This window comes from Desertivirga xinjiangensis (assembly GCF_024436435.1).
GTDB lineage: Bacteria > Bacteroidota > Bacteroidia > Sphingobacteriales > Sphingobacteriaceae > Desertivirga > Desertivirga xinjiangensis.
The window spans coordinates 115,344-173,014 of the sequence record NZ_JAFMZP010000001.1 but is presented as its reverse complement, the minus strand read 5'-3'; the positions used below and the strand labels follow the sequence as shown (position 1 = coordinate 173,014).

The window sequence follows — 57,671 nt, the reverse complement described above, 5'->3', positions numbered from 1 at the left end:
CTGTTCCTGACTACCGCCCAGTAAGTTTTCTTCATTTCCCTTCCCTTAAACATGGCGTTTATGCGGTCGAGCGCTTTGCTGGTTTTTGCAAAAAGGATAACCCCGCTAACCGGCCTGTCCAGGCGGTGAACCACGCCTAAGAAGGCTCCATTTGGCTTATTATATTTTTTGGCAAGATATTTCTTAACCTTCTCATCAAGAGGCTCATCTCCGGTTTCGTCAACCTGCACAATATCACCTGCGCGTTTATTAACCGCAATTAAATGATTATCTTCAAATAAAACATCCCTGTCGGTTATGTCAAAATGAACGCTTTTGAGTTTATCCATAATATGAAATTGAATCAGAGCCAGCGCTCAGGTCCAATCTTAATTCTTTTCTAATATTGTTCTTTCTCGTTCGGAAAGTCGTTAGCTTTCACATCAGCCACATAGCCTTTAACAGCCCCGTTAATTTCCTCAAATAAGTTGAGGTACTGTCTTAAAAATCTCGGTTTAAATCCTTTGTTTAACCCAAGCATATCATGTATCACCAGCACCTGACCATCGCATCCTGAGCCGGCACCAATGCCGATAGTTGGGATTTTGACGCTTGCAGTAACTTCCTGCGCCAGTTTGGCCGGAATCTTTTCCAGGACCACAGCAAAACACCCTGCCTGTTGAAGAACCTGGATGTCGCTTTTCAGCTTTTCAGCTTCAGCTTCCTCCTTTGCCCTTACCGTATATGTCCCGAACTTGTAGATCGACTGGGGGGTAAGTCCCAGGTGCCCCATCACCGGAATTCCGGCTGTGATAATACGCTCAATTGATTCCCGGATCTCTTCTCCGCCTTCCAGCTTCACGGCATGAGCTCCGGATTCTTTCATGATGCGGATAGCTGAGTTTAAAGCTTCCTTTGAATTTCCCTGGTATGATCCGAATGGGAGATCTACCACCACTAAACTCCGACTGGCTGCCCTGACCACTGACGATGCATGGTAGATCATTTGATCCAGCGTAATGGGAAGCGTAGTTTCGTGTCCTGCCATCACATTCGAAGCTGAGTCTCCAACCAGTATCACATCAATTCCCGCTTCATCCACAATCCTGGCCATTGAATAGTCATACGAAGTCAGCATGGCGATCTTTTCTCCGCCCAACTTCATTTCCTGAAGCGTTTTAGTAGTTATACGCTTGATCTCTTTGTTAACTGACATGGTATTAATTAAGGAAGGACAAAGGTAGAAAGTTAATCGCATCAATGAAACCTGTTATTTTTCGGATCTCCTGAATTAAATTGCATTAAGTGTAAAAATCGCTTTAAAAAATCAGTCTAAACTCATACCTTTGTCTCTTGTGAATTTTGAAGTCAACTGCTTCAGTTTATTGTACCCTGCTGCCGGAATTCCTTCCGGGAATCTTAAGTATTTTCATTCGTTTTTTACACCGCTAAGGCTGAAATACGGCAAGAGTGCAGACTGCCCTACACTGAAAACAGAGCGTGACCTTATACTTAACAAAACAAAAAACTTTAATTTAAAAAATGACTAATTACACCAAATTACCTGCTGTACTGCTGTTGGAGGATGGAACTGTGTATCACGGCAAAGCCGCCGGAAAAATTGGCACAACTACAGGTGAGATTTGTTTTAATACCGGCATGACTGGTTACCAGGAAGTGTTTACCGACCCTTCATATTTCGGACAAATAATGGTGACCACCAATGCGCATATTGGTAATTACGGTGTTAATGACGACGAAATAGAATCAGGCGACATTAAAATTGCCGGTTTGGTTTGTAAGAACTTCAATATCACTTACAGCCGTAAGATGTCAGATAAATCAATCCAGGATTACTTCCAGGAAGAAAACATTGTAGGTATTTCTGATGTAGACACCCGCTCACTGGTTCGTCACATCCGTGATAAGGGAGCGATGAACGCTATTATCTCTTCGGAAGTCCTCGATATTGAGGAACTGAAAAAGACACTGGCTGAGGTTCCCTCAATGGCTGGCCTGGAGCTATCTTCTTTAGTGTCTACCAAGGAGCCTTACTTTTATGGCAAGGAAGATGCGGAACATAAAATTGCTGTATTAGACCTGGGCGTTAAGAAGAACATTCTCCGCAACTTCGATCACCGTGATGTGTATGCAAAGGTATTCCCTGCTACTACCACTTTCGAGGAAATGGAAAAATGGGCTCCTGATGGCTACTTTATTTCAAACGGCCCGGGCGATCCGGCTGCCATGCCTTACGCGATAGAAACAGTGAAAAAAGTTCTTGAGGCAGATAAACCTTTGTTTGGAATATGTTTGGGACACCAGCTTTTGGCGCAGGCTAACGGCATCCGTACGATGAAGATGTTCAACGGTCACCGTGGATTGAACCATCCCGTGAAAAACATCATCATTGATCATTGCGAAGTTACCTCTCAGAACCATGGCTTTGGTGTGGTGCCTGACGATGTAAAGAACTCTGATAAAGTTGAAATTACACACATCAATTTGAACGACAACTCGATCGAAGGGATCCGCGTTAAGGGTAAAAAAGCGTTCTCGGTGCAATATCACCCTGAATCGTCTCCTGGCCCGCACGATTCACGCTATCTTTTTGACCAGTTTGTTGATTCCATGCAAAAAAACTAGGAAATAACTTAAAACCCGCTTGTGTTCGCAGACAACCGGGTTTTTTTATATAATTTAAAGAAAGAAAAATAACATTAATCATTTTTCATTCTTCTAAAAAGAGTATTTTTGGAGCGCTTCGCTGCTTAGTGTCGCAATTACACTAACAGGTTTATTAAAAACAGACCTAAAAACAGGCGATCCAAAAAGGTAAATAATAAAAACAAAAAGAAATGAGCTTAATTTTAGACGTACATGCCCGCCAGATACTTGATTCACGTGGCAACCCTACTATCGAAGTAGATGTAATTACCGAAAATGGCACTATCGGCCGTGCTGCAGTACCATCTGGTGCTTCAACTGGTATGCATGAAGCTGTAGAGCTTCGCGATGGCGACAAATCAAAATATTTGGGTAAAGGCGTTTTAAAAGCTGTAGAGAATGTTAACACTCAGATCGCGAAAGCGTTACAGGGTATGGATGTTTTCGAACAAAACCTGATCGACAGAACTATGATCGAGCTTGACGGAACTGAAAACAAAGGAAACCTTGGTGCTAACGCCATCCTTGGTGTTTCTTTAGCTGTTGCCAAAGCTGCAGCACAGGAAAGTCATCAGCCATTATACCGTTACATAGGCGGTGTGAATGCTAATACATTACCGATCCCAATGATGAACATCATCAATGGCGGTTCTCACTCTGATGCTCCTATCGCATTCCAGGAGTTTATGATCATGCCGGTAGGCGCTCCTTCTTTCTCTGAAGCCCTTCGTTGGGGAGCTGAAGTTTTTCATAACCTAAAAGCTCTTTTACACGACAGAGGTTTATCTACGGCTGTAGGTGACGAAGGTGGTTTTGCTCCAACTTTCGACGGCACTGAAGATGCTATCGAAACTGTATTAAAGGCTATTGAAAAAGCAGGTTACAAGCCTGGCTCTGATATCTGCCTTGCTTTAGATTGTGCTTCTTCTGAGTTCTACAAAGACGGAAAATACAACTATGCTAAATTCGAAGGTGATAAAGGTGCAGTTCGCTCAAGCGAAGAGCAAGCTTCTTACCTTGCTGAATTAACCGAAAAATATCCGATCATTTCTATTGAGGATGGTATGGATGAGAACGACTGGAACGGTTGGAAACTGTTAACAGACAAAATTGGCGACAGAGTTCAATTAGTTGGTGATGACTTATTTGTTACTAATGTTACCCGTTTACAACAAGGTATCGATACTGCAACTGGTAACTCTATCCTTGTTAAAGTAAACCAGATCGGTTCATTAACTGAAACTATCAATGCAGTTTCTTTAGCTCAAACTAATGGTTACACTTCTGTAATGTCGCACCGTTCAGGAGAAACCGAAGATACTACAATTGCTGATCTGGCGGTTGCTTTAAACTGCGGTCAGATTAAAACTGGTTCAGCTTCCCGTTCAGACAGGATCGCAAAATACAACCAGTTACTGCGTATTGAAGAAGAATTAGGTGTTAATGCTAAGTTCATCGGCAAAAACTTCAAATACGCTAAAAAGTAATTTAGCGTTAATAGTATTTAAAAGCCCGCTAGCCGGGCTTTTTTACTTTTACAACAGCTTGTTTTCAATAAATTTATAGTTTTGAATGATGATGATCCGTTTTACAATCTTTTTTCTGTTCGCTGCTTTTTTAGTTAGCTCATGTGCTCCCAAGGCAACACAAACCGGAAAAGCGTCCTTTTACGCTAAGAAATTTAATGGCAGACGCACTGCCAGCGGAGAAAAGTTCAGAAGTTCTAAACGCACCGCCGCACACAGAACGCTTCCCTTTGGAACTAAGGTAAAAGTGACGAACATGAAGAATGGGAAGTCAGTGAAAGTAAGGATCAATGACCGCGGTCCTTTTGTCGCCGGCAGGATCATTGACCTTTCCCGGAAAGCCGCCCGTAAGATTGATATGATCAATCAGGGGGTTGGAACGGTAAAAATTCAATACAGGAAGAAATAGTCAATATCGCACTACATGCCAACGTGGTCAGGATTCTAAAATTACAAATACGTTCATCCCTACCTTTTATCAGTTTTCACTAAACCGCGATACCTGCTCAGTGCTTCGAGGTAATAGTAATCAGCATAGGTCAAAGGAACGTCTACTTCTGATTTATGTGGAATGCTGCCGACACTATGCTTTAGTAGAAATCCTCCGTTGGTTCTCTCAGTGGCTGTGTAAGCAGGAGACGAAAGAGTAAGCAAGATGTTTTCGGCCGCATTCAGGTATTGTTTACCAGTATTTTTGCTTGTATAACCCGCTAGTTCGATTAAGACAGAAGCGATGACCGAAGCAGCCGAAGCGTCCCGAAAAGTATTGGGGATTCCAGGCGCATCAAAATCCCAATAAGGAACACCATCTTTTGGATAACGGGAATGACTGAGAATAAATGAAGCAATTTTATTCGCCTGGTCGAGGTATGTCTCATTTCCCGTTTCGCGATAGGCCATGGTATATCCGTAAAGGCCCCACGCCTGCCCCCTAGCCCAGGCGGATGCGTCTGCAGCTCCCTGATCAGTCCGCTTTAGCCTAACGGCACCGGTTTCAGAGTCATAATTTACCACATGCCATGAACTGTTGTCTGATCGAAAGTGATTGGTCAGAGTCGTATTTGCATGGCGCAACGCAATCTTGTGGAAAGTAGAATCCCCACTGAGTCGTGAAGCGGCGAAAAGAAGCTCAAGGTTCATCATATTATCAATGATAACAAGGAATTCGCCGGGTGTTTTTGAATTCCATGACCGTATACATCCAACCGTTGTGTCAAAACGCGACGCTAAAGACCTGGCACTATTAACGATAATGTCTTTATAACGCTGAGATGGAGCAAGTTTGTCTGCCAGGCCAAAACTGCAATACATCATAAAACCAAGGTCGTGAGTCTCTTTGTTGTACTGTTCTTTTTCGAGTAGCGATAGTCTCCTCAGCGACTCCTGGTATAATTCCTGATCTCCGGTCGCTTTTACCAATAAAAGCAAACTCCCAGGATAAAATCCGCTGCACCACCATCCGGTATCAGTCAGCAATAATTTGCCGTCTTTGTCCAGCGTACGTGGCATCTTATCCTGAGGTACCTGCGTCATAAAGTAACGATACTGCGATTTTGCTCCTTCAAGGCGCGCCCTTGCAAGTTTCAGTATTTTTTTTCTGGGCCGCAGGTTATTAACACTTTGCGCATCTGCAGAAAACACAGTTAAGCTAACTGCCAGAGTCAGCGTAACAAAAAATTTAAAGTTCATCTCCTTTTATGATTACAGCGTTTACGAGCGAATGCCCGAGAAATTTAAAAATACCCACCTTTTTCGGTAATGTCGCGAACTGTCTGACCTTCCTTCACCCAGCCGAAAATCACTTTTTCATTCTCCAAGATTTCTTCGGCACGACGCAACACCTCGTAAGCAATCTCCCGGGGAACCACCAACACTCCGTCAATATCTCCCAGGATTATGTCTCCGGGCCTAACCGTTACAGACCCAATCTGTAAAGCAATCTGGTAATGTGTGATCAAACACCGTCCGAGGCTTCCATTCGATATTCGATATTTATAAAATACCGGAAAATCAGACTCAAGGATCTGATGAGTATCACGAATACCTCCATCAATACATGCTGCCCGCACCTTTTTGCCCTTTGCAGTCGCTGTCATCACTCCTCCCCACAGCGTAGCCTTCTCGTCGCTGCTCGTATCCCAAACAACAAAAGAATCTTCGTGCATGGCATCGAGCATTTGTGTCCGAAACTCCATTTCGCCTGTCACAAGGGTATTTGGAGCACTTTTAACAGTGAAAGCGAATCCAGCGACAGTACGATACTCACGGAGAGGCACAATATGGTTCGGCAGAGCCTGATCAAGCAGGCAAAATTCTCTTAACACATCATTTACGGCACCTGTATACAGGCGCTCAAACCGCAACAGCAACTCCTTTTCCGGAATCGGAAAAAGAGTATCGGGCTTACTTTCTCTTAATTCAATAAGACGCTCGAGATTCATCATCCCGACTTCCTTTTTGTACTGATCGATACTCATCGTTTCTATTTTGTTTTATTATATAAAATTGTATTTTATAATATCAGTAAAAATAGCTGAAATTTTAATAATTCCAAACGTTTTTTAGCAAATTGAGGCGAATAAAATAAATAATCTGATCTCCCAATTTCCGGATATGAGGAACAACATATATTGATATAAAATAAAGGATTGCTGATCCGGGAATTATACCCGATCACGCTTAAAGAAGAATAATACAGCAGTCAAAATTGCAGAAGATCCTATAAAGTAGCTGATCCACAGCCAAGAGAGCCCAGTTGCAAGCCCTAATGATGGTTTTAGCACACCCAGCAGAAAAGGCGAAAACGCGCCTACCAAAAATGCACACATCAGCATAAGGCCTGCGGAAGATGAACGGACAGATGGCCTGACCACCTCAAAGAGCGACGCGAAAATATTCGAGTCGTACGCACCCCGGAAAACCCCGAAAAAGAAAAGCGACAAATAGGTCATTTCAACAGTTGTTGCCGTACTCATCCAGTAAATGAATGGAACACCGGCTAAAAGCGACACTGACTGCAATAACAACCTGTTCCGTGGATTCTTCTTTGAGTAGTAATCAGCCATCATGCCACCACCAATAACCCCCAGAAAAGCACCTACATGATGGTATACCATCGACGAAAAACCTGCCTTTGAGAGTGAGAACCCGAATTTTTCCACCATTAACGAAGGCATCCAGGTAAGATAACCAACGTTCACAAACACCATACAAGCAAATGCAACAGTAAGCAATATCGCGGTTGGCTTTCCTCCCACTTCCCGGGCGGTCGCAAGCACACTTGCTTTTTCTGCTTCTTGTGCAGGAACATCCTTGCGAAGCCGCAGAAAAATTACTATAGCAAGCAGCACCCCAAGCGCACCAAATAAATAGAAAGCGTTTCTCCATCCATAACGTTCAGCGATGAGTCCCGCGATGAGTCCGCTGAGAATAATACCGAAATACACGGCTGTTTGATGAACCGAAAGTGCAAATGAACGCTTTTTCTTGTGCTCCTCGCTGATCAGCGCATTGGCTGCTGGTGCATAAAAGGCTTCGCCTCCACCAGTCGCCACCCCGCGTAGCAGTACGAACTGTGCAACCGTACTTCCCATACCAGTCAGTAAGGTGGCCAGGCTCCAGAAAAGCAAACTTGAGCCGATAATATTTCGTCTGCTCCAGCGGTCGCCGATAAAACCAGCAATAGGGACAAAGACCCCGTACGTCCATACCAGCGACGATGCAATTAGTCCTAATTGCGAATCACTGAGACCAAGATCAGCTTTCACCAGGGGAAGCACTACGCTGAAGATCTGACGATCGGCCTGATTAAGAAAAAAAGCAATCCATAACAGGACTAGTAATTCCCATTTATATCGTGCAGATACGGGCTTTACTGTTGCAGGGGACTTAACTGTTGAATTTGTTTCGGGGATAAACATGGTTATTACTGGTTAGAGGGAAAGGTCAGGGTTTAGAAAAAACAAGTTCCGGTTTCATAAAATCACGATCCATTTTTGCCGGCAGCCTATAGACCTTACCGTCACTATCAGCAAAATAAAGTGATGAGGCAGAACGTTCGCGAGCGTTACCATCGGCCCAAAATGCATAAAAACCCTTATCAGCGTTGACTGGCCTGCGGGGATAAGAGTGATTGAACAAGCTGTTGCGGGTCATCTGCTTTTGCTTCGTCCATGTCACCCCTTTGTCGCGACTTTCCCACATAACAATCTCGCCTCCAGCATTATAAGACTGTGGACCAGTTTCTGTGGGTGCAATTATTCTCCAGACATCTTTCGCAACGTAGAGTGAGCCCATGTCGTAGTTATGATCTGACGAAGTAACACGCGAGATCCGCCATTTCTGACCAGTCCAATAGGCTACATTCCATTGCTTAAGACCATTTTGCACGCCCGGAGCATATCCTTTCCCCGTCTCATAAAGAATGACAGGGTTGCCTTTCCTGTCAAAATTAAGGTCGTTTATATAAACATTCAGGCCTTCGGCGGCATAATCATAAACAAGCGCTTCATTAGAGATGGTTGTAAGAGGCATGTCGGGACTCTTACCAGACGCCGCTTTCCATGATTGGCCATTATCATCGGTGTATAGATAGTATATGTTCGTACGATGATCCAGTCCTTCTCCCTCCGCCAGGTTAGGGTGATAGTTAAACGACGTTCCGACACGATTTTTCCATTGTCCGCTTGTCTGATAGTGACCTTCTTCAATTTTGGCGATGAACTTCCAGTCAGACCAATGTATACCGTCCTTACTGGTCATCCACGCAATATTGCGGGTATTCTTATTCCCAAAACGAAGCTTCCGGTTCTCGTAGGACGTAAATAATCCCAAAAAACCACGTTCTGCATGGTAGTAGACCTGCAAATACGAGAAGTTATCCATGGCTACCGTTCGGCCATTTTCCTGTTTCGTTGCCCTTACCGTTTCAAATTGGCTGATGTCAAATGGCTTAAGGCTTTTATGAATAAAAGAAGGTCGGCCTGTGCCATGAGAAGTGGAAAACAACCAGATATAGCCATCCTTATCTACCTGAATTACCGGATTATCGTGGGCATCGCCTGTCGCTTTGTCCATAACGATGGTTGGCCGCGACACCATTCCTGAACGATGATCGTAATAGCCAACCTGATGGTAAAGGGTGGTCCCGGCCGAATCAGTTCCACCATAGCAGAAAAAGGTTTTATCTTTTTCTTTTACATACACTGAAAATGGATAGTGGTTAGATGGATACGTCCCTAAGCCGCCGCTATATTTATAGGCATATTCGTTACCTGTCGGTCCGATCTGATACCATATCCCTCTGTATCCATCGTCCTGACTGTTCAGCAGCTGAGCTCTGCGTGTCTGTGAAAACACCAATAGAGGAAATAACGTAAGGACAAAAACTTTAAACACCTTTCTCATTTTTGCGAATATTTATTTGGCGCCTGAAACCCTGCCCGGTTGAGCCAGCCGCCGTCTATACGTATTGTTGTGCCAGTAAGGTAGCTGTCCGAAGACAGTAAAGCCAGGATCACCGATGCCACCTCTTCGGGCTGTCCCATCCGGTTTAATGGGATATACTCATTTAATGCAGAGAGCGCCTCTGGATCCTGCCATACGGCAATATTGTTGTCGGATTGAACCGCACCCGGAGCAATGGTGTTAATCCTGATTCCATGCCGGGCAAGTTCCAGAGCAGCTCCCTTCATCAACACCTCCAGGGCACCCTTAGTCGCTCCATATATACTGAAGCCCGGAGAAGGTTGAATTCCGTTTACCGAGGTAACGGTATAAATACTACCCTTCGTTCCGCCAGCCACCATCTTTTCTGCAATCTGCCTGGTTAATAAGAGCGTGCTTTTAAAATTCACTGAAGTAAACAGGTCCAGATCCTCAGTCGAAGCATCGAGAAATTGCCTTTTATAAGACACCCCGGCATTGTTAATCAGAATCTCCAAACCATTCATACATCGCCAGGCCTCAACACCGAGACGTGCTGCTGCCTCGCTATCGCGAAAATCCGCAGAAAAGAGTTCTATTTTTGCACCTGCCGCTCTCACTTCTTCAGCGAGCTCCTGTGCAGCGTCCTGTTCATTGTAATAATGTGCGGCGATATTGACACCAGCCCTTGCTAATCCAAGAACAATAGCTTTGCCGATCGCCGATGTGGCTCCCGTAACCAAAGCTTTCTTTCCATCCAAACTCATAATCCACCTACTGTTGGGTGCCACTCAGGGCGATAAGGATCCTGATGAAAACGAGCATAATAGTCGCCTTTTTGCTCGTAGTATTTTTCGTAATGCTTCATCTTATCTTCATCCAGCGATACACCCAAACCTGGCCCGGAAGGGACTTTGATACAGCCATTTTCATACTTCATCAGGCCGCCTTCAATGATATCGTCGGTGAGGTAATGATAATGTGCATCACCTGCAAAATTCATGGTCGGTATCGTTGATGCGGTATGGATCATTGCTGCCAGTTCAATGCCAAACTCTGCCCCGCTGTGCATGGCAAGCCCGAGGTTAAACGTGTTGCAGACTGCCGCAAGATCCTTTACTCCGCGTGGGCCTTCCCAGTAATGAATATCAGTAAGTACTATATCTACTGCTCCAAGACGAATGGCCGGACCAAGATCATCGAACTTATTGGGATACATATTGGTGGCAATTGGAACCCTAACCTGTTTTCTTACAGCGGCGTTACCCTCAAGTCCCCATGCGGGATCTTCAAAATACTCGATATTCAGGTCTTCAAGTTTCCGGCCTACCCGAACAGCCGTGGCAACTGACCATAAGCCGTTGGGGTCTATCCTCAAGCCGAAATCGTCTCCCAGCTTTTTTCGACAGAGCTCCAGCACGCGTGCCTCTTCCATAGGTTTCTGAACACCTGCCTTAAGTTTCATAGCATTTATGCCCAGGGTCTCATGAAGTTCAACACAATAATCCGCCAGATCTTCAGCACAGGTGTCATGTCCACCGCCCGGTCTGTCATAGCGCCAGAATAAATATCCTATCATCGGCACTTCCGTTCGAACGCTCCCTCCTAAAAGGTCGCTTAATGGCCGATTCAAAACCTTGCCCTGTATATCCAGACAGGCCATCTCTATCGCAGCGTAAAGACGAGAATTTGAAAGATAATAGATACTGCGTAACACCTTAAGTTTGATGAGTTCAAGATGAAACGGATCCATACCGAGTATCCTCGGCTTTAGCTTCTGCAGCGCCATACGCTGATCACCTCCCCCTACTTCACCTAGACCAATGATCCCTTCATCGGTTATGATCTCCAAAATAGTGCGCAAAAAGTATCCGGGATGCACGCCGGTATTATGCCTGAGTTGAGCGTTAAGAGGTATCGCGACACATCGCGTGCGGAAGTCAATAATTTTCATTACTTTATATTATAAAATTAAGTTTTATTATAATCTCAAAAGTATAAAATTCATTTAAACTGGAAAGATTTTTTTTTATCTCGCTTAACTCATTTTTGCCGTAATCCTGCGACTACTCTCCTTAAGCAATTCTACGAGCCCTTTTTTATCGGATTTATTGTAGCGAAGTTCAGGAAGATAAATACTGATACTGGCGACAATCTTCTCTCCGCTGTAAACCGGTACTGCGAGCCCGACAATATTTTGTTTGGTAAGTTGAATGGCAAACCCTTCCTTTCGGATCTTTTTGACGGCACTTAAAAAGGTCTTTTCGTCGGATACCCCTTCCCACTCCATCTCTTTGGGCAGTCCATATTTGTCTGTAAAGCGTTGTAGTTCTGCATCCGGCAGCATAGCAACCAGAAGGCGCCCGGTAGCAGCATCATATGCACGCTTCTCTACCGGTGTACTTGCCTGAAGGGGCTGAGTACTTTCAGCACGAAGCAGTATCAATCGCATTTCATTATGTAAAACTGCCAGCAAGGAGTTTTCATTTAGTTTTGCCGTGATCTGATCCAGTTCGTCTCTTGCAGCCGTCGTGAGATCTTTTTTGTACGATTCATTCCCTGTGAGTCCGTAGGCCATGGGGCCAAGACAATAACCTTTCTTTTTATCCACTTTCTCAATGTACTTACGTCCAACCATTGTTTTAATGATGTTGGCGCAGGTCCCCGCATTAAGATTAAGTGCCTCAGCGATCTCCGTGAGTGATCGATGTCTTTCAGGCTCTTTTGCGAGAAACTCTAAAATGTCAAATGCGCGGTTAATAACTTGTATCATTCAAAATCTAATTTTATATTATAAAGCAAGATAATAAATACTTGCAAATCTCTAGTTAATTTTCTCCCTTCCTTGCTCTCCTGCCATAAAAGTGCAGGCGTCAGTCGGTTGCCGTATCGGTCACATCCTTCAGCGGGGCAATGGACCACACTTTAGACAACTCATTGTTTGATTATTTAAGCCAGAATCAGTTTCGACGAGTAACAAGCTCCCTCCAACAACAGGATCATAAAGAGGATAAGTGACTCGCAAATCCTTTCCAGACAAAAAATTTATTTGACAATATTAAACCTTTCATTACTTTTACACAATAATATAAAGTCTAATTTTATATTATAAAATATCCATTTTTAAACCTCTGTCATGATCATATGAAAATGATGGAAAAAAAATCCAATTATGAAAAAGTATTTACTTGGAAATTTTCTGATGATTTGCCTGATGCTTGTTTGCGAGCAAGTGAGGAGTCAGGCTTACAACTGGAATCAGGTGCGCATTGGAGGGGGAGGCAATGTCACCAGCTTCAAAACACATCCGCTCGTTCCTAACCTTTTTTTCATTACAACGGATGTAGGGACTCCGTACCGCTGGAACCATAATACCCAGCGATGGGAAGAAATGATGCTATTTAATAAAATTCCACTGGTTTACTGGAACTGGGAATTTAATCAGCGATGTGGCGACCTCGCCATCGACCCAAATGATCCGACAGGCAATATCCTGTACGCTACTGTCGAGAACGGAGCCGGGGTGGCCCCAGGAAAAGGCGACAGTAAAAAGGGTACCGTCATGAGGTCGGCAGATCGTGGTCAGACCTGGGTGGATATGGGACTCGCAGTATCGATAAAACCGAATGAAGACCAATCTATTTCAGACCGCCTGGTTGTAGATCCCCAAAATAGTAATGTTATTTATTTGACGACGCGGGAGAATGGCACTTTCCGCAACGACTCAGCAAATGTGCCCGGATCTGCCTGGCACAAGTTAAATACGCCCGGCATTTCCGATAAATTTAGCTACGTCAACAGTAAAGGAGAAACAGTTATTCTCCCCCAAACCAGGTTCATTGCAATTGACAAGACCAAAGGGATGATCAATGGCCGCAGCAAGTACGTTTATCTTGGTGGCCCTGATGGCGTATATCTGAGTACCGATGGAGGAAATAACTTCGCTAAAATGTCGGGAAGCCCGGGCGAGCCCAGGCGCGTTTCTTTAGCGAACGACGGCGTAATGTACGTAAACCGATTCAAGGCCTCAGCAGTACGTTCGACAGGAGGCCGAGGACTCTGGAGGTGGGATGGCAACAACTGGAGCGAAGTTTCGCCAATTGCCGATAGCGTATGGGCTGCATTCGCCGTAAATCCGCTTAACAGCCAGGAGCTTATTGTTAGCACCGCTGGTTCATGGAATTCCGATTTTGCGTACCGCTCCAATGCAGGGGGGGCAGCAGGCTCATGGGGAAGCCGTATGACGATTACCCGTGATAACTCAGAGGCACCGCACTCAAAAAACGACAATGTTTCTAGCGGTAATATCGGACATAACCTTAATACCTTCGTATTCGATCCGCACAATCCCGGCCATGTCTGGTTTGTAGATATGCTCGACGTGGGACAGACGACCAATGTTTGGGCCCCCATTGTAAACTGGAAATTGCGTGACGCTGGACTGGAAGAACTTGTTGTGACAGGTCCCCTGGTCGCTCCCTCCTCAGGCAAAAATTTATTACTATCCGCAACAGCGGATATAGGAGGAGCAGATCACCGCTCATTGACAGAACCTCCGCAAAAAGGTGTCAACACCTGGATCAGCGCCAATAGAGGCGCTAACAACACTGGATCCGCCTACCAGGAAACCAATCCGAACTTTATAGTCAGGGTAGGTAGCAATGGATGGGATGGCCCTGGAGTAGGAGGATATTCAACGAACGGCGGTGACAGTTACACACAATTCCCTACTCCTCCATCAAGCATGGTTCGAGGACGGGTCGCTGTGTCAGCAACCTCAGAAACGATCGTCTGGGTTCCAATGGGATCTGGCGCTCCTCGGTACAGTACCAACCGGGGTACGAGTTGGACTATATGTGCAGGTGCTCCTACAGAAGTGATTAAAGGTGCCAACCAATTCGATGTTTATGCTGGACAGAACCCTCTCACTGCAGATAAGGTAATTGGAAATAAGTTCTACATCTATAAGCAGGGGGCAATCTATGTAAGTGTAGACGGTGGCGCTAACTTCACGCAGTACGCCAATGTACTTCCAAGCGTTGGTCCCGGTGCAGGCTATTTCACTCTTGAATCAACCCCTGGCAAGGCCAATGACCTTTGGTTTTCCTCCTTTAACCATGGACTTTTTCACTCAAGCGATGGAGGACAAAGTTTTTCGCGGGTAAACACATCTTTTGTAACTAACCCTTATTGGTTTGCTATCGGTAAGGCAGATAGTACTGCAGCCAATAATATTCTTTTCATTGGCAGTGAAGCAAAAGCAATTGATGGCAAGTTTTATGCTCTGTTCCGTTCCGATGACGATGGTGCCTCCTGGACCACCATTGCAAATCCTGCTCCCGGCGTTATTAAAACGATGGCTGCAGATAGAAACGGTCGACTGTTCCTTGGCGTCACCGGGAATGGAATTTTTGTCGGGGAACCCACGCTCGGACCTGTAACTGGCATAAACATCACCGGCCCAGCCGATTCTGTTGTAGTAGCAGATTCTCTCAAACTTAAAGCAAACCTGACCCCGGCCTTTCCAGACGATAATACCATCGTATGGTCCTCATCCGACACGAGCAAAGCTATTGTGGATGCGTACGGCATTGTTCATGCACTTGCGGAAGGCAATGTTGTGATCCGGGCAACTGCTGCAAGCAACGTGTACGCCGAATATACAATCCGTGTAAGACCCGTTGTACACCCCGACAGCGTCGTTGTTGACCCGGTGATGTATCTGGGTTTAGGGATGACCACTAACGTCGAGGCGAGGGTGTTTCCGGTAAACACTACCAATAAAACCACTATCTGGACGTCTTCCAACTCCGCTGTTGCTTCGGTAACTTCCGCCGGGCTTATTAAAGCAAATGCAACAGGTACGACGATCATCACTGCTACTACCCAGGATGGCGCCAAAACTGCCTCCTCCGAATTAATCATAAGCAACACCGCTAAGGCAACGAATGCAGGTGGTCCGGCGACAGGAAAGTTTGCACCTGAAAACCCGGGCGAGCCCTACACTACAAACAGTATCTGGGTTACCACAACAGGCACCGCCGTTAGTACCGCGGGAGCCATTGATCCAGCCCCCGCGACTCTTTATCAATCTCAAAGACTTGGAGGTGCCAACTTTACTTACACATATTCAGGCTTAGTGCCCAGCGCAAATTACACCATTCGCCTGCACTTTGCAGAGATTGTACCTAATATGATTACTGGATCAAGAATATTTCATGTAACAACAGGCTTATCGACCGATACCCTTCTGAAAAATTTCGACATTTATGCCGCAGCTGGCGGTCGTTACAAAGCAATAGTAAGAGAGTTTGTCCGGCAATCAGATGCAGGCGGCGTTCTAAAGCTCACCTTCCGGAAGAAGACCAGCTATCCAGCGATCAACGGCATGGAACTGCTGATGACCCCGGTAGCAGGTATAAATATCGGACAGGACTCGGCAGGTGTGGGAATAAACGACACTACAACCCTTTCTAAAACGATTCTCCCTGCAGGAGCAACCAACACCGCTGTGAACTGGCGATCATCAGACAATACCATTGTAACTGTCGATGCTGCCGGCAAAATCACTGGCAAAGCTCCCGGTCTCGCGTGGATATATGCAACTACACAAGAAAGCCAGTTTACTGATTCTATTAAAATTAATTCTTTTCATATTCCTGTTTCATCAGTAGCACTGAACCGTACTTCCGACACTGTCGGTGTTAAAAACACGATATCACTTTCCGCTACAGTTCTCCCTTCGAACGCTTCCAACAAAAAAGTGATATGGCATTCTTCGGATACCACAATCGTTAAGGTGAACCAAAATGGCGTTATCACTGGCGTTTCGCCAGGAATTGCTTCGATTTCAGCTATTACCGAAGATCTCGGTCTGACCGCAACATCGAGCATTCGTGCAGAAAATATACTGGTTGACACGCTCGTCGTTACCAGGTATCAATCTACCCTCGGAGTGAACGATACGACTACTTTCCGAGCAAAAGTTCAGCCCACTAATGCGAGTCTCCAAACCTTCACATGGCTTTCTTCCGACACTACAAAAGCGAAAGTGAATCAAAACGGACTTGTCACCGCTATTGCGCCGGGCTCTGTGATCATTTCGGCTAGGGCCGACGACGAAGGAGCAACAGAAACGAGCAATAGTCTGAATATCCTGCCCCTGGAGCAATGCGGCATTTTGACGAACCAAGGCTTCGAGAGTGGTTTCTTCAATTGGCTCCGCTATCAAAACGGCTCACCTAGCTCAACGGCGGTAACAACTACACAGAGCGAAGTGCACAGCGGCTATCGCGCGGCTGAGCTTCGAGGCACCTCGGCTTCCATAAACTATTATACTAACCCGCCTTTAACTGCAGGAAGCACTTTCACGCTGAAAGTATGGGCAAAAATTGGCAGCACACCTCTCGCAAGTAACCCCGCCGTAGCAGAATTTCCGGATTGGGCTGGCATTGGCTTAGACTGCCTTGATTCCACCGGCGCAAAAATTCCTGGAACGGCCCAACAGATCGTTTTGCACAACAGGCCGGAGAACCGTCTGAATTATGCAGAATATACTATTTCCGGCACAGCGCCAGCGGGAACGGCAAAGCTGGGTTTCTGGGCTACAAAGTCAAACCAGCGCGGCCGGTTATTACTTGATGACTTTTGCCTTACAACATCCGTTCCAGTTAACGGCATAAGTATAGACCCTGCATCGGCCTCCGAATATGAAGGGGTATCCAAACAATTCACTGCAGCCGTATTACCGTCAAACGCCATCAACAAAAAGGTAAACTGGTCATCACTAAATCCTTCGATAGCTTCTGTAGACTCCACCGGGCTGGTCACCGGAATAACTGCAGGAATTGCACACATTGTCGCTACAACCCAAGACGGCGGTTTTACCGACACCGCAACGTACACAGTTATTAGCACCCGCCTAATGGCAGTGGATGCGGGAGCTACAAGCGCCACCAACGGATTTTCCGCCGATCAGTATTATGGCGGAGGATCAACTTCAACATCCACCTCTTCAATCCTTGTAGATACTTCGGGCACATCCCTTCAGGTTCCCCCCTCAATTTATCAAAGTAAGCGCTATGGCGTGAACTTTCGTTACCTGCTGACCGGGTTTACTCCTGGTGCTAATTACAAAATCAGGCTTTATTTTACGGAATCCTATTGGAACGCCCCTAACAAACGAGTGTTCAGCGTGTCTGTAAACAGCATAGCTAAGATCAACAATCTTGATATCTTCGCCGAAACAGGAGGCATGAACCACGCCCTTGTGAGGGAAATTACAGCCTCCGCCGACTCTATTGGACGTCTGAATATTGGTTTCGCCCGTTCCAAAGACAATGCAATTATAAGTGCAATTGAAGTCTTTATGGTTCCTTCTGAAAATATGTTGTTAAGCACCTCAGCCCTTTCAACGACAAGAGCATCGGCACTGGTGCCAAATCATCTGAAACCGGCAAAAGAAATTACTCTCATGAAAAAAGTGATAGTATATCCTAATCCAGTTTCTGAACGGACTTTGCATGTAAGACTTACTGGCTTTGAGTCAGGCCGTAAGGTCAGATTCGTGTTAATAAACATCAGTACCGGACAAGACGTCATCCGCAGCGAAGCAAACCTTACAGGAGAGGAAACAACAGATATCCCGATAGATCTTCCACCTCTTTTGCAGGGCGCATATAACCTGAAGGTGATAAGCGGCAATGATGTTTTTAATTCAAAAGTAATAGTTAGATAATGCCGCATATACTTTTATTTCTTGCAATAGCAATTATAACAATTCATAGGGCTGCCATAGCGCAGCCCTTGAACACTTCATTTCGTCCAGGCAAAAAATGGACAGACACTAATGGCAATCCCATACAAGCTCACGGCGGGGGGATCTTATTCTACGAAGGCACATACTACTGGTATGGTGAGAACAAAGATTCGGTGAACGCGCCGATGGTAGTCTTGCCAGGGTGGAGTGTAGACCGCGTTGATGTGATCGGTGTCTCGTGTTATTCATCCAAAGATATGTACAACTGGAAATTTGAAAGTCTGGCATTACCTGCCGCCAAAAATAATCCGGAAAGTGATCTTCATCCTAAAAAAGTAGTCGAGCGGCCGAAGGTGATCTATAACAGGATCACAAAAAAATTTGTCATGTGGCTGCATATTGACTCCGAGGACTACAAAGCGGCCCGTTCTGGTGTAGCAATAGCAGACAAACCTGAAGGGCCTTTCACCTACCTGGGAAGCTTTCGCCCTAACGGCTTAATGGCCCGCGACATGACACTCTTTGCCGACGACGATGGCAAAGCCTATCAGTTTTACTCATCCGAGGATAACAAAACAATGATTGTTAGCGAGCTAACAGCCGATTACCTTAAACCATCAGGCCGTTATAAGCGAATTTTCATCGATCAATCCAGGGAAGCCCCGGCGGTGTTTAAACATAATGAAAAATATTATTGTATCACCTCTGGTTGCACTGGCTGGGCTCCAAATCCTTCTGAATATGCAGTTGCGGACTCCCCTTTAGGTGAATGGCAGGTAAAAGGCAACCCGGCCAAAGGCGAGGGTGCCCAAACAACATTCAATGCCCAGGGCACTTTTGTAATTCCTGTTCAGGGAAAAGCGAACACTTACATCTTTATGGCAGACCGCTGGCTGAATAAGGAGCTGAAAAACTCTTCCTATGTTTGGCTCCCCTTACAAGTCAAGCCAGATGGCAGCCTGGAGATCTATTACAAAAAAGAATGGAAACTTTCCGAATTTACACCATGACCCACATCCGCACACTTCTCACTTATACACTGGTGGCCGGGCTAACACTCTCGGCTTCTGGGCAACATGCACTTCCTAAAATTGCCAACACTTTTTTACCTCAGGGGGAATCTACTCATCGTATCAATAACACAGCAAAAGCCATCGTTGCAACCAGTCCGCCCATGGGTTGGAACTCCTGGAACAACTTTGGTCTCGACATCACCGAAGACGAATTCAAAAAGCAGGTGGATTATGCCGCCGAAAAGCTCCGGCCCTATGGCTACGAATATATGGTGATCGACGCATCATGGTATTCGCCAAGTGTTTCCGCCGATCCGCGGAGCGCATTCCATCACCCAAAGTATGCACGTCACGACGCAAACATAGACGAATTTGGCCGTCTTCTTCCTGCTGCCAATAAATTCCCTTCAGCAAAAGGATCGCTGAAGTATCTGGCCGACTACGTACATGCAAAAGGTATGAAATTCGGCATTCACCTTAACCGGGGTATTCCATGGCAGGCGGTAGATCGGGATCTCCCTATCAAAGGCAACCGCAGCAGAGCAAAAGACATAGCTAATCCGGCAGACATATGTGAATGGTTCAACGCCACTTACGGTATCGATATGTCGGTCACAGGTGCACAGGAATACTACAACTCGGTTTTTGAACTCTATGCATCGTGGGGGATTGATTTTGTGAAGGTGGATGACCTTTCTATGCCCTATCACGCCGACGAAATAACAGCTATCCGTAAAGCCATTGAGCGAACCGGAAGGCAGATTATTTTCAGCACATCTCCTGGCTCCACTCCAATCACTGCAAGATATCATGTAATGAATAATGCAGATATGTTCCGCATTTCGTCCGATTTCTGGGATAACAGGTCTCAGTTGAGGCAACAATTTAATTTCGCCGCCCAATGGGCCACTCATTCGGTTAATTTTCCAGGACGCTGGCCTGATCTGGATATGCTTCCCTTTGGCAAAGTAGCCACACGCTCAGGCGATGCCGGAGGGGAACGTTTTACCAATTTCACGAAAGACGAACAATACTCCGTCATGACGCTCTGGAGTATTGCCCGTTCACCCCTGATTATCGGTAACGACCTGCTGCAAAACGACCCCTTTACTCTGAGCCTTCTCACGAATCCCGAAGTCATCGAAGTTAATCAGAAAGGCAATAAGCAACGGGAAATCTTAAATAAAGACGGGATAATAATATGGGAATCAATAGCTGCTGATCAAAAAAGCAAATACCTGGCTGTCTTCAACCAGAATGACCATCATCAGGAAGTATCAATAGAACTTGCGAAGCTTGGATTTACATCCTCCTGTAACATACGCGACCTCTGGAAACGGGAGAACACTGGCGCTTCCCCGGCAGTAAAAACCTCAATCCCCGCACACGGAGCTCGTTTGTTCAGGGTCACACCTTTAAAATAATGCAGAGAAAAGTTTTAATTGTTCTTCTTTCCCTAATTCTAGCTTTCATTGGCGGATATGGCCAGGATAAAAAGCACAGGGTGATCATCCTTTCGGACATTGGTGGCTACGACGAGGACGATGATCAGTCGTTTATTCACTATCTCTTCTACGCCGACTGCTTTGCCACGGAAGGCTTGATCTCATCACCTCCCGGCAAAGGAAGAGCAAAAGATTTTAGGGAGGTGATTGATCTCTACCGGAAAGACTATTCTAAGCTCCAGAGACATGGTTCGTTTCCCTCACCTCGAATACTTGAAAAGGTAGTCAAGCAGGGAGCTGTTGAGCCTGCACCCGCTGCCGGACACAGTTCCCCCACAGAGGGCTCGAAATGGCTGATCCGGTGTGCAAGAAAACCGGATCCAAGGCCTTTATTCATTCTTGTTTGGGGATCGATTACCGACCTGGCGCAGGCAGTGCACGACGCTCCCGATATTAAACCAAAATTGCGGGTTCATTTTATCGCCTCATGGAATCAACGACAAGATTCAGCAGCATTCCGGTATATTGAAAAGTATCATACCGACATCTGGATGATACAGGACAACAGCACTTTCAGAGGCTGGTACAGCGGCGGAATACAAACCGGAGACCTCGGAAACAAAAGCTTCGTGGAACAGCACATTGCAAGAGCCGGCGCGATGGGAAGCTACTTCGCCACACTCAAGCAAGGAAGTATAAAGATGGGAGATTCTCCTTCGGTAGCCAGACTGCTTTACGGAAATCCTGAGAACCCCGAAGAAGATAGCTGGGGCGGAAGATTTAGCCCCCTAGACACAGGCCGCCATTGGTGGATAGACGATACCTCAGCCAACCTGAAGGAAGGACCCTATCCGGGAGCCAGAACTGTTAACAAATGGCGTGAGGCATACTTGCGCGACTGGCAAAAAAGACTTAGCTGGCTTTCTAAAATCAGATAAACACTTATACTATGCTAACCCGATTTATCATTTTTATCGCCTTTTTTACCAGCTTTCAGATCCATGCTCAGATAAACGTACTGAATGTACGCTCCTTCGGCGCGATAGCCGATGGTGTGTCGTTCGATACCAAAGCCATCAACGCTGCAATAGAGCATGCCGCGAAAAACGGCGGAGGGACGATATATTTCCCGCCCGGAAAGTACTTAAGCGGCTCTATCCGGATGAAGAGCAATATAACACTCTACCTCGACAATGGCACCCTGTTAATCGCGGCTCCATCCGGGGCTCTTTCTGAGTATGATGAACCTGAACACAGGGTAAATAATCAGTATGAAGACTTTGGCCACCGCCATTGGCACAATAGCCTGATCTGGGGCGAGAATGTTCAGAACATCGCCATCGTTGGAAACGGCACCATCTGGGGCAAAGGCCTTGAACGGGAAAATAGCGATGAAAATGATAAAAGGCCAAATAAAACGATTGGCTTGTACCGATGCCGAAATGTACTCATTCGTGACATTAACATCCTTCACGGCGGATGGTTCTGCCTTCTTGCTACCGGCACCGACAACCTTACTATCGATAATGTGAAGATGGATACAAACCGTGACGCGATTGATATCGATTGTTGCCATAATGTCCGTATATCCAACTGTAGCCTGAACGCGCCAGGAGACGACGCGCTCGTGCTCAAGAGCTCGTTTGCCTTAAACGAACCCCGTGCAACTGAAAACGTGACTATTACGAACTGCCACTTCAGTGCTTACGACGAGGGCACTATGCTCGATGGTACCCGTCAGCGCCTCAAAAATGTAAATAAATGGGGTCCCAACGGAAGGTTGAAGTTTGGAACAGAATCAAACGGCGGATTCCGTAACATCGTCGTCAGTAACTGCACCTTCGAATATAGCCGCGGCTTGGCGCTCGAAACGGTCGACGGCGCTCTGCTTGAAAATATTAGTATTATGAACATTACAATGAAAGATGTTGGCAATGCTCCCATATTTCTCCGCCTGGCACGCAGGATGCGAGGTCCCTCAAATACACCCGTCGGCGAACTTCGCAGGGTAAGGATCAGTAACCTCACAGCTTACAATGTTGGCGGGGGACAGGGAATACTAATCAGCGGTGTTCCTGGTCATCCTGTAGAAGACATTGAACTGGATAACATCAGCATGTGGGTGAAGGGCGGCGGCAAAACGACTGATGCACTTCGTAAAATACCTGGGATGGAAACTGGTTATCCTGAGCCATTTTTTTTCGGAATACAGCCTGCTTATGCCTTCTTTATCCGCAATGCCCGAAATCTCAAACTGAGCAATATCAATGTATACACCCTGGAAGCTGATGAAAGGCCTGTCTGCTATCTCGAGGACGTTCACGACATTAGTTTTCTGTCCGTCAACACCTTCAACGAGATTGGTACGCAGCCATTTATTGGTGGAAAATCGAGCAACATCCGCTTAGAAAGCTCACTCGGCAAGAAGGCAAAACTTATCAGACAACTTGACTAATAACTAATTTTAGATTTCCAATGAAACGACTATTTACGCTACTTATGTGTCTCTCCTGCTACTGTTCTTTGAATGCACAAAACGAACAGCGCATCCAAAATCTCATCTCCAGAATGACGCTTGAAGAAAAAGCCGGCCAAATGACACAGATATCGATAGAACTATTACTTAAAGCGAAAGATGGGGTTCCTATAGAACCGCATCAGCTGGATTCCGAAAAACTTAAAGAATGCATAGGAAAGTATAAAGTCGGCTCAATACTCAACGTAGGTGGCAATGCTCAAACGAGGGAAAACTGGCAATCGTTAATTACACAGATCCAAAACATTGCATTGAAACAACGTCTCAAAATCCCGGTCCTTTATGGGATCGATGGAATTCACGGCAATAACTACACATCAGCAGCTGTTCTTTTTCCACAGCCAATCACACAGGCAGCTTCCTTTAACCCTGATATCGCTAAGCGGATCGGCCAGATCTCAGCCTATGAAACACGTGCATCATTCATCCCATGGACTTTCAGTCCCGTCCTTGATCTTGGCCGTCAACCACTTTGGCCACGTATCTGGGAGACCTTTGGCGAAGATCCGCACCTGGTTTCAGAAATGGGTAAGGCCACAGTTCTTGGCTTTCAGGGTGAGGGTCAAGCCGATAAGTATCACGTAATGGCCTGTCTGAAACATTACATGGGTTACAGCATGCCGCTGAGCGGTCACGACCGCACGCCAGCCTGGATTCCCGAACGCGAACTTCGGGAATATTTCCTTCCGCAATTTGCTGAAGCAGTAAAAACGGGAGCAATGACAGTGATGGTCAATAGCGGCGAGATCAACGGTGTCCCGGTACATGCCAACAAGCATATCCTTACGGATATTTTGAAAGGCGAGCTTGGCTTTCAGGGCTTCGCTGTCAGCGATTGGCAGGACATCGAATATCTCTGGCAGCGACACAAGGTGGCCCGCGACAACAAAGAAGCAATTGCTCTGGCCATCAATGCCGGCATAGACATGAGTATGGTGCCGCTAAATTATACCTTCACAACAGATCTGATCCAATTGGTAAAAGAAGGAAAGATCCCCATGAGCAGGATAGACGATGCAGTGTCCCGCATCCTGAAAGTAAAAATGCTAGCGGGACTATTTGAGGAGCCAACAGGAAAAGCCAGCGACTATCCTCAGTTTAGCGGAGAGGCACACCACCGGGCGAATTACGAAACTGCTGCCGAGTGCATAACGCTTTTAAAGAACCTGAATTCAACGCTACCCCTAAAAAATTTGAAACGGATATTGGTTACCGGGCCGGCGGCGTCTTCTATGAGAGCCCTGAATGGTGGCTGGAGCCGGAACTGGCAGGGTACAAACAGCGACACTACAGAAAGCTCAAAAAACACTATTCTTGAAGCAATGAGAGATACTTTTGGGGCCAGCAACATTGACTATGCACCTGGCGCTGATTTCAATGGCAACACCAATTTTCCTGAAGCATTAAACAAGGCAGCAAATGCAGATGCTATAGTAGTTTGCCTGGGTGAGAACAGCTATACCGAAACACCAGGGAACTTTGATGACCTTACTCTTCCTGCAGCTCAGCTTGACCTTGCGCGTACCTTAGCCAAAGCCAGGAAACCTATGATCCTTGTACTGACAGAAGGACGCCCCCGGGTCGTCTCGTCCATTGAACCGCTCTTTTCAGCGGTGATACAAGCTTATCTCCCCGGAAACGAGGGTGGAAATGCCATTGCGGATGTGATCGCAGGAAAAATAAACCCCAGCGGTAAGTTGCCTTACACCTATCCCAGATATGGGAATAGTCTTCACAACTACTATTACAAGTATACTGAATCAAAAGATCTGGATCCAACTGCCGGATACAACCCTCAATGGGAGTTCGGCTTTGGATTAAGCTATACCACATTCAGCTACTCTAACCTCCGTTTAAATACAGATAAGTTGTCAGAGAAAGGAACAATCACAGTTTCAGTTGATGTTAGCAACACTGGAAAAATTGCGGGAAAAGAAAGTGTCTTACTTTTTGTAAGCGATCTTGTAGCATCTGTTACTCCTGAAGCCAAAAGGCTGCGGGCTTTCAAAAAGATAGAAATTCAGTCAGGACAAACACAAACAGTGAAATTCACGCTTAGCGGTTCCGACCTGTCCTTTATCAACACTTCGCTTCAGCGAATCACTGAGCCTGGTGATTTTATCATCAGCATTGGTGGTCTTAAACAAACGTTCACTTATCATTTGTAGTAATAATATGTCAGTTTATAACTGTATTTCATCCGCTTTTACGCGGCGGATTCCCATTATTGCCATGACGGTTTTGCTGTCGGCTTCTGCCAGAGCTGATGTTAAGCCTGCTGCAGTATTTACCGATCACATGATACTGCAACGGGATGCACCCATCCCTATTTGGGGAACAGCCTATCCTGGAGAAAAGATTTCTGTGTCGTTTCGGAAGCAGAAAGTAACTACAAAAGCTGGATCAAATGGCCGCTGGATGGTAGCACTGCAGCCTGAATTGGCCGGCGGGCCCTTCACCCTCGCCATTAGCGGCCGGAACAATGTTTCTTTTTCTGATGTACTAGTAGGGGAAGTTTGGGTATGTTCGGGCCAGTCCAATATGGAGTTTCCACTGAAGTCAGCAATGAACGCCGAAACAGAAATCAGCGCAGCCGATTATCCTATGATTCGCCAATTGACTGTTCCGCGGCACATCAGCATGGTTCCGCTTAATGACATGGAGGCGACTGAGTGGAAACCCTGCAGTCCGCAAACAGCGGGCAGCTTCAGCGCAGTTGCTTATTTTTTTGCAAAACAGCTATGGGAAGAACTTAAAATACCGGTCGGATTAATTCACTCAAGCTGGGGCGGAACAAATATAGAAACTTGGACCAGCAGGGAGGCTTTGGCCAAACACCCGGATTTTGCGCCTCTGAATTCAGCTCCGAAGACTTTCGCTGCCATCAATTTGGCCAAGCGGGAAAAGATACTTGATGTTGTGCGCAAATTTCAAGGGGACTTGAACTCGAGTGACAAGAACAAATGGCAGGAGCAACACTATAACGATGTAAGCTGGGGTACGCTCATTACGCCGCAGTTCTGGGAATCGCAGGGTTTACCTGATTTCGACGGAACGGTTTGGTACCGGAAGAGATTCAAGGTTTCCGCAGCCGACGCCGGGAAAGAGGCGGTACTCGAATTAGGCAAGGTCGATGATTCGGACATTACCTGGATAAATGGTGTAAAGTTAGGCGAAAGTTTGAACATGTATCAGGTATCCCGCATGTATAAAGTGCCTGCAGGGCTGTTGAAGCCGGGGGAAAATACTATCGCGGTAAAGGTGAATGATACTGGCGTTGGCGGTGGTATTTACAGCACGAGCGACAGTATGCAAATTATCACTGCGGGTAAAGCGCGCATTCCTTTGTCGGGACAGTGGAAAGCGAAAGTGGACACTGGCTCGATTGCCTTCGTAACGGGAGGACCCAATGTCTACCCTTCTTTACTGTTTAACGCTATGCTAAATCCCATAATTCCCTATACAATACGGGGAGCAATTTGGTATCAGGGAGAGTCCAATGTTGACCGGGCAGAGCAATACCGGAGCGAATTTCCGCTGATGATCAGTGATTGGAGGCAGCGCTGGGGACTTGGAGACTTCCCTTTCTATTTCGTTCAGCTATCATCCTTTGACCCGAGACATACTGACGCACTTAAAGAAGCAAAATGGGCAGAGCTTCGGGAAGCGCAAACCGAGGCATTGAAACTTCCCAATACGGGAATGGCAGTAACAACTGATATAGGAAACGTTCAGGATGTGCACCCCACTAATAAGCAAGACGTAGGCTTAAGACTTGCACTGCAAGCACTTCATGGGACCTACGGAAAGAAAATTGTTTACCAGGGGCCCGCTTTTCGATCAGCGTCTATCGAAGATAAGACCATGGTTGTATCTTTTGACACCGGAGGCTCTGATATTGTAATCCGGAATAAATATGACTATGTGAAAGGGTTTCAACTGGCCGGAAGTGACCGCAAATTCCATTGGGCGCAAGGAAGATTACAGAACGGAAAAATCATCCTTACCTCAGACTCCGTGCCTCAACCGGTCTACGTGCGATACAACTGGGCAAACGATGCAATTGAAGGAAACGTTTTCAACTCGGAGGAATTGCCAGCCGCTCCTTTCCGCAATGACGAGCTGCCGTTCCTCACTCAAGGAAATAAATATAATCTGGCACACTAAAGGCATCAACAACAGAAGATTCACTAAATACTATCTTAAAAAACAGAAATACCAGGCAGGATTTGAAACCCGCCTGGTATTTCTGTTTCTGTAATAGCCTAAAAATTAATTAAGTGTTACCTCTCGATTTCCGCTTTTCCGAAAGTTCACTTTCTTTTCTATCGTTTTGCCTCCTTGTTTTATGCGAACTAGATAGTCACCATAAAAACCTCTGAAGTTTAAATCATTTCCTGAAACTGTTTGGTTTAAGGAAGTTTTCCACTCCTTATTTAGCAATTGGTCAAGGGCTGCGAATGCTGGCTTTTGTGAGAAATCATTATTTACAAGTCCACCGTTCCATTTGTCCTCTCCTTTTGCGGCCGTACCGTCAACTAGGTTCCACCAAATGATAGCTGAAACTGATGGATGACTAAACCATAAGCGGTAATAATTTCGGGTAAGCTTCGCCTGGTGCGCCATCCCTTCTGAGTTATAAGGAAGAGTAGGTATCGTGATCTCCGAAACATGAAGCGGAATACCAAATTTAGAATACGTGTCAAGTGCGCGGAATACCTCCTGCGGAGTAGTAGTGTTGCCAGCCAGCACATCTTTATAAAATTGCTCCCCAAAAAAATGAAACTGAAGTCCAATATCGTCAATACGCGCTCCCTTTGCCAACAGGTTCTCGATTAGCAGGTTATAAGAACTGTATTCACCCTGATCACGTTGCCATACCCATGTCTGTTCATTAATGAGCAACCTAGTTGAAGCTGGAAAGTATTTTTGAGCCGAAAGAAAGGCGTTCAACACATAATTGGCAGGCATTTCCACCTCCGATTTACTCAGCATTTCGTTAACCACGTCCCAGGTACCGATCTTATTTCCGTAGCGCTCGGCTATTTGTTGAATACGCTTGTCGATCAATCTGGCCATTACAGCAGTGTCCTTTGGAAGCCAGTCAGGTATTGCGAAGGCAGGATTACTCCATACTAAAGGGTGTCCTTTAGGGCTAATGCCATATTTCCGGCAAAACTCCAGCACCAGGTCGGGAGCCGGCCGGCGATATTTCTTTGGACTACTAGCATCAAACCGCAGCTTTCCCTGCTCAGGCTCGGTGGTTTTCCAGTAGAAAGGAACTGTTGCTACATTAAACAAAGAACTGAATACCTTTTCGTAACGCTCATTCCGCTCCTCAGTGTCAAACTCCTTTACCATGAACCCATTCGCGCCGAAATCAAAATCATGACTAATTTGCCGAATCTCCACATTCTTCTTTCCCTTTCCGGGAATATGGAGCCTGAAATCTCCCTTCCGGTTTTTCTCAATACCGTTTTGGATCCTTTGCTCTATTGACGGATCCGACCACAGCGAATCCAATCGGGATGTTTGAGCTTGCACTTGCGCGCTATAGGCAAGCGTCAGTATAAAAAACAGTTTCTTCAAAATAGAGTAATTAATAATGGTTAAAATAAAATTCGTTATTAATAAAAAAGGGCAGGCACCTAACCAGTATTCCCGCCCAGCTATAAGATCAATATCCCGGGTTCTGGTCCTTTACAGGGTCAATTGCCTTGTTAAAATTCGTCTCCAATATAGGAATAGGCCACAGGTAATGTTTTTGTGCAATGGTTTTTCCCTTCATTTGCTGTATCACACTCTGCGCACGACCTGTTCGTTTAAGTTCGAGCCAACGCTTACCTTCATATTGAAATTCATAGCCATACTCTTTGCTAACCAGCTCTGAAAAACTCTCTTTATCGTAGTTGGAAACGTTAAAATCTATAGAAGATGGAACAGTGGGATCCAAACCGTAAGCGCGTCTATGCACATGGTTTAGTGCCTCCATCGCTGCAGCGGGTGGAGTAGAACTCGCCTGGTTAGCTGCCTCGGCATAAATCAGCAGCACATCTGCATACCGATACCAGGGAACGTCATTACCTGCACCAGTCTGAGCAACGGCCTGCGGATCGATATATTTTTTTGAAAGGATGGTATTGGCGTCAACACCAATGTTGTAAGGGTACCACAATCCCTTACGAAGGTCGTTATTATCCCAGGAAACAAAGAAAGGCAATGTAGACAGACTGTATTGCGCGTAAAATCCACCGTTGTTATGAAACCTTGTTCCCGGATGGTTGAGAAACATTACGAAATAATTCCCAAGGTTGGGCGAACGGGTACATTTGATGTAAAATACCTCTTCTGTTGTGGTTATCACATCCGGTCCAAAGATCTTCTGAAAGTCGTCGGAACTGGAAACCCGCACCAGTGAGTATTTATTAGATTGTATCACTTCATATGCTTTGTCACGAGCCAGAGCGTATTTCTTTTGCCACAACAAAGCGTCTGCAAGGAGGGTTTTGGCGGACCATTTAGTCGGCCTGCCAGCAATAGGTGCTACATCCGGCAAATTCACCTCAGCCTCCATCAAGTCTGACTCGATCAAACTGAATACCTCTGCTTCCGAATTTCGTTTCGCGTCGATCTCACTCATATTTGCTTCTGTGCGGATAGGAACGCCTCCCCAGTTGCGCACTAGCTGAAAATAAGCAAAAGCACGCATAAACTTCGCCTCTGCTACAAATTTGTCTATATCAGCTTTATCTATCGCTTTACCCTTAGGAGCGTTCTTAATCACGAGGTTGGAATTCCTGATGCTCTGGTAAAACTGCGTCCACGCCTGTCCTACCCGATTCACGTTTGTGCCACCAAGCCCCTGAAACTCATTCAGCTCAGCATAACTTCCGCGCCCAAGGCCATAATCTACATAACTCTCCAATTGCGCCATATACCCATCCCCCATTACAATGGTATGGCGAAACGGTGTGTACGATGCATTCACTGCCGCCTCCACTTCAGCCGGCGTATTATAAAATGTCTCAACGGCTAATGATTTAGGTGCTTCCAGGAGAGCATTTTTACAGGATGTGACTAGTGTTGCGGAAGTAAAAATGATTGCCGCAGTAGCCCATAATCTGTATTTGTTTATTTTAGTTTTCATATAATCCTTCATTTTAATTACTATCAGAAGCCTGCCCTGATCCCGAAAGTTATTGATTTCGCTACCGGATAAGTGTAATAATCAAAGCCCTGCGCCGTGGAGTTTTCACCTCCGTTTGAATTCACATCCGGATCCCACCAGGAATATTTAGTGAAGGTCAACAGGTTTTGTCCGCTTATATATATCTGTGCGCTTCGGACCCACTTTGCCCCTAGTTTCGCCGCGGGAATATTGTAACCCAGTTGAATGTTACGAAGACGCATATAGGAGCCATCTTCAACAAAACGGTCGGAAACCATAGGCGTAGTAGTTCGACTGATCACCGGGTATTTGGCATCGGTATTCGTGGGAGTCCAATGATCAAGAAAGACTTCCCTCGGCATATTCAGTCCGAAACCATAATCAACCGTATTATTAATAGCACTAGAATTAAACAGGTCGTTACCCTGACTACCCTGAAGGAAGAAAGTGAATTCAAAGTTGCGGAATGACATGGTGGAATTAAGGCCATAAATGAAATCAGGATTGGGATCACCTATATAGGTTTTGTCTGCTGCTGTTATCGCTCCATCGCCTGTCAGATCTTTGAACTTTATTTTTCCATTTGAATCGTACCCATCTTCCACATAGCCGAAAAATTGCCCAAAGGGCCGACCCTCCCTTAAAATATTGGCATTGTCATTTATAATTGCAGCGGTAACCATGCCTCCTAAAATATCCTGGTTATTGTAAAGCTTGATAACCCTGTTCCTATTGAAGGATATATTTGGCGTCAGATTCCAATTGAAAGTGCCTTTAAAGACTGCGGCATCCAGGTTTAATTCGAGTCCACGGTTCCTGATCTCGCCCACGTTCCTGATTGTGCTGGTAAAACCGAGAGAAGCAGGTAGTTGAACGGTGTTAAGCAAATCGCGCGTATTTTTCACATAGTAATCGGCTGTCAAAACGAATCTGTTATTAAACAATGAGAGATCTATACCGATATCTTTCTGCTCGGTTGTTTCCCATTTCAGGTTGCCCGGAAGCCGAGTGCCCGGGGCGTAAGCATTATAAAGCGCATCGCCGAACACTGTCTTTCCTACACTCAGTTGATTCAAGGTAGCATAAGCGTTTATCGCCTGGCTGCCCGTATACCCCCAGCCGGCTCGAATTTTTAGGTCTGATATCGCTCTCACATCTTTCAGGAACGGTTCTTTAGATACTCTCCAGGCCAAAGCTGCGGAAGGGAAGTATCCCCACTTATTGCCCGGACTGTATTTGGATGAGCCATCCGCCCGGAAACTTACCGTTGCTAAATATTTATCGTTAAGTGTGTAGTTAACGCGGCCCAGGATCGACATGATGCTCGACTTGGTATAACTTGTAATAGGTACGCCAATGGTTGTGGCCGAACCGATATCATACGTTTGCGTAACATCGCTCATAAAGCCCGATCCGCTAACCTGGTTATACGTATTAATGAAATCCTGATAAGTAAAGCCTCCAACGGCGGCAATACTATGTTTTCCGCCAAAGACCTTGTTGTAGCTTACTGTATTTTCGGTAAGCAAGCTATTGAAACGATTGTTGCTTACGGTGGCATTTCCCTGCTGGTTAATATAGTTAAGAGTCATATACTGATCGATACGGTCTTCGTTATGTTCGATACCGCCCGAAAGCTTGATCGTCATACCAGAAACAGGTTTTATCAGCACCGCAGCATTAGTCAAAACCCGTTCGGCAGCAAGAATATCAGTCCGTTCATTTATATGATTGATGGGATTAATGAGTGCATTAGAGATAAAGGGATATGATGTTGCTAACACGCGATACGACCCGTCCTCGTTTAAAGGTGTTAGTGTCGGCGGCGCAGAAATAGTGCCTGCAATCAGAGAGCCGCCTCGGTTACCACCTCCATTATTCTGCCGGTTGCTTTTTACCCGGCTCAAAGTGCTGGTCAAGTTAAGGCTAAATACTTTACTGATATCAGTGTTTAGGCTACTTACTAGAGAGTAACGGTTATAGTCGCTGGCACGGAGAATACCCTCCTGGCCATATACGCTTCCGCTAACGGAAAACTGTGTCTTTTCTGAACCACCATTGACATTTACAGAGGTATTTACCATCGGAGCCCTGCGGAAGGTAAAGTCCTGCCAATCAAAGCTCTCCCCTAACGCATCAATTTTTTCCTGAGTGAAATAAGGTGCAACATTATCATTCTTTGCCTGCTCGTTATAAAACATGGCATATTCCCGGGCATTCATCAGGTCAAGTTTCTTTCGTAGGGACTGAGAGCTATAAGCGCTTTCAAAATTAACATTCGTGCGGCCGGCCTTTCCCCTTTTTGTAGTGATGATTACCACTCCATTAGCTCCTCGGGAGCCATAAATAGCTGTAGCTGACGCGTCCTTCAATATTTCAATAGATTCTACGTCGGAGTTATTGATTACTGAAGGATTAGCACCACCCGACAGAGGAAAGCCATCAACGACATAAAGAGGCTCGTTACTGCCCTGGATAGAAGTGGTTCCCCGAATACGCAGGCTCACATTTGCACCTGGCGCGCCGGTATTTTGCAGTACCTGCACTCCCGATGCCCGGCCTGCCAGTGCCTGAAGTACACTTGTAGAGGGATAAGCATTAAGTTCTTTTCCCTTTACCTGGGATACCGAACCAGTAAGATCGCTTTTCCGCTGTGTGCCATAGCCGATCACGACTACGTCATCGAGCTGCTTCTGGCCAACATTCAGCTCGACATCTACCACTGTTCTGCCGCCAACCAGCACTTCCAGACCTTCGTACCCTACATAATTGAAGACTAGAACCGATGCATCGGTTACAGATCCTATACGGTAATTTCCACTTGCATCGGACACGGTCGAAACCGCCTCCCCCTTAATCCGGATACTTACCCCTGGCAATCCCGACCTATCGTCTGAGGAGATTACCTTACCGGTAACTGTTCTGTCCTGTGCCTGTGCAGAATACGATAGAAACGTGGCCTGCAGCAAACACATCAACAACAACTTCATTGATTTCATATTAGGAATTTTGATGGTTTACAACTTTATATTATAAAATACAATTTTATAATAAATGTAAATCTAGTAATTTATTAGTTATTTCCCAATGCTTCCCGCTTTTTTTTTAAAAAAAAGCCCCATGAGGGGCTAAGTGTCATTGAGTTACAACTAAGACTATTTTTGTCTTTTATTTTATTTTCACTATCCGGAAATTATCGAAAGCAGCGTCGAAAGCGGCAACAGCTTTGCTCTCTGTTACCAGCCAGTAAATACATTGCACTTTTCCTTCAGCATTGATAATATCCCCCACTTTCACTGCTTGTGCTCCTGTACCCGACGAATTGTTAGCGGTAAGCCGGAATTGATTTAATGGCACCGTAACAGTCTGCCAGGAATTGTTTGTATGGAACACCTGGCCTTCGGCTGTAAGATAAGGCTTAAACCGGTGTGAATAGAGCGTACCTAGCTTAAGAATCATGGTTGCAGCGTCCCATCCGACCTTCGTGTTAACCTCGAATTTAAGTGCATAGGTGTCAGCTGGCAGGTCGCGGTGCGCCAGGTCGGCAAGCAGCGATTGCCCTGGAAGGGTAAATGTTCCGGCACGGCTTCCTGTCGAGTAAGCAGTATTATTGGCTGCGGCAGAAAAAGTGCTCTGGAGATAGTAGCCTGTGTTTCCTGGAAATAATGCCTGATCGTTCTTTCTTACTGCCCCTGTAGCCTGCCAGTTATATACACCCCAACTTACCTCCGAAGGTTGTTCAAGGTTGCTTATCACCCCAGTTCCCGTGAACTTATTTATTTCCCCCGACCACTGTGCGTTTCCATAAGCCGAAATAAGCCGGACCTTACCCGATTCAGTCACGCCCAGATCCGCCGGCATTATCACTTTCAAGATTGTGCCAGCTGCATTCTTAAATGAAGGCGTTACCTGTCGTTCGCCCGGAAAGATCACCTGGCTTACAGATAGGAGGTTCGCCCCTGTGATAGTCATTTCCTGTCCGGGAATTGTATTTTCATTCACGACAGCGGAGATCACCGGAGGAGGAGGCACAATGGAAAAATCGAAAGACACCTCTCCCTTAGGCGTAACAAGCCGCAGCTTGTTCGGAACGTTTGGGTCAGTGACAGGGGTAGGCGTCCCCGCGGGAATCATCACGATTAAATGGGTGTTTGTATTAAGCGTTGGATTAAACGGTGCATTAAAATCGTTAAAATAAACTTTTTCCGTATTTAGCAGGTTCCGGCCATTGATGGTGACAAATGTCCCCGGAAGAGCTTGAACAAACGAACTGTCTGCTTTGGCTTCATCCACCAGGCTCACACCTTCAATTATCGGAGGGCCCGAAGGGCCTGCTTCCTCCTTGTCGCAAGCAGCGAATAAAAATACAAGGCACAAGAAAGTGTTTAAAACAATTGCTCTGAATGATAGAGCTGTATAAAAATTCTTCATGTCAGCTTAATTTAATTGGTGGATAGAATTAAAATTGATAAGGTACTGGCGGCTTCAGCAGGTTAGGCGCTTTGGTAACTTCACCCGCGGGGTAAGGCAGGAAAAAGCTTGTACTGTTTACGGGATAATTCCGCGGCGTAACCACCTCAATATTCCAGGTGACCGGGTTATCTTTCGGCAGGGGAGTGATTGTGTAGGTTCCCTTATTCATAGTATTCAGCATCTCATAAGCCTTTTGCGGATTGTAATAGTGAAGACGTACAAAGTCGTACCAGGCCAGCCCTTCCATCGCGAATTCCAGATATCGCTCCTTAAAAATATCCTCCCAAGTGATCTCTGTGACGGCATCAAGACCTGCCCGTTCATGAACCTTATTGAAAGCCTTTACCGCCTCTTTATCTGTGGTGGAAGCTGCATTGCCAAGTAAAGCTTCAGCCAGGGTAAGGTAAACTTCCGCCAGACGCAGCATATATGTGTTATTTTCAGTGCGCATATACGCAACTTTGCCATTGTTATCTTCAGGCCGCCCGACAACATATTTCTTGATGTAAGCCGTACTTGCTTTCGCAGCAGCAGGATTAGATGGGTTGGTGGGCACCACCAGCGGTTGGATAATGGTATTACTGGGATTGGCCGGATCCGGAACTGCCTGGCTGATATCACGATATACATCTCCCGGAAACATAAAAGTCGCTTTCCTCCGCTTGTCTCTGGCTAGGTCGTACATTTGTAAAATATAGATTCCGGCACCATGACCAGCGCCCCAGCCATCGGCAAAACCAGTTATTGAGCTACTGAATGCCAGCTGTGCCTGCAAAGTATTGTTTGTTCCCCAGACGCCGTTATATACCCATTGCAAGGCAAAGAGGCTTTCCTCGTTATTATTATTAGCCGTTAAAAAAAGATCCTCATAATTCTCCATCAAGCGAGCCCCACTGTTCGCCAGCACACTACGGCAATAATAAGCTGCACTGTCCAGGTCGGTCTGTCGCCTTGTACCGTCTGTGCCCACCCCGGCATGAGTCAGAAACATGCGAGCGAGCATTGCCTCACCTGCATACTTCGTAAGCCGTCCTTTCTGAGTCGGCTTCTCGAGAAGATTATTGGCCGCAAAACGGAAATCACGCAGAATAAACTCCCACACCGATTCAACGGTATTGCGGGAAATCGTTGTATCCGTTAATAGTGTGCTATTATCTGCAATGACCGGCACAGCCTGCCAGTTTTCCACAAGGTACCAGTATGCCAGTCCCCGCATGAAACGGGCCTCTCCAAGTGCATGATTAATGATTTCGCGGGGAACGCTCGGCGAGGCGTATGTCTCAATATTTTTAATGACTGTATTTGCCTGTCCCACAACGTTGTAAAAGCATCGCCAGGAGTTCGCCATATCGGCCGACGTAGGTGATACCAGGAAGCGCTGAAACTCCGTCATATAGCCGCCGGAGTAAAATACTCCTGCACGTCCGTCGCCAAGCCCGTGCACGGCTTTGTCATTATAAGAGTGCCAGATAATGTTGTAAAGAGGAGCTGTCCCCATCAGCACCTCCGCAGAACTTTGGTAATAATTTGAGTTAACTATCTGGTCGAGAGGTTTTCTCTCAAGGAAATCTTTCTTGCAGCTTGTGCCCATGAGCATCAGCACCAGGGCAATCAGGTATATATTGCTTTTCATCAACTTTATGTTAAAAGGTAACACCTATATTGAAATTGTACATCCGGGTGGAAGGATACTTTCCTACATCCACCCCTATTGTCCTTCTCGAAGGCTGAGAGTTTTTACCAACATCAGCTCCTACTTCAGGATCGTAACCTGAATAGTTCGTCAAGGTGAGAAGGTTCTGAACACCGGCACCTATCCTTGCCGCCTGCACTACATTTTGCAGGCTAAGAAACTTTTTAGGTAACTGATAATTTACGGTAAGATTTTTGATGCGGAGAAAAGACCCGTCTTCTACAAAATAATCTGTAGCTCTGTCAAAGTTTCCATTTAGAGCCCCGGCTGAGTAGCGCGGAACGGTTGTACCAGGATTTTTCAGTACTACATTGCCTGCATCGTCTGTGCCCAGACGAGCATATCCGAACGCTTCTTGCAACAGATTACGCCGTGCATAGACTTTTGCCGGGTTAAGATTGGTATAACGGATGTTATTGAAAACATCATTGCCATAGCTACCTGTGATCAGCATAGATACACTCAGATTTTTGTAACTAAAATTGTTGGTGAATCCGATCGAAAATTTCGGCCAGGGATTACCGATAAAGGTCTGATCCTGGGTATCGATAATACCATCGCCGTTAAGGTCCTTGTATTTTACATCGCCAACCCATACCCCAGAGGTGGAGATAGGAATCTTTACACCATTTCGTACAGGAATGGCGCTATTTTGGATTTCTTCTACACTCTGGAACAGACCATCATACACATATCCATAAAAAAGCCATGCTGAACTGCCTGGCTGAGAACGCTGAATCAGGCCGGGTGCAGCCCAATTAGTACGGTCTGCAGTAGCTGCATCCGAATAAAACTTCAGCACTTCATTGACATTGCGCGAGATATTGAAGCTTGTGCTCCACTTAAATCTCCTGTTATTGATGTTGATCGTATTAAGGCTGAAGGCAAATCCGTGATTTTGGAGAGCACCTATGTTAACCGTGGGCGACTCAATAGCCCCTGAGCCCGCAGTTCCCATATAGTTCGGCAGCGGGTTCGGCATCAGGAGGTTTTCGGTTTTGCGCTTATAAAAATCCCCTTCAATCTGGATCCGGTTTTTTAGCAAACCAATATTGAAGCCAACATTATCCGTCCGGGTTTCTTCCCACTGGAGATCCTCGTTACCATACTTCACGGTGATAAATCCAGCGCCCCAGGGCGTTTCCACCGGACTTAAAGGAGCATAAACATCCGCTCCGCTACCCTGGTTACCGGTGAGACCAGTTTCTAACCGAAGCTTAAGGTCGCTGATGAATGTTAATTTCTTCATAAAAGGTTCTTTCGATAACCGCCAGGCCGCAGATACTGAAGGAAAATACCCCCAGCGGTTCTGAGGACCGAAGTTGACAGATCCGTCGGCACGATATGCGGCCTGCAGAAAATACTTATCCCTGAAAGAATAATTCAACCGGCCGAAGTACGACTCCATCGCCCAGTGTCCCCGATAGCTGGTATTGGTCATCCCCTGAGGATCACCAAGATTTAGCTCCGGAAGATCGTTTGTAACAAACCCTCTCCTTAATCCACCTATACCTTCATAAGTGCTTGCCTGCGCCTCATGACTAATCATCAGTGTTATGCCATGCTGCTTCACTTTCATTGTGTATTCGAGCAACTGATTCCAGTTCCAATAGAAATTCTCGGAAGATTGCTTACTCAGCTCAGCGACGGTATTCGCATAATTTCCAAGCTTGTAGGTAGGAGTAAAGTTGATTACCTTTCCCATCCCTGCATTTCCGTTAAGACTCGTACGAAACTCCAACCCTTTCAAAATTGAAATCGTTGCGTTTGCACTCGCCAGCAACTGCTTTTTCTGCTGGTTGTTGTCAATGATACTCGCCATAGCAATGGGGTTATTCTCTGATCCCTGCCCTGGTGCCTCACCTTCGGCCGGGCCGCCCCATGTTCCATCAGCGTTGAATATTGGCATATTAGGCGGCTGTGAGAGTCCCACCCGGATGATGCTCTGCTCTGTAGCTGCCAGCTCTTCCCGGGTCTGATTAAAACTTATATTAGTTCCTATTTTCAACCATTTCCTGGTCTGGTTATCAAGATTTAATCGCATCGAATACCTGTTAAATGACGAGCCGTAAGCAATCCCCTCCTGGTCAAAATACTCCCCGGCCAGGTAGAATCGCGTTTTGTCGGTTCCTCCGCTTACAGTAACCTGATGCTTCGCCAGCGGAACCCGCCGGTACATAGACGATTGCCAGTCCGAACCGACGCCCAGTATAGAAGGATTATTGAATTCGGGCAGCCGCGGGTCACCCAAGGCGTCGCGCACATCATTCATCATAGTGGCGTATTGCTTTAGGTCCATTACCGGTAAGAGGTCCGGACGATCCTGCACTGAATACAGAAGATCGTACGACACCCGTGTTTCGCCCGACTTCCCGCGCTTGGTAGTGATCATTACAACACCGTTGGTACCCCTTGAGCCAAAGATCGCTGTTGCGGAAGGACCCTGGAGCACTTCCATTGTTTCAATATCTGAAGGATTTAGCCCCGCTAAAGGATTGGCAGAGCTGGTGATTCCAAAGTCGCTAAGCTCGGGCTGTATCTGTACCCCATCAATCACATATAAGGGCTCGTTTGTGCCGTTAATAGTACTCACGCCCCGGATATTAACTGAAAGGCTTCCCCCTGGCTGTGCCGAGTTAGAAGTAACAAGTACGCCTGCAGCACGTCCCTGCAAAGCTTGATCGAAGGTAGTATTTACCGTTTTTTCGATATCTGCTGCCTTAATTGAGGTTTGAGCCGTTGTAAGACTCGCTCTCTTCATCGTTCCGTAACCAACGACAACCACGTCATTCAACTCGTTGATTTGCTCGGCGAGCGTTACATTTAGCAAGTGGCTTGTACCTACGCGAATCTCTCTGACCTCGAATCCCAGATAACTGAAGACCAGCATTTCACCTGTCTTTGCAGAAATTGAATACTTGCCATCGTTGCGACTGGTGGTCGCTCTGCCTGTCCCTTTAACTTTCACTGACACACCGGGTAGCGATTCCCCTTTGTTGTCGACAATAGTACCCGAAACTACAAATGGATCCGCCTGAGCATTAGTCCTGATAGATATAAACATTGCAAACAATGTCAGGAAGCCGTAGTAAATTAATTGTTGGCCACAAAGATGTATCTTATGGCCATAAATAGTACTGTTAGGAAACATATTAAAATTGATTAGTTTAAGACATTTATTTTATAATATAAAATAATATTTTATATTATAGACAATTATAGAAAAATAATATCTATCAAAAAAGATTTTTTTTTAAAAAAACCTCGTTTGCCCCTGGTACCAAAAGATTGGAGTTAATCATAAGAAGGAACTTTGAAACATAACAAGCACCACATATTGCCCGAACCTTCCATTCGAATCAACCGGAAAGCTTCAGCAGCTTTTTAATCAAACTTCTTAATTGCTTGCAACTGGCACACATCAACGCCCTTTTGTTCATAACTAACACCTTGTTTAAAACTTACCCCTACCTCCTCTAACTCCAAACCCTATCTTTGTTGCCACAAGTTCTTTAACATAAATCATTTTTGGTTTATAGGTTGAATTCACCTATAATTAAAAGGTAACCGTGTGCAATTCACGGGCTGACGTGCAACTGTAAAAAGAAAGATCTTTGAGCCAGACACCTGCCAATTGATTTGTCAAAACTTTCACGAATAAGGTTTTGGCGAAAGCCCGTCAACGTAAGCCGCAACCTGCTGCCATCGAACCACCTGCCTTTTGTCAATCCCTGTTTATCATTAAAATAAGATGCTATGCAACAGGATGAAGTATTATTAAAAGAAAACAAAGACCGTTTTGTTATCCTCCCCATCAATTATCCCGCTATCTGGGAGATGTACAAAAAACACGAAGCGAGCTTCTGGACAGCAGAAGAGATAGATCTTTCTGCTGATCAAAAAGATTGGGAAAGCCTTAACTCTGGCGAAAGGCATTTCATCTCTCATATCCTGGCCTTCTTTGCAGCCAGCGACGGCATAGTGAACGAAAACCTGGCGGTTAACTTTATGAGCGAGGTACAGGTTCCCGAAGCCCGATGCTTCTATGGCTTTCAGATCATGATGGAAAACATTCACTCTGAAACATACGCACTTTTAATTGACTCATATATTAAAGACGCGGCCGAAAAAGACAGGCTGTTTCACGCCATTGACACCGTGCCTTGCGTAAAGAAAAAAGCAGAATGGGCATTAAAATGGATTGAAAATGGGACTTTTGCACAGCGATTAGTTGCATTTGCAGCCGTAGAAGGAATCTTTTTCAGCGGAAGCTTTTGTTCTATCTTCTGGTTGAAAAAGCGGGGACTTATGCCTGGTCTTACCTTTAGTAATGAACTGATCTCAAGGGACGAAGGATTACATTGTGAATTTGCCTGCCTGCTTTACAGCATGCTTCAGAGTAAGCTTTCTCAAACAGAAGTTCATGAGATCATTAGTGATGCGGTTACCATAGAAAAAGAGTTCATCACCGATGCATTACCAGTGGCACTTATTGGCATGAACGCCAAACTAATGAGCCAGTATATCGAATTTGTAGCCGACCGATGGCTTTCTGAATTAGGCTACGACAAGATCTACCACGCAAGCAATCCTTTTGATTTTATGGAGATGATCTCCCTGCAGGGCAAAACCAATTTCTTCGAAAAAAGGGTTGGCGACTATCAAAAAAGCGGAGTCCTGTCAAACAAAGAAACACAGGGCTTTTCACTCGACGAAGACTTTTAAATCATTCTAATCCTTAAAAACAAAAACATGTTCGTAATAAAAAGAAACGGCCGCAAAGAGCCCGTAAAATTTGATAAGATCACTGCCCGCATCGAAAAACTCTGCTATGGTTTAAATGCTGATCTGGTTGATCCCATTGATGTAGCAAAAAAAGTGATCGAGGGCCTATACGACGGTGTTTCTACCTCCGAGCTGGATAGTCTTGCCGCTGAAACCGCAGCATCCCTCACCACCAAGCACCCAGACTATGCTTTGCTTGCCTCACGGATTGCGGTATCAAACCTTCATAAGAACACTACCAAGTCTTTTTCTGAAACAATGAAAAAGCTATACCTTTATGTTGATCCAAAAATAGATAAACCCGTTCCGCTTATTGCCGACGATGTATGGAAAGTAATCGAAGAAAACGCAGACGTTCTTGACAGTCATATCATCTACGATCGCGATTTTGGATTCGATTACTTTGGATTCAAAACGCTTGAAAAGTCATACTTGCTGAAGGTAGATGGTAAAATTGTAGAACGCCCGCAACACTTGTTCATGCGCGTGGCTGTTGGCATCCACAAGAGTGATATTGACAGCGCTCTCAAAACATACAACCTGATGAGCGAGCGCTGGTTTACCCACGCAACCCCCACCCTGTTTAATGCCGGAACCCCTAAACCTCAGATGTCCTCCTGTTTCCTGCTCACCATGCAGGACGACAGCATTGACGGCATCTACGATACTCTGAAACAAACCGCTAAAATTTCGCAAAGCGCAGGCGGTATCGGCTTAAGCATCCATAATGTAAGGGCAACGGGCTCATATATCAGTGGAACTAACGGAACTAGCAACGGAATTATTCCTATGCTGCGCGTATTTAATGATACAGCCCGTTATGTTGATCAGGGAGGCGGAAAACGTAAAGGTGCATTTGCGGTCTATCTTGAACCATGGCATGCAGATGTATTTGATTTCCTGGATCTGCGCAAAAACCATGGAAAAGAAGAATTGCGTGCCCGTGACCTGTTTTATGCTTTATGGATGTGCGATCTGTTTATGAAACGTGTGGAAACCAATGAAGGCTGGAGCCTATTCTGCCCTCATGAAGCACCTGGATTACATGAGTGTTTTGGAAAAGAATTTGAAGCTCTGTACGAACGGTATGAAAAAGAAGGCAGAGCGCGTAAAACTATAAAAGCGCAGGAATTATGGTTCGCTATCCTCGATTCTCAAGTGGAAACCGGCACTCCTTACCTCCTTTATAAAGATGCCGCAAACGCAAAATCGAACCAGCAGAACCTTGGCACTATCAAAAGTTCCAATCTTTGCACCGAAATCATAGAGTATACCGCAGCCGACGAAGTTGCTGTATGTAATCTGGCCAGCCTGGCGCTGCCTCGTTATGTCATCAACGGCGTGTTCGACCACGACAAGCTTTATGAAGTTACTTACCAGGTAACACTCAACCTGAACCGTATCATCGACCACAACTATTATCCTGTCGACGAAGCGAAGAATTCAAACCTGCGTCACCGACCTATCGGACTTGGTGTTCAGGGCCTTGCCGATACCTTCATTCTTCTACGCCTTCCTTTTGAATCTGAGGAAGCGAAGAAACTCAACAAAGAGATCTTTGAAACGATCTACTTTGCTGCGATGACGGCATCAAAAGACCTGGCAATCCAGGAAGGAGTTTATGAAACTTTTAAAGGGTCTCCCCTTTCAGAAGGCAGGTTCCAGTTTGATCTGTGGGGGGTTACACCGGATAGCAATCGTTGGGATTGGGATACATTACGTACCGAAGTAATGACTCACGGTGTACGTAATTCCTTGTTAGTGGCGCCAATGCCGACAGCTTCAACTTCACAAATACTTGGCAACAATGAGTGTTTCGAGCCTTATACTTCGAACATTTACACTCGCCGGGTGCTGAGTGGTGAGTTTATTGTCGTGAATAAATTCCTCCTTCACGACCTTGTAAAACTTGGCCTATGGAATAACGACATGAAGAACAAAATCATCACGGCCAACGGTTCTGTTCAGGATATCCCGGAAATCCCTGCTGCAATAAAAGAACTATATAAAACCGTGTGGGAAATCAAAATGCGGACGATCATCGACATGGCGGCCGATCGCGGGGCTTATATATGCCAGTCGCAATCGCTTAACTTGTTCGTCAGTTCTCCAAATGCAGCTAAACTAACATCTATGCATTTCTATGCCTGGAAAAAAGGGTTAAAGACTGGCATGTACTATTTGCGGACACAGGCAGCTTCACAAGCGGTTAAATTTACCATTGAAACCCAGGCGGGCAAGAACATGGAACCAGTAATACCAGACACCGTCAACCAGATCGCGGATGAAATTCCTGAAGGTCCGGTTTGTTCAATGGAAGAAGGTTGCGTAACTTGTTCTGCATAAAACGAGTTATGATTTACGGCTTACGATTTACGGCCTCATGCCTAATCGTAAGTCGTAACTCGTAAAATTAAAACATGCTTAAACACGAAGTTATCCCTTGTGAGCGTTGCGGCAGCCGCATAGAATGTAAGGCTAATTCTTACACGAAATGCCAGTGCAGCAAGGTTCAGCTAAACCTAAATGAGGTTCAGTATGTTAGTGATCTGTACGAAGGCTGCTTATGTGCCGGCTGTTTACTTCAATTAAAGCAGGAATATTTGCAGTTTATTCAACCCACTGGCTCATGAACATAGAAGAACGAAAAGCGTTATCCGAAACCAGGATATTTAAACCTGTTTTCGCCTCGGATACCAATCATTATAACACTTTGCATGGGGGCGTTGCCATGCATATGATGGATGACACTGCTTTTATTGCTGCAACCCGTTTTACAAAGTTGCCTGTTGTTACCGTTTCATCCGACAGGATAAACTTCAACAAGCCCATCCCTGCCGGTACTATTGTTGAAATAGTAGCAAAAGTAATTGAGCTGGGTGTAACCAGTGTAAAGGTTGGAGTAGATGTATACATCGAACAGATGTATACCGAAAACAGGGAGCTAGCTATTCAAGGCGTTTTAACGTTTGTTGCCCTGGATAGTAATAAGAGGCCTGTTTCGATTGTTAAGCATTTGGAAAAACTGGGAGTAAATTTGTAAGCTCTTATTAGGCACGCCGGCAGCGTGCACCGCGCTGTCCATAGTATTGTGGGATGCCCAGTGGGGCGGCAGACTACAGATTATCCAATAAAAAAGCGTCTCCGACTCGTTAGGCACAAGAATAGCGCTTTAGCAAGTCGGAGACTCTTTTTTATTACTGAATCCAGAGAGCCCCTGCGGAACTCTCTGGACAGTTAAATAGTTAAGGATTATAATCATTAAAACCCGCTGTCATCCAAAGCAAACGTATTTTTGCGGGTTTTCCAATTTCCTTTGGTAAAATCAGGAAACTCCTGTGAAGCATTTCCATCCTCGAGCGACTTTGCGGAAAGCGGCAGAATAACACTCATCGTTACTGAATCATAAACATCGATAGGAGTCTGTTTTTTCTGTTTAACAGCTTCAACAAAGGCATTAAATACAAACCAGTCCATGCCCCCATGCCCTGCTCCTTCAGCTTTGGCAGCGTATCTTTTCCAGAGAGGATGATCGTATTTATCCAGCCATACCTGAGCCGGATCCCATTCGTCATAGGTTTTCGACTTTCCTTCGATGTAGATCGACTTGGCAACATCCATCCATAAACCCTTGGTGCCCTGAACCCTGAAGCCCAGTGAATAAGGCCTCGGCAGGTGCGTATCATGACTTAACTTGACCGTTTCCCCGTTTGCACAGTTAAGCATAGTGGTGGTCACGTCGCCATTTTTATATTTTATCTTTCCATTAGGATGCCCCGGCGACAACTTTTCAACGTATGAGTTAAGTCCGCGAGACTTCGATGAAAAAGACACTAGATTCGTAAACCTGTTTCCACGATTAATGTCGATATATTGCATCAATGGTCCCACGCTATGTGTAGGGTAAATATCACCAGACATATCGATATTGTGCTGAGTACGCCACTGCGCCTCGCCAATCGACTTTTCCGGACCGAATTCGACACCATTCCCATAAAACTGCTTACCGTCGTTAAATAAAACCGGACGCAGGTCGTGCTGGTATCCTCCTTCCAGGTGTACCAGCTCGCCAAACAGGTTTTGGCGAGTCATGTTCAGAACAGCCAGCACATCCCTCCTGTAACATACATTCTCAAGCGTCATATAAGGCATACCGGTTTGTTCGGAAACATTCACAATATCCCAGTGATCCTGAACCGACAGCCCTGCTATCACCTCGCATCCTACGTATTTCCCGGCCTTCAACGCATCAATAGCCTGGTCATGATGAAACACCCAGGGGGTAGAAATGATCACCCCTGCGATGTCCTTTCTTTCCAAAAGCCTTTTATAAGCCTCTACACCTCCGGTATATTCCTTTGGAAGCTTTTTTTCTGCCTTAACAAATTGCTCACGGCACAGCTTTAATGAACTTTCCTGCGTATCGCAGATGGCTACAATTTCAACATCATCACGCAGCAAGCCTTCCTGAATATGATTTCTCCCGCGCAGACCTACACCTATATAACCTAATTTGACAACTGATTTATCTTTTGCGAACAACACTCCTGAGGGTAAAATAGTCATACCGGCAGTTACTACTGCACCGTTTTTAATAAATTCTCTTCTATTCATATTTTCAATTACCGGGTTTTAATCTATATGCTTTTATAATCTACTGTTCCATCATAATTTTATGTACAATGAAGTTTGAAGGGGTGCTTAAGGTAGCTATACTAATTCCAGCGCTTGCACGAAATGGCAATATCATACTCTGATCGCCGGCAACAAGGTTTATCTGGCGGCTTAGCAAAATTTTACCCGACAAATCTGACAGCTGAAATAAAGAGCCTGTAATTGTATCCGAGTAAATACGTAGCTCGACGAGATCCTGGCCAGACATCTTATAGAATACAAACTCAGTTTGTTTAGTTTCTGACCGGTATTCAATAATATCTAAAACCTCCGTAGTTCCATTAAAATCTGTCTGCTTCAGCTGGTAATAGCTTAGTCCGGGCAAGGGTCTATTATCCGTATAACTGTAAGATCGTTTAGAGTTTGAGTTCACCAGACCAGTTATTGTACCTATCTTTTCAAATGTACTACCGTCGGCCGACCTATAAAGATCGAAATGAGAATTGTTCTTTTCTGTAGCTGTCGACCAGCTTAATTTAACTCCTAGAGCCATATTGCTGGCATTGAATGAGATCAGTTTCACTGGAAGTGTTCCTGTCACAGGTATCCGGATGAACTTTGAATCATTGAGATTATTTTCGGGTATCGTTCCCTGATTCCCGTCATTGATCGCAAAATTCACATAAGTATTCATAATGCCGAGTGCCGACTTCTTAATCGAAAACTCGTAAGCCTTTTTACCTGATAAATCCACTATAGGAGAAAAACTTAAGGAATTAGCATAAGTGGCCGTTGCGGAAGGTGTCCAGCTCCATCCATTGCCCGGTCCGTTATGATTGTAAATTGTACCACCCGTTAAACCGCCCTCATACAATATGTCTGCCCCCGACCCTGCGACATATTGGTCGGAAATAAAACCTGTATTGGGATTATTATCCACGTCAATATAGAAGTCGATAATCCCGGGCGAAATTTCAGTATTACCTTCTATGTAAAAATAGATATTGTCAGCATCACCGAAGGCCTTCAAGCTTGTATACCGGGAACTTGAACCCTGGTTGTTAGTATGCAAATGTGGAATGGCTGTCCAATCAGTAAACGAACCGTCTATAACAATTCCGTCTGCTTTAGCGAATAAACCAGCCAGCATGAAAAATGCAAATGCTGATAAAAATATTAGTCTTTTTTTCATTTTGTACTTTTCTTGTAGGATTAATACTTGAATTATTTAATCTTCAGACTTAACTTCAGATCGTTCATGCCGCCGTTTTCTTCTACCCATACATTATTATTTGCCAGTCTTACCGCATACTCGATCCTGTTCTTCAAACTCTCTGCCTGATCGGCGATCCGTAAGTAAAGAGCATAATCTCCGGCAGGAACATTTGCAAGACGGACTGATTCTTCCAGTTTAATTGTGCTGCCAGGCTTACAAGACCTAATGTCGAATGCAAGCTTGAGTTCAGTAAATGTACCGCTCGCCTTGTTTTTTAATATCAGGCTGGTGTTCTTCCTGTTATATAGCGGCGCATAGCCATTATTAACTATCTTGATGGCCAGTTTCAAATCACTCTCACTATTGACCTCCTCCGGGATTACGGCACTTACCAAAGCTAAGCGATAACCAAGATTTCGCTGAAATTCGTCAAAACACCCGGAGCTTTTCCAGGCATCGATGGTGGGCACGTACCAGTCGAGATTCAAATATGTCCATTTAAGGAGCTTCATCTCTGTACGACCTTCAAAACAAGTAGCGATATAGCCAGGCTCAGGCGGGCATGTTTCACCACCTACTGGCACATACAAGCCTTCCTTGCTGATGTACTGCTTTTCGGCTGCAATATTTATGTAGGTGCCATAATTAGTTCCTCCTGACAAGAAACAATCGTTATGGTGACCAACCCTTGCAATGCTTTCGCTGGTATATGCCTGACTTTCGGCCAGCGGAATAGTGCTGTTAAAAACCTGTTGTTTTTGAGAGGGAGTCCTTACCTGCACCATGATCTCCGGAGGAAGTGTATTGAGGATCTTTGTCAACACCATCTTTTGGTTTTCCACGCTTGTGAGTCCATTGGAAGAGCTATGCCATTCTCCCCAGGCACCTATAAAGCCAGCCTGCAAAAATGCTATGACATCCTTATTGGCATCAAAAACCGGCTTCAGCTGGTCCAAATGTTGCTCTATAGTCGCCAGAGAAGCATCCGCAACTCCAATAGCATCGGTATATGCAAAACGAAGCACTCCTTTAAGTCCGGCCTCGCGTATGTAATCGAGGTTTGCCTGGATAAGACTTAACTCCGCCTGACTAAGCGCCTTATCTTTGAAAGTATTGAAGTAAAACACAACAACGATCAAAGTAACATTCTGATTCCGCAGCTGCTTTAGCTGGGCAAGGTTTAATGGCTGTCCCTCTGCGTAGATCGAGTAGGTTCTTGTAAAACCTCGTTCAGTGTTAGGAAATATGGCCGTTGATGGCTCATACAAAAACCCTTCCTCAACCGGCACCTCTATCTCCGGCTCCGGTTCAGCTTTCGGTGAGCTTTTTTTGCATGCCAGCACTGCTGAAAATAGAAATATCAGCACCATACTAAAACCGAAAATCCTTAATTTCTTTTCTTTTATCATCGTCTTAAGATTTACACTTTAGATCTTGCAGATCAATTTAATTTGTTATAGATGCACTTAATGACTAAGTTCATAGGCACCCCGGTCAATTTTACCATCAGCAATCCGCGGGCGGTTGTTGATGTCTGTAGTCCCATTAATAGCTTCAGATATAAAGACACCCGTATTCTTTGCTAAAGATGCGGGGTGGAGCCCCAGATCAGGCAGATTTAAGTTGATCAGTTTAGGGTCAAGCCCCGAAGATGAATTAGAGTCTCCTCCGACAGCTGCCCGCCATTGATCGACATCAGAATAAACTATTTTATCCCAGATCCATTTGGACGCTCCGCCCGAATAGTACACATTATAGTCGAACGTGTTATCTGATCCCCCCGTGTTTTCTTTGTTGACGAAAACACCTTTATCCGGCCGCGTATAGACAATGTTGTTTTTAAATGTATTACCTGTACAACCCTGTTTCAAACGAAACTCCCCTTCGATCTCACCAAAGTATCCATTCTCCCTGTTGTTGTAGAACAGCGTGTTGTTTACAAAAACACAATTTACCGTCCCGCCGCCGCCCGCCTGATCCTCGTATCCGCCAAGGTAGATTCCGGAGGTATAATTGTTAAAAACATAGTTGTTTCTGATAACACAGTTAGAGGTAGGGAAACCTTTATTCTCACTCATAACGCCAATGCCGCGATCATTATCGTGAACCCTATTTTTCTCAACAATGATATCGCGTGCTCCATCGATATAGATTCCCGGGGCACCAAATGTACCCTGGTAAGTGGGAATCGGGCCCGAAGATCCCAAAATTGCATAAACTTCATTATTGCTAATTACCCCGTTGCGGGCATAGTTATACAAAGGATTAGGATTTGCGGCATACCCTCCTGCAACAACGATCCCAATATTTTCACCATTGTAAACCTTGTTGTTGATAATTTCAAAACCATCGACATAACCATTGACCGTAAGGTTTTCGCTATATCCGGTATTGCAGTCAAATATTTCATTGTTCTCCACCAGGATCTCTGTTATTGGAACCTCCGTATTGCCGATGATATGTATTCCATGAGCGCTTCTTCCTTGATCCGGAGCGGAATTGTTTTGTATATCGAAGACTTTATTGTTTTTAATAACGATATTATTCGCCCCTGACTTCACCACGATACCGTCGACATTTGCCCAGGCATTATAAGTTTTAAAGTTGCAGATTTCAAACCCTTCTAACCTTATCCAACTTACATTGCTTAATACAACCAGGCCTTCATTCCCATAAGCGCCGAGACCATCGCCACTTATAACAGCCCGTTCTTCCGGATAGGGCATTATGCTAATGTATTTGTCCCTAGTTCCCGATTTTAGCACGTTTATCTTTTCCTTATAAGTGCCCGATCGTACAAACACCGTATCTCCGGGTTTAGCCAGGGCAAGTCCTTTTTGAATAGTTCTCACCGGGCTATTAATCTCGCCCTTATTAGCATCACTGCCTTCTGTCGATACATACACGTTCTTTAATTTTTCAATAGAGACTTCCGGAACCGTACCGAAGCTCTTCTTTCCGCAACCGGTAAAGGATATTCCTAACAGAAGTAATGGATATAATCTTTTTAATAACTTGTTCATTGTACTTGCTTTTATAGCAGCATAACCGGATTGTAAAAGATCAAAAGATCAGCACACGCGGCACGCAGGCAGGAGCCTTCAGCAGGCCAGCAAATGCTAACGCTGGCATGCTGCGTGTGAAGAAGCCGGCTTTTCATACACCTCAATTTTATTGAAATAATTCCGGCTTTGGATATTTGGAATCCTGAAAAGTGGGCGAACCATATCCGGGGTTCTGAAGTAAGATATCCTTACCTGTAAGATCTATCTGCGTATTGAAGATAGGAAACAAGTAATGCTTAGCAGGGTCAAAAACTCTCGTCACGACCGGCGATGTGCTGTTTACGCCATAAACTGGTCCGTTCATTACTGTTTCTGCAATACCCCAGCGCTTAATATCAAAGAAGCGATGCCCCTCAAGATTAAGTTCCACCCGCCGTTCATTTCTGATTCTTACACGCATTTGGGATTTTGTAAGATTTTCTGGCAGATCAGGCATACCTGCACGATCCCGAACATCGTTTACCGCATCGTAAACTGTTTGATCTGGAGAGTTTAAACTTTCATTTTTTGCTTCAGCATAATTTAAGAGTACCTCCGCATACCGGATCAGGATGTAGTTCTTCCCTGAAGTAACTTCTGAAATAAACGATTCCGGATCGGCGCCCTTCCTGGGAAAAAGCCCGGTTCGTGAACTGGCATCGGTTCCAGACGTGGTGTTTATCGTTCGGACGTTTCCATTCCGGTCAACTATGGTGCTTCCTGTGTGTAAAATCGACATTTCTAGCCTTGGATCCCGGTTGGCGTAGGGATCAGTGGGATCGTATACCGTTGAAGCAGTGATTGGATTACCCTCTATGTCCTCAAAAGCGTCCCGGAGGCTTTTAGTAGGATTTAAAGCTCCCCATCCGCCAATCGAATTAACATTTAGCCATAACTGTTCCGGACTCCCATACCCCGACTGGTTAGTAAACTGAACATCAAAGATTACTTCCTGATTGTTTTCATTCGCCTGAGCGAACAGTCTGATATAGCTTTGTGCCCCCTCAGCCCTGTAAAGGTGGTATTTATTGCTGCTCATTACAAGCTCCGCAGCAGCAGCAGCTTCAGGGAAACGGTACTCATATAAAAGAACCCGGGATTTTAAAGACAGCGCCGCGCCGCTCGTCACTCTCCCAGGCTGAGTAGCATCCGCAGACAAAGCAGGGATCGCAGCATTCAGATCCGAAAGAATAAATTCAACAACTTCCTCTCGTTTATTTCTGGGTGTTTTAAGCTCTTCCAGGTTCAAAGGCTTGTCAATGATCGGCACACCGCCAAAAAGCATAAGCAGCTGATGATAATAGTATGCCCTGAAAAATTTCACCTCAGCGATATACCGTTCTTTCAGACGTTCGTCCATCTGGATACCAACAACATTAGTAAGGAATACATTGGCCCGGCGTATATTTCTATATAAGGAAGTCCAGTTGCTGTTAAAAAGTCCTTCCGAAGAATTAAAAGATCCGTCTGCAATGTTATTGTAGTTAGATCCCAGCCATACGTTAACGGCATCATCCGACCAGGTATTTTGGGCAAGTACCTTTTGGATCATGGTAAAATCGGCATCCTGTATCAATGTATTATATACGCCAACAACTGCCTGTTCAGCATCCTTAGCAGTTTTAAAAAAGCTTTCTCCCGATATCTGATCCCTGGGGGCTACTGTAAGAAAGTCTTTGTCGCAAGAAGTCATGCTCAACAAAACAGCACAAATAATTATGTATATATGTCTTTTCATCACTTTCAGTTCTAGCATATTAAAATGTAAGATTTATTCCTCCTGTTATTGTAGTTACCTGGGGGTAATAGTTGCCTGCAGCATAACTTAACCACCCCACTGTTGGATAAGCCGGCGCTTCCGGATCGAAATCGTCGTAAAAGGAGGTAAATAAGAACGGATTGTCTATGTTGAGATAAACACGAAGCCTGCTAACCTTAATTCTATTTAGCACCTTAGCCGGAAAACTATAGCCAGCTTGTATATTCCTGATTCTTAAATAAGAAGCATCTTTAACAAAAAATGAATTCACCGAGCCGTAATTCCTTGATGCAGCACTCAATGAAATCCGCGGGAAGGCAGCGTTAGGATTTTCAGGGGTCCATCTGTCAAAATGTGCATTTAGTGCTTTACCCATATTTGGAAAAGGCTGTATTGCCTGGCCTCCAAGGTAGTTAGACACTTTACTTACCCCCTGAGCATTAAAGGAAAAATCGAAACTCCTATAATTTGCCCCAAGCTGGAACCCGTAACTAACTTTTGGAAACGAACTGCCTAAGGACTTCCGGTCGTAGGTATCAATGATGCCATCAGGGACTTTATCAGGGCCACTAATGTCAACATACCTGATATCTCCTGGTTGTGCTCCACCAAAAGTTGCCGTCTGGTCTGGCGCGTTCTCAATCTCTTCAGCCGATTGAAAAAGGCCCATTGCCACATAACCATAAATATTATTAATCGGATCTCCTACCGATCGTCCCGGCGTATCCCCACCAGCAAGATCCGTAATACGATTTTTCACGTACGAAAAATTGCCATTTATCCAGTAGCCCGCTTTTCCAATTTGATTTTGATGCCTTACAATAAAGTCAAAGCCTTTATTTGAAACTGCTCCGGCATTTATTGTAGGAGGATACCCGCCCAGCGTTGATGGCTGAGGCAGATTTAAAAGGATATCCTCAGTATCTCTGGAATAGTACTCGGCAGTGATGGATAATCTGCCTTTAAATATGTCGGCATCTAAACCGATATTTGTTTCCGTACTCGTTTCCCAGCTAATCGTTTCGTTTGCTAAACTGCTGTTTTCAGCGATTCCAGGTGACAAAGTACCGCCGAAGGTGTAGTTGATACCAAGTGCATAAGTGGGCAGAAAGGCATAATTACCAATTTCCTGATTGCCCAGCTGTCCCCACGATCCTCTGATCTTAATATTGTCAATCCACCTTACGCTTGGAAAAAAGGGTTCCCTGGAAATGTTCCAGCCTGCAGAAAATGATGGAAAAAAGCCATAGCGGTTATCTTTAGGAAACCTTGAAGTTCCGTCATAGCGAAAGTTCCCTTCTAACAGATAGCGTTCTTTAAAATTATATTTGAGGCGTCCGAAATATGATCTTAGCCGGTAGTCTGATGCATTACCTGAGTTGAGCACCGTTGCTTTATTTCCAGCATTCAACTGATCCTGCGAATCACTTGGAAGATCGTAAATACCGGCAGTAATTTCATCATAATCATTACTGATCTGGTTATAGCCCACAAGCGCCGAAACGTTATGCATACCGCTAAATGAGCGGTCATAGTCCAGGAATGCCTGAAGGTTTAACTCCATAGTTTCAGATCGCGCATCTCCTACGTAGCTCCTATATGTGGTAGTTACATCGTTATTGTTATAGAGTTGCAGATTTTTAGTGAAGCCATGGTATTTATAAGTATTGTTGGTCACTCCGGCAATACCTCTTAATTTCAAGCCCTTAAGCAATTCATACTCTGCATTTAGAGAAGAAATAAAGATATTATTGAACGTATTCTGATATCCTCCGTCCCTGGCGATCGCCGTGGAATTATGGTCGTACGGATAACCGCCCCAGTTTCCATTAGAATACCTGATTGTCGCAGTGGGAGATTCCCGGTAGGCCCGGTGAACAAGATCGCCAAGATTCATGGAGGGGTCTACAATGCTCTGCCTGCTTCCAGAAAGATTTACCCGGACTTTAAATCGCTTAGAAAAATCCTGATCGAAATTGACCCGCATGGTATACCGCTCATTGGAGGTATTCACAACAAGGCCATTCCTGTCAAGGTACCCGAAAGATAAGTTGTACCGAGTATTTTCAGATCCTCCGTTAATTCCCAGATAGTGATTTTGCTGAAAGCCCGCTTCTGAGAATAACGATCCTACCCAATCTGAATTGGGATAATTATCCGGATCACTGCCGTCCCTGTATTTTTGGATATCCTCGGCTGAATACAAGGGAGTCCCTCCATCATTCGTCAAAGCTTCATTATATAAAAACGCATAATCCGCAGAGTTGGCATAATCGGGCAGCCGAGTGGCGTTTTGTGCCCCGAAATAGTTATTGTAATTGATCGTTGGCTTTCCGGTTTTTCCCCGCCGGGTGGTTATCAATAACACTCCGTTGGCTGCTCTTACTCCATAAATAGCGGAAGCGGAGGCATCTTTGAGGACTGATACACTTTCTATATCATTAGGCTCTATGTTTGAATAACCCGACTCTATTCCATCGACTATTACCAAAGGCTCGTTGTTTCCAAGTGTTCCGATCCCCCTGATCCGTAATGTTCCGCCATCACGCCCCGGCTGACCAGAGTTTTGAACAATGGTTAAACCTGGAACCTGACCGGTCAGTAAGTTGGATATATCTGGCTGAGCCCGGCCTGCAATTTGTTTTTCCGTAACGGTCTCTACTGATCCAGTTACATTGACCTTCTTCTGGGTACCATATCCAACCACTACCACTTCATTAAGCGCACGATTTTCCTCAGACAATTTTATGGTCAGAAAATCACTCTTCTCAACAACAATTTCCCTGGTTTTAAAACTGATATAGCTTAAAACCAACACAGCCCCTTCTTCTACATTTTGCAGGTAAAACTCCCCCTTTTCATCAGTCACAGTTCCGCGGTTAGCACCCTTTATCTGAACGGTAACTCCAGCCAGGGGTACATTAACCGAATCAGTCACCCGGCCACGAATGTCAATAGCTCTGAGTTCTCTAATGACCCTTTCAATGATGGATTCTTTCTTTTCCCTGATCACTACCGTCCTCTCTTCGATCTTATATTCCAGTGCCTGGCCCTCAAGACAATGTTCAAGAACTTCTTCCAGGCTTTCATTGCTCACATTAACATTCACAGGCTTTCTTTTACTCAAAAGCTGCTTGTCGTAAAGAAAATCATAACCTGTTTGATTGTGAATTTCCCTGAAGACCTTCTCCAGTGAGATCTTCTTTTGGCTTAAAGAGATTCGCTGGGCAAAGCTGGCTGCAGATACCTGCATCAGAGATACTATCATAATAACGATGGTCAATCGCATAATCAGAAATAATCTACGGAAATACTGGTCAGATATACCGACTCGTTTAGTACATTTTTTATACATTTGTTTAGTCAGGATTTGCACGCTTGCCATCAGGTTACAGCCATTACAAGCATGAATTAATTGATTTATATAATTTTCAGCATTATCCAGACATCGGCCAGTCGTGTTACGAGCACTTCTGGCTTTGTCATTTTAACAGGATGAGTCTTATTACTATTTTGTCACAAACACCCTCCTTCCTTCAATTTTAAAATGAACTTTCCCTGTTAATTCTATGAGTTTCAGGACGGCTGATATATTTTTGGACCGTGAAATAAAACCACCCAGCTCAAAGTCGAGCGGAGCAGACGGATCATAAACCACTTCTATATCATACCAGCGCGCTATATTTCGCATCACTGCTCTAAAATCTCCATCATCAAAAATAAATTCACCATTCTTCCAGGCCAGGGTATTAAGCATATCTGCATTCCTTACACTGAGCCTATTGGATTCAAGCACGGACTGTTCACCAGGCTTCAAAAGGCGAGATTCTTGTGTTGCAGTTTGAATAACCCTCACAGCCCCCTCAGTCAGCGTAGTCCTTATAGCCGGCTCATCACTATAACTGTTAATATTAAAATGAGTACCAAGCACCTCCACTTTCTGATTTCCGGATGCTACCCTGAAAGGCTTTTTCGTATTTTTTGCCACTTCAAAATATCCTTCACCCGAAAGCTCAACAAGACGCTCGTTGGAAGAAAACCGAACCGGATACTTTAAAGAAGAGGCAGCGTTTAGCCAAACCTTAGTGCCGTCAGGCAAGGTTACCTGGTACTGCCCCCCATTTGGCGTTTCTATAACATTAAAGCTTACAGCGGCTGCTTGCTTGTCGCCTGCATCCGAAATATGGTAAGCAAGTTGTCCATCGCCGGTTTTAGTGATCTTGATCCCCGCTTCATCAGCTAATTCGCCATTCTGGATGTTGTTAAGAACTATCTTCCTTCCATCTGCTAATGTAAGGACTGCCTTATTGCCGCCTGGAGGAATATCATAGACTTTGTTCTTGCTTAGGTCCAGATTCGTCCGGTTGGTTTCAGCTCTGTAAAAGAGAGCAGCACCAACTGCAATTGCTAGACAGGCGACCGCGGCATAGGTATACCAGCGTTTTATTGAATGTTGTTTTTCCGGTTGAGGAAGCCGTGTGTATATAATTTTCTTTATACGCTCAAAATCTTCCGGTGAACTTAGAGATTCTTGTTTTTGAGCAACTTTGTTGTAAAGGCTTTCAAACAGTAGTTTCTCTTCCTCTGTGCATTTGCCTTCGGTATATTTTTGAAAAAGTTCTTCAGCTTTAATTTTATCCATCCCAATGACAGAACCTGTTTGTCCTGTTATTGGTAAGAGCCATAACTTAAGGCTTGGTATACATCAGAATTAAAAAAAAGTTAAGAAACCTTTAAATTAAATAAGCGTGCAGTAATTACGAGTGTAATAGAACCCATAATGCACCAGCAGAAAGGGTAAATTTAGAGCGGAGGATATTCAATCCGCGGTGGATAGTGGTTTTTACAGTATTTTCAGAAATGTCGAGTGCTTCCGCGATTTCTTTATGAGAAAGTCCTTCGGTACGGCTCATTACAAAGATGGTACGCATTTTAGGCGGCAATAGCTGAATCTCATTCTCAATGAGTGCTGAAAGTTCGTTGAAATTGATCTGGTCATCAACATATTCAATACCTTCACTCATACTTTCAGCCATTGCGAGAATAAATTTATCACGTAGCTTGCCCCTGTTGATCATTTTAATCGTCTGATTACGCACCGAGGTATATAAATAAGCTTTGACAGAAGTATTAAGCAGAGTCTCTTCACACTTTTTCCAAATAGTAGTAAACACATCCTGAACAACGTCCATGGCATCGTCCGGATCCCGCAGCATTTTTAGGGCATGCAGATAGAGTGCCTGCCAATACCTGTCGTAAACTTCCGAAAAAGCGGCGTGATCACCTTGTTTTAACAAAAAAGCCAGCTTTTGATCTGAGAGTTCAGTATAGTTCGCCATTTATCTTTGCCCTAAACGAATATAATGAAAAGTTTTAAAAATTTACGTTGCATTAAAAGGCAAAAAAAAGGGTGCCCCGGTTTTCTGGGCACCCTAACTTATTAATAAATTTAAGACTATTTAACTTCAGTCGTCACACCTGGTACATTTTCTATCTCAGCTACAGTTGAGGTAGCAGTCATCAGGATAGTTTTTTGCGACCTGAACTTAGTCCATTTTCCGCGACCAATGG

General features: G+C 45.1%; 39 protein-coding genes and 1 riboswitch (2 of these 40 cut by a window edge). Of the genes, 14 read left to right on the top strand and 25 right to left on the bottom strand.

The features are described 5' to 3' along the window. Both J3P37_RS00720 and panB read right to left on the bottom strand, forming a co-directional pair. Positions 1-329, bottom strand: the 5' portion of a protein-coding gene (locus J3P37_RS00720) for an RluA family pseudouridine synthase (protein WP_256009064.1). The gene continues 388 nt to the left of window position 1, outside the view; the window shows 329 of its 717 coding nt (coding positions 1-329); its start codon is at positions 327-329; its stop codon lies off the left edge, out of view. Positions 330-379: 50 nt separating this feature from the next. After that, the gene (panB, locus tag J3P37_RS00715; RefSeq protein ID WP_256009063.1) at positions 380-1,195 is read right to left on the bottom strand and encodes a 3-methyl-2-oxobutanoate hydroxymethyltransferase; all 816 of its coding nucleotides are present in this window, start codon (positions 1,193-1,195) and stop codon (positions 380-382) included. A 326-nt stretch (positions 1,196-1,521) separates the two neighbouring features. Between panB and carA the strand changes: the two genes are divergently transcribed. From carA to J3P37_RS00700, 3 genes are all read left to right on the top strand, one after another. Further along, on the top strand, positions 1,522-2,625 hold the full coding sequence (gene carA, locus J3P37_RS00710) for a glutamine-hydrolyzing carbamoyl-phosphate synthase small subunit (RefSeq protein ID WP_256009062.1): 1,104 nt from the start codon (positions 1,522-1,524) through the stop codon (positions 2,623-2,625). Positions 2,626-2,837: 212 nt separating this feature from the next. Next, positions 2,838-4,133 carry a phosphopyruvate hydratase gene (gene eno / locus J3P37_RS00705; RefSeq protein ID WP_256009061.1) on the top strand — a complete coding sequence of 432 codons (1,296 nt, stop codon included), beginning with the start codon at positions 2,838-2,840 and terminating at the stop codon, positions 4,131-4,133. A gap of 85 nt (positions 4,134-4,218) precedes the next feature. After that, complete coding sequence (locus J3P37_RS00700) at positions 4,219-4,581, top strand: septal ring lytic transglycosylase RlpA family protein (protein WP_256009060.1); 363 nt, start codon at positions 4,219-4,221, stop codon at positions 4,579-4,581. 59 nt (positions 4,582-4,640) lie between these two features. Here J3P37_RS00700 and J3P37_RS00695 read toward each other — a convergent pair whose 3' ends face one another. The 7 genes from J3P37_RS00695 to J3P37_RS00665 all read right to left on the bottom strand — a co-directional run bounded on the left by J3P37_RS00695 (position 4,641) and on the right by J3P37_RS00665 (position 12,369). Continuing rightward, positions 4,641-5,861 carry a YyaL domain-containing protein gene (locus J3P37_RS00695; RefSeq protein WP_256009059.1) on the bottom strand — a complete coding sequence of 407 codons (1,221 nt, stop codon included), beginning with the start codon at positions 5,859-5,861 and terminating at the stop codon, positions 4,641-4,643. Between the two features lie 44 nt (positions 5,862-5,905). Further along, complete coding sequence (locus tag J3P37_RS00690; RefSeq protein WP_256009058.1) at positions 5,906-6,649, bottom strand: RraA family protein; 744 nt, start codon at positions 6,647-6,649, stop codon at positions 5,906-5,908. A 186-nt stretch (positions 6,650-6,835) separates the two neighbouring features. Further along, positions 6,836-8,092 carry an MFS transporter gene (locus J3P37_RS00685; RefSeq protein ID WP_256009057.1) on the bottom strand — a complete coding sequence of 419 codons (1,257 nt, stop codon included), beginning with the start codon at positions 8,090-8,092 and terminating at the stop codon, positions 6,836-6,838. 25 nt (positions 8,093-8,117) lie between these two features. Then, the gene (locus tag J3P37_RS00680) at positions 8,118-9,578 is read right to left on the bottom strand and encodes a BNR-4 repeat-containing protein (RefSeq protein WP_256009056.1); all 1,461 of its coding nucleotides are present in this window, start codon (positions 9,576-9,578) and stop codon (positions 8,118-8,120) included. Next, positions 9,575-10,363, bottom strand: coding sequence for an SDR family NAD(P)-dependent oxidoreductase (locus J3P37_RS00675; protein WP_256009055.1), 789 nt, complete (start codon positions 10,361-10,363; stop codon positions 9,575-9,577). Before J3P37_RS00675 ends, J3P37_RS00680 begins: the two co-directional genes overlap by 4 nt. Next, on the bottom strand, positions 10,360-11,550 hold the full coding sequence (locus J3P37_RS00670; RefSeq protein WP_256009054.1) for an enolase C-terminal domain-like protein: 1,191 nt from the start codon (positions 11,548-11,550) through the stop codon (positions 10,360-10,362). Before J3P37_RS00670 ends, J3P37_RS00675 begins: the two co-directional genes overlap by 4 nt. 84 nt (positions 11,551-11,634) lie before the next feature. Beyond that, positions 11,635-12,369, bottom strand: coding sequence for an IclR family transcriptional regulator (locus tag J3P37_RS00665; protein WP_256009053.1), 735 nt, complete (start codon positions 12,367-12,369; stop codon positions 11,635-11,637). Positions 12,370-12,768: 399 nt separating this feature from the next. On the opposite strand from J3P37_RS00665, the gene J3P37_RS00660 reads away from it, so the two are divergent. The 7 genes from J3P37_RS00660 to J3P37_RS00630 are packed head-to-tail and all read left to right on the top strand — an operon-like array spanning position 12,769 to position 27,515. After that, the gene (locus J3P37_RS00660) at positions 12,769-18,333 is read left to right on the top strand and encodes an Ig-like domain-containing protein (protein WP_256009052.1); all 5,565 of its coding nucleotides are present in this window, start codon (positions 12,769-12,771) and stop codon (positions 18,331-18,333) included. After that, positions 18,333-19,364 (top strand): glycoside hydrolase family 43 protein, encoded by a 1,032-nt coding sequence (locus J3P37_RS00655; protein WP_256009051.1) that lies wholly within the window; start codon positions 18,333-18,335, stop codon positions 19,362-19,364. Before J3P37_RS00660 ends, J3P37_RS00655 begins: the two co-directional genes overlap by 1 nt. After that, positions 19,337-20,791 carry a glycoside hydrolase family 27 protein gene (locus J3P37_RS00650; protein ID WP_256009050.1) on the top strand — a complete coding sequence of 485 codons (1,455 nt, stop codon included), beginning with the start codon at positions 19,337-19,339 and terminating at the stop codon, positions 20,789-20,791. Before J3P37_RS00655 ends, J3P37_RS00650 begins: the two co-directional genes overlap by 28 nt. Then, positions 20,791-21,750: a DUF1593 domain-containing protein gene (locus J3P37_RS00645; RefSeq protein ID WP_256009049.1), complete on the top strand. Its 960-nt coding sequence runs from the start codon at positions 20,791-20,793 to the stop codon at positions 21,748-21,750. The genes J3P37_RS00650 and J3P37_RS00645 overlap by 1 nt, the downstream gene beginning before the upstream one ends. Before the next feature lie 11 nt (positions 21,751-21,761). Beyond that, entirely contained in the window at positions 21,762-23,267 is a 1,506-nt protein-coding gene (locus tag J3P37_RS00640; protein ID WP_256009048.1) for a rhamnogalacturonidase, read from the top strand. A 20-nt stretch (positions 23,268-23,287) separates the two neighbouring features. Beyond that, on the top strand, positions 23,288-25,516 hold the full coding sequence (locus J3P37_RS00635; protein WP_256009047.1) for a glycoside hydrolase family 3 N-terminal domain-containing protein: 2,229 nt from the start codon (positions 23,288-23,290) through the stop codon (positions 25,514-25,516). 7 nt (positions 25,517-25,523) lie between these two features. Then, complete coding sequence (locus J3P37_RS00630; RefSeq protein WP_256009046.1) at positions 25,524-27,515, top strand: sialate O-acetylesterase; 1,992 nt, start codon at positions 25,524-25,526, stop codon at positions 27,513-27,515. A 105-nt stretch (positions 27,516-27,620) separates the two neighbouring features. Here J3P37_RS00630 and J3P37_RS00625 read toward each other — a convergent pair whose 3' ends face one another. The 6 genes from J3P37_RS00625 to J3P37_RS00600 all read right to left on the bottom strand — a co-directional run bounded on the left by J3P37_RS00625 (position 27,621) and on the right by J3P37_RS00600 (position 39,833). Then, positions 27,621-28,937, bottom strand: a complete 1,317-nt coding sequence (locus tag J3P37_RS00625; protein ID WP_256009045.1) for an endo-1,4-beta-xylanase — start codon at positions 28,935-28,937, stop codon at positions 27,621-27,623. A gap of 88 nt (positions 28,938-29,025) precedes the next feature. Continuing rightward, the gene (locus tag J3P37_RS00620) at positions 29,026-30,495 is read right to left on the bottom strand and encodes a RagB/SusD family nutrient uptake outer membrane protein (protein WP_256009044.1); all 1,470 of its coding nucleotides are present in this window, start codon (positions 30,493-30,495) and stop codon (positions 29,026-29,028) included. A 23-nt stretch (positions 30,496-30,518) separates the two neighbouring features. Continuing rightward, positions 30,519-33,515, bottom strand: coding sequence for a SusC/RagA family TonB-linked outer membrane protein (locus tag J3P37_RS00615; RefSeq protein WP_256009043.1), 2,997 nt, complete (start codon positions 33,513-33,515; stop codon positions 30,519-30,521). A 169-nt stretch (positions 33,516-33,684) separates the two neighbouring features. After that, on the bottom strand, positions 33,685-34,947 hold the full coding sequence (locus J3P37_RS00610; protein WP_256009042.1) for a glycan-binding surface protein: 1,263 nt from the start codon (positions 34,945-34,947) through the stop codon (positions 33,685-33,687). 28 nt (positions 34,948-34,975) lie between these two features. Further along, complete coding sequence (locus tag J3P37_RS00605) at positions 34,976-36,622, bottom strand: RagB/SusD family nutrient uptake outer membrane protein (protein ID WP_256009041.1); 1,647 nt, start codon at positions 36,620-36,622, stop codon at positions 34,976-34,978. A 10-nt stretch (positions 36,623-36,632) separates the two neighbouring features. Continuing rightward, positions 36,633-39,833 (bottom strand): SusC/RagA family TonB-linked outer membrane protein, encoded by a 3,201-nt coding sequence (locus J3P37_RS00600; RefSeq protein ID WP_256009040.1) that lies wholly within the window; start codon positions 39,831-39,833, stop codon positions 36,633-36,635. A 361-nt stretch (positions 39,834-40,194) separates the two neighbouring features. Further along, a riboswitch (cobalamin riboswitch) is annotated at positions 40,195-40,331 on the top strand. A 107-nt stretch (positions 40,332-40,438) separates the two neighbouring features. Here J3P37_RS00600 and J3P37_RS00595 point away from each other — a divergent pair. From J3P37_RS00595 to J3P37_RS00580, 4 genes are all read left to right on the top strand, one after another. Beyond that, entirely contained in the window at positions 40,439-41,407 is a 969-nt protein-coding gene (locus tag J3P37_RS00595; RefSeq protein WP_256009039.1) for a ribonucleoside-diphosphate reductase small subunit, read from the top strand. A gap of 27 nt (positions 41,408-41,434) precedes the next feature. Continuing rightward, positions 41,435-43,813 (top strand): ribonucleoside-diphosphate reductase subunit alpha, encoded by a 2,379-nt coding sequence (locus J3P37_RS00590; RefSeq protein ID WP_256009038.1) that lies wholly within the window; start codon positions 41,435-41,437, stop codon positions 43,811-43,813. A 74-nt stretch (positions 43,814-43,887) separates the two neighbouring features. Then, positions 43,888-44,100 carry a cysteine-rich CWC family protein gene (locus J3P37_RS00585; RefSeq protein ID WP_256009037.1) on the top strand — a complete coding sequence of 71 codons (213 nt, stop codon included), beginning with the start codon at positions 43,888-43,890 and terminating at the stop codon, positions 44,098-44,100. Beyond that, on the top strand, positions 44,097-44,510 hold the full coding sequence (locus J3P37_RS00580) for an acyl-CoA thioesterase (RefSeq protein WP_256009036.1): 414 nt from the start codon (positions 44,097-44,099) through the stop codon (positions 44,508-44,510). The genes J3P37_RS00585 and J3P37_RS00580 overlap by 4 nt, the downstream gene beginning before the upstream one ends. A gap of 218 nt (positions 44,511-44,728) precedes the next feature. On the opposite strand, the gene J3P37_RS00575 is transcribed toward J3P37_RS00580, so the two are convergent. From J3P37_RS00575 to J3P37_RS00530, 10 genes are all read right to left on the bottom strand, one after another. After that, entirely contained in the window at positions 44,729-46,081 is a 1,353-nt protein-coding gene (locus tag J3P37_RS00575; RefSeq protein WP_256009035.1) for a Gfo/Idh/MocA family protein, read from the bottom strand. Between the two features lie 40 nt (positions 46,082-46,121). Continuing rightward, entirely contained in the window at positions 46,122-47,273 is a 1,152-nt protein-coding gene (locus tag J3P37_RS00570) for a fibronectin type III domain-containing protein (protein ID WP_256009034.1), read from the bottom strand. A 32-nt stretch (positions 47,274-47,305) separates the two neighbouring features. Beyond that, positions 47,306-48,706, bottom strand: a complete 1,401-nt coding sequence (locus tag J3P37_RS00565) for a DUF4832 domain-containing protein (protein WP_256009033.1) — start codon at positions 48,704-48,706, stop codon at positions 47,306-47,308. A gap of 57 nt (positions 48,707-48,763) precedes the next feature. Then, entirely contained in the window at positions 48,764-50,320 is a 1,557-nt protein-coding gene (locus J3P37_RS00560) for a right-handed parallel beta-helix repeat-containing protein (RefSeq protein ID WP_256009032.1), read from the bottom strand. An 11-nt stretch (positions 50,321-50,331) separates the two neighbouring features. Then, positions 50,332-50,457: a hypothetical protein gene (locus J3P37_RS00555; protein WP_256009031.1), complete on the bottom strand. Its 126-nt coding sequence runs from the start codon at positions 50,455-50,457 to the stop codon at positions 50,332-50,334. Between the two features lie 11 nt (positions 50,458-50,468). After that, positions 50,469-52,079: a RagB/SusD family nutrient uptake outer membrane protein gene (locus J3P37_RS00550; RefSeq protein ID WP_256009030.1), complete on the bottom strand. Its 1,611-nt coding sequence runs from the start codon at positions 52,077-52,079 to the stop codon at positions 50,469-50,471. Between the two features lie 19 nt (positions 52,080-52,098). Continuing rightward, positions 52,099-55,368: a TonB-dependent receptor gene (locus J3P37_RS00545; RefSeq protein ID WP_256009029.1), complete on the bottom strand. Its 3,270-nt coding sequence runs from the start codon at positions 55,366-55,368 to the stop codon at positions 52,099-52,101. A 240-nt stretch (positions 55,369-55,608) separates the two neighbouring features. Next, positions 55,609-56,742 carry a FecR domain-containing protein gene (locus J3P37_RS00540; RefSeq protein ID WP_256009028.1) on the bottom strand — a complete coding sequence of 378 codons (1,134 nt, stop codon included), beginning with the start codon at positions 56,740-56,742 and terminating at the stop codon, positions 55,609-55,611. Positions 56,743-56,857: 115 nt separating this feature from the next. Next, positions 56,858-57,439, bottom strand: coding sequence for an RNA polymerase sigma factor (locus J3P37_RS00535; RefSeq protein WP_256009027.1), 582 nt, complete (start codon positions 57,437-57,439; stop codon positions 56,858-56,860). A 116-nt stretch (positions 57,440-57,555) separates the two neighbouring features. After that, positions 57,556-57,671 carry the end of a DUF5689 domain-containing protein gene (locus tag J3P37_RS00530; RefSeq protein ID WP_256009026.1) on the bottom strand. The gene runs 1,447 nt beyond the window's last position, so the window shows 116 of its 1,563 coding nt (coding positions 1,448-1,563); its start codon lies off the right edge, out of view; its stop codon occupies positions 57,556-57,558.

Coding starts and splice junctions, on each gene's coding strand:
- panB (WP_256009063.1), bottom strand. CDS start 1,195: ATGTCAGTTAACAAAGAGATCAAGCGTATAACTACTAAAACGCTTCAG.
- carA (WP_256009062.1), top strand. CDS start 1,522: ATGACTAATTACACCAAATTACCTGCTGTACTGCTGTTGGAGGATGGA.
- eno (WP_256009061.1), top strand. CDS start 2,838: ATGAGCTTAATTTTAGACGTACATGCCCGCCAGATACTTGATTCACGT.
- J3P37_RS00700 (WP_256009060.1), top strand. CDS start 4,219: ATGATGATGATCCGTTTTACAATCTTTTTTCTGTTCGCTGCTTTTTTA.
- J3P37_RS00695 (WP_256009059.1), bottom strand. CDS start 5,861: ATGAACTTTAAATTTTTTGTTACGCTGACTCTGGCAGTTAGCTTAACT.
- J3P37_RS00690 (WP_256009058.1), bottom strand. CDS start 6,649: ATGAGTATCGATCAGTACAAAAAGGAAGTCGGGATGATGAATCTCGAG.
- J3P37_RS00685 (WP_256009057.1), bottom strand. CDS start 8,092: ATGTTTATCCCCGAAACAAATTCAACAGTTAAGTCCCCTGCAACAGTA.
- J3P37_RS00680 (WP_256009056.1), bottom strand. CDS start 9,578: ATGAGAAAGGTGTTTAAAGTTTTTGTCCTTACGTTATTTCCTCTATTG.
- J3P37_RS00675 (WP_256009055.1), bottom strand. CDS start 10,363: ATGAGTTTGGATGGAAAGAAAGCTTTGGTTACGGGAGCCACATCGGCG.
- J3P37_RS00670 (WP_256009054.1), bottom strand. CDS start 11,550: ATGAAAATTATTGACTTCCGCACGCGATGTGTCGCGATACCTCTTAAC.
- J3P37_RS00665 (WP_256009053.1), bottom strand. CDS start 12,369: ATGATACAAGTTATTAACCGCGCATTTGACATTTTAGAGTTTCTCGCA.
- J3P37_RS00660 (WP_256009052.1), top strand. CDS start 12,769: ATGAAAAAGTATTTACTTGGAAATTTTCTGATGATTTGCCTGATGCTT.
- J3P37_RS00655 (WP_256009051.1), top strand. CDS start 18,333: ATGCCGCATATACTTTTATTTCTTGCAATAGCAATTATAACAATTCAT.
- J3P37_RS00650 (WP_256009050.1), top strand. CDS start 19,337: ATGGAAACTTTCCGAATTTACACCATGACCCACATCCGCACACTTCTC.
- J3P37_RS00645 (WP_256009049.1), top strand. CDS start 20,791: ATGCAGAGAAAAGTTTTAATTGTTCTTCTTTCCCTAATTCTAGCTTTC.
- J3P37_RS00640 (WP_256009048.1), top strand. CDS start 21,762: ATGCTAACCCGATTTATCATTTTTATCGCCTTTTTTACCAGCTTTCAG.
- J3P37_RS00635 (WP_256009047.1), top strand. CDS start 23,288: ATGAAACGACTATTTACGCTACTTATGTGTCTCTCCTGCTACTGTTCT.
- J3P37_RS00630 (WP_256009046.1), top strand. CDS start 25,524: ATGTCAGTTTATAACTGTATTTCATCCGCTTTTACGCGGCGGATTCCC.
- J3P37_RS00620 (WP_256009044.1), bottom strand. CDS start 30,495: ATGAAAACTAAAATAAACAAATACAGATTATGGGCTACTGCGGCAATC.
- J3P37_RS00615 (WP_256009043.1), bottom strand. CDS start 33,515: ATGAAATCAATGAAGTTGTTGTTGATGTGTTTGCTGCAGGCCACGTTT.
- J3P37_RS00610 (WP_256009042.1), bottom strand. CDS start 34,947: ATGAAGAATTTTTATACAGCTCTATCATTCAGAGCAATTGTTTTAAAC.
- J3P37_RS00605 (WP_256009041.1), bottom strand. CDS start 36,622: ATGAAAAGCAATATATACCTGATTGCCCTGGTGCTGATGCTCATGGGC.
- J3P37_RS00600 (WP_256009040.1), bottom strand. CDS start 39,833: ATGTTTCCTAACAGTACTATTTATGGCCATAAGATACATCTTTGTGGC.
- J3P37_RS00595 (WP_256009039.1), top strand. CDS start 40,439: ATGCAACAGGATGAAGTATTATTAAAAGAAAACAAAGACCGTTTTGTT.
- J3P37_RS00590 (WP_256009038.1), top strand. CDS start 41,435: ATGTTCGTAATAAAAAGAAACGGCCGCAAAGAGCCCGTAAAATTTGAT.
- J3P37_RS00585 (WP_256009037.1), top strand. CDS start 43,888: ATGCTTAAACACGAAGTTATCCCTTGTGAGCGTTGCGGCAGCCGCATA.
- J3P37_RS00580 (WP_256009036.1), top strand. CDS start 44,097: ATGAACATAGAAGAACGAAAAGCGTTATCCGAAACCAGGATATTTAAA.
- J3P37_RS00575 (WP_256009035.1), bottom strand. CDS start 46,081: ATGAATAGAAGAGAATTTATTAAAAACGGTGCAGTAGTAACTGCCGGT.
- J3P37_RS00570 (WP_256009034.1), bottom strand. CDS start 47,273: ATGAAAAAAAGACTAATATTTTTATCAGCATTTGCATTTTTCATGCTG.
- J3P37_RS00565 (WP_256009033.1), bottom strand. CDS start 48,706: ATGATAAAAGAAAAGAAATTAAGGATTTTCGGTTTTAGTATGGTGCTG.
- J3P37_RS00560 (WP_256009032.1), bottom strand. CDS start 50,320: ATGAACAAGTTATTAAAAAGATTATATCCATTACTTCTGTTAGGAATA.
- J3P37_RS00555 (WP_256009031.1), bottom strand. CDS start 50,457: ATGAAAAGCCGGCTTCTTCACACGCAGCATGCCAGCGTTAGCATTTGC.
- J3P37_RS00550 (WP_256009030.1), bottom strand. CDS start 52,079: ATGAAAAGACATATATACATAATTATTTGTGCTGTTTTGTTGAGCATG.
- J3P37_RS00545 (WP_256009029.1), bottom strand. CDS start 55,368: ATGATAGTATCTCTGATGCAGGTATCTGCAGCCAGCTTTGCCCAGCGA.
- J3P37_RS00540 (WP_256009028.1), bottom strand. CDS start 56,742: ATGGATAAAATTAAAGCTGAAGAACTTTTTCAAAAATATACCGAAGGC.
- J3P37_RS00535 (WP_256009027.1), bottom strand. CDS start 57,439: ATGGCGAACTATACTGAACTCTCAGATCAAAAGCTGGCTTTTTTGTTA.